This is a genomic window from Kribbella sp. NPDC043289 (assembly GCF_056436705.1).
Genome location: NZ_JBWKCB010000007.1, coordinates 222,434 through 279,136, shown reverse-complemented (window position 1 = coordinate 279,136; position 56,703 = coordinate 222,434). Strand labels below are relative to the sequence as shown.

Below are 56,703 nucleotides of genomic sequence, written 5' to 3'. Positions count from 1 at the left end.
GGAAGGCGCGGTCTACGACCTCGGCGACGGGACGGTCCGCAAGGTCTGGTTCGACCGCCGCCCGGAGGACGTGCGGCCGTTGCAGGCGTTCCTCGACGAGCTGCCGCCGCTGCCGTTCCGGACGCCGCGGATCCGCGAGATCAGCACGGGCGAGAACGGCCTGGCGATCAGCGTCGAGGACAAACTGACCGGCGTACCTCTGCACGAGGCCGGACTGCCCGAGGAGCACGCACTGGACGCGTTCGTCGCAGTCGCCGAAGCGCTCCGAGCGGTTGGCCCCGGTCCGGCGAGCAAAGCGCTCCCCGTGATCAGCCAGCCGTTCTGGCAGGACACCTGGGGCCAGAGCCTTGCCGCACTGGTACGCCGTCGCGCAGCGGCCTCACGCCCGCACTTCGAGCGTGACGTGCCCGCTTTCGACGACAGGCTCGACCACATCACCACACAGCTCGAGAAACTGCAGGTCGACGAGCTGAGCGTCGTACACGGGGACATCTGTCGGCCCAACGTGCTGATGGACGGTTCCCGGGTCGCAGCGGTGCTGGACTGGGGTTTCCTCTCCACGGCAGGCGACAGCACGTTCGAGGCCTCGCTGGCGGCCGGATTCTTCGACATGTACGGCCCGGATGCCCGGCGCCTCGACGACCTGCTCGTCGACCGGTTCGAGAAGCTCGGGCACGACCGCGACCGGATGCGGCTCTACCGGCAGGCGTACGCGATCGTCACCGCGACGATCTACGACGAGAACGCGGGCGACGGGCACTACGCGTGGTGCGTCAGCCAGCTCACGAGGTGATCGGCGCGCCGTTGCTCAAGTTGTAGAGCTGGTCCGGCGCGGCCAGGATCATCGGCAGTCGCCGGGCGTTCAGCGGCGACACCAGGCCGGCCAGCTCTTCCGGGGCGTGCCACTGGACGTCGCGGATCTCGAACCCGTCCGGGTGCAGGCTGTCGATCAGCGACGGGTCGTGCACGCCGCCGTCGTACAGGATCTCGACGGCGTCGCCCCAGCCCTCCCAGCGCGGCAGCCAGTCGATGGCGAGGATGCCGAGCAGGGGCAGCGCCGTACCGAGTTCTTCCTGCATCTCGCGGGACGCACCGGTCGCCGGGTCCTCGTCCGGCTCGACCACGCCGCCCGGGAGCTCCAGATCCTTCTTGTAGCTGACCTGGCACAGCAGCACCCGCCCGCCGGTGTCGCGGACGACGACATGCGCGATCACCCGCTTCTTCGGCAGCGCCGAGTCCATCAACGCCGTCCAGCCGGTCACCGTGTCCGGACGCGGGTCGTCGACACGGCGCCCGTAGATCGCGACGTCCCGCCGCTCGCCCTCGACCAGCGCGGCGCCCCGCAGGATGCCCTCGCGGCGGAAACCGGACCGGATCGCGACCCGGGCCGACGAGTGCAGCTCCGCGTCCACCTCGACCTGCAGCCGCTCCAGACCGAGCTGCGCGAACGCGTACTCGGACAGCAACCGGACAGCACGCTGCGCGAGGTCCGAGCCGCCGTCGAGTGCCCACACCACCAGGCCGACGCCCGGCGTGGTCCGCCGTACCTCGATCGTGCCGATCGGTTCGCCGTTCTCGACGTCGAACGCGACCAGCTGTGGATCCTCGCGGAGCAGTCGCAGGGTCAGGTCACCATCAGTCAACGGCGGTACGGCGGTCACGCCGTGAACGCTACCCGGTGAAGCGCAGGTACACGGTTGCCAGGGGTGGTACGGACAGCTCCGCGCTGGTGGACATGCCGTGCCACTCCGGGCCGTTCGCCTCCACGGCGCCGTAGTTGCCCACACCGGAGCCGCCGTAGGAGTTGGCGTCGGTGTTGACGGCCTCCTCCCAGCGCCCGGCGTACGGGAGGCCGAGGCGGTAGCCGTGGTGCGGCACCGCGGAGAAGTTCGCGATACACGCCACGGCCGGTTCGCCGTCGTCGCCGTACCGGACGAAGGAGAAGACGTTGTTGCCGGCGTCGTTGGCGTCGATCCAGCTGAACTTCTCGGCGTCGTGATCGGTCCGCCAGAACGCCGGGTTGTCCTTGTAGACCCGGTTCAGGTCGCGGATCAGGTCCTGCAGGCCCTTGTGGTCACTGTGGTCCAGCAGCCACCAGTCCAGCTCGCCCTTCTCCGACCACTCCGACTCCTGGCCGAACTCACAGCCCATGAACAACAGCTGCTTGCCCGGGTGCGCCCACATCATCGCCAGGTACGCGCGCAGGTTCGCCAGCTGCTGCCAGCGGTCACCGGGCATCTTGCGCAGCAGCGAGCCCTTGCCGTGCACGACCTCGTCGTGCGACAGCGGGAGGACGAAGTTCTCGGAGTACGCGTACATCATCGAGAACGTCAGGTCGCTGTGGTGGTACTGCCGGTGCACCGGCTCGTGCTCCAGGTAGTGGAGCGAGTCGTTCATCCAGCCCATGTTCCACTTGAAGCCGAACCCGAGCCCGCCGAGGTGCGTCGCGCGGGTGACCCCCGGCCAGGACGTCGACTCCTCCGCGACCGTGATGACGCCCGGGACCCGCTTGTAGAGCGTCGCGTTCATCTCCTGGAGGAACGACACCGCCTCCAGGTTCTCGCGGCCGCCGTACTGGTTCGGGACCCACTGGCCCTCGCCGCGCGAGTAGTCGAGGTACAGCATCGAGGCGACCGCGTCGACCCGCAGGCCGTCGATGTGGAACTCCTCGGCCCAGTAGATCGCGTTCGCCACCAGGAAGTTCCGCACCTGGGGACGGCCGAAGTCGAAGACCAGCGTGCCCCAGTCGGGCTGCTCGCCGCGCCGCGGGTCCGGGTGCTCGTAGAGCGGCGTACCGTCGAAGCGGGCCAGCGCCCAGGCGTCCTTCGGGAAGTGCGCCGGGACCCAGTCCACGATCACGCCGATGCCGGACTGGTGCAGCTTGTCGACCAGGAACCGGAAGTCGTCCGGGTCACCGAAACGCGACGTCGGAGCGAAGTACGACGTCACCTGGTAGCCCCAGGAACCGCCGAACGGGTGCTCCATCACCGGCATGAACTCGACATGGGTGAAACCCATCTCGTTGACATAGGCAACGAGCTCGTCGGCCAGCTCGCGGTACGACTTGCCCTTGCGCCAGGAGCCGAGATGCACCTCGTAGACGCTCATCGGCTCGGCGTACGCCGCGGTCGCGGCCCGCCGCTCCAGCCAGGCGGCGTCCTCCCACTCGTACGCCGACTCGTGGACGACCGACGCGTTCGCCGGGGGAGTCTCGGCCAGGTTGGCCATCGGGTCGGCCTTCTGCCGCCAGACGCCGTCGCGGCCACAGATGTCGAACTTGTACCGCGTACCTGGGCCGACACCCGGGACGAACAGTTCCCAGACGCCGGAGCCGCCGAGCGAACGCAGCGGATGCGCGCGGCCGTCCCAGAAGTTGAAGTCGGCGGTCAGCCGGATGCCCTGCGCGTTCGGGGCCCAGACCGCGAACGACGTACCGGTGATGGCACCCGACGGGCCGTCGTAGCGGCGGACGTGCGCGCCGAGGACGGTCCACAGTTCCTCGTGCCGGCCCTCGCCGATCAGGTGCAGGTCGACCTCGCCGAGCGACGGGAGATAGCGATACGGGTCGTCGATCTCGGTGGCCGGCCCGTCGGTGTAAGTCACCTCGAGGCGGTAGTCCGGGACCTTGTCGATGTCCAGGACGCCGACCCAGACCCCCTCGTACTCGTGCCGGAGCTCGAGACGCTGGTCGTCGTACAGCACGGTGACGCTGTTCGCGTACGGGCGCAGCGCGCGCACCGTGACGCCGTGGTCGCCGAGGTGTGGGCCGAGCACCTGATGCGGATCGTGGTACGTCCCGGCGACGAGCTGCTCCAGCACGGTCCGATCGATCGGAACCGCCGTCACCACAGGCCGGTCGGCCGACGCCGGCGGTTCCTCGAAAGCTTCACGCTCTCCCATCAGGAAAACCTCCTACTACTGCTCGGCCTACTACTGCTCGGCGAGGTGGGCTGCGGCGGAGAGGGGGATCTGGAGCCAGGTGGGGCGATTGCGGGCCTCGTAGAGGACCTCGTAGATCACCTTGTCGGCCAGGAAAGCGTTCAGCAGAACCTGCTGCTGACGCGGGTCGGTGCCCGCGACCTCGGCGTACCCGTCGCAGAAGGCCTGCTGGTTGCGGGTCGCCCACTCGGCCGCGCGGTACGCGATCTGCTGGTCGCCGCGGTGATCCTCGAGCAGCGACCGGGCCGCGTAGTCGAACGAGCGCAGCATCCCGGCGATGTCCTTCACCGGGGTGTCCAGCGCGCGCCGCTCGATCAGCGACTTGGCCGGCTCGCCCTCGAAGTCGATCAGCTTCCAGCCGTCGATCGTGCGCAGCACCTGGCCGAGGTGGAAGTCACCGTGGATCCGTTGCACCGTCACCGGCTGCCCGTACGCCGCCAGCGCGTCGAACGCTCGTGCCAGACCACCGGCGTACGGCGCGAGCTCGGGGATCGCAGCGGCCGCAGTGTCGAGCCGGCGGCGCATCGCGTTCGCGTGCTCGACCAGCTTGGCCGGCTCCCAGAGGTCGGTGCCGAGCGCCTTGGCCAGCTCCGAGTGCACCTGCGCGGTGCTCGCACCGAGACGGTGCGACTCGGGCGCGAAATCGCCGCCGACCTCTTCGGCGTGCAGATCGGCCTCGGCGTACAGGTCCCGCACCGACGACGTCGCGAACGACCAGCCGTCGGTGGCGTTGCTCTGGAAGGCCGTCATCATCGCCAGCTCACCGGAGTCGGTGCCGCCGCCCGCCCGCGGCCACCGACCGCGTGCGGACCCCAGCACCTCCGGGACCAGCTCGGACCCGGCCTCGGTGAGCGCCGACTCGATCTCGACCCCGGGGTTGCTCCCGGGCTCGAGCCGGCGGAACACCTTCAGCAGCGCGACGTCGCCGAACACCAGCGACGTGTTGCTCTGCTCGACGGTCAGGACGAGCGACTGCGCGTTCTCCGGTACGACGATGTTGTGATCCGGAGCCTGGACGGGATGGAACTCCAGCCCGTCCAGCTGCCGTCCGTGCGTGAGCCCGTCCAGCCAGTACGGCGTCGCCTCCTTGTCGTGGAGGGCGTCGTACACCCAGACCTCGGTGTCGCCGAGATCCGGCTCCACCCACTCACCGACCAGCGCGTGGCCGAGGTTCTCGACCGGTGCACGGTGGTAGCTGAGCGGTAGCTGGTACACCCGGATCGGGTTCTCCGCCCCGGGTGGACCCGCACAGTAGACGAACCCGATCCGGACCGCGGGCCAGGCGCCCTCGTCCGACAGCCAGACAGATCCGGCCATCGCTTCGACGTGGACGTCGTGTCCCTTCTCGCCGAACCACCTCTGGCCCGCGCAGAAGGACTGGACCTGGTCCAGATGCGAACTCACTACATGCTCTCCTCGTGGTCAGCCGGCTTCGCCAGCCGGAACCAGTAGAAACCGTGGGCGCCGAGGGTCAGAAGGTAGGGCAACTCCCCGATGGTCGGGAAGTGCACACCGCCGAGCAACTCGATCGGCTCCACTCCTTGCCACTGCCGAAGATCCAGCTCGATCGGCTGCGGGAACCTCGACAAATTGTTCACGCACAGCACCACGTCGTCGCCGAACTCGCGCACGTAGGACAGCACGCTCGGGTTGGAACCCCCCAGATCCGTAAAAGTACCCATGCCGAAACACGGGTGCTGCTTGCGGGTCTGGATCATCCGGCGGGTCCAGTGCAGCAGCGAGGAGGCGTTCTCCATCTCGGCCTCGACGTTCACCGCCTGGTAGCCGTAGACCGGGTCCATGATCACCGGCAGGCTGAGCTTGCCCGGCGTCGCGGTGGAGAACGAGGCGTTCCGGTCCGGCGACCACTGCATCGGCGTCCGGACGCCGTCGCGATCACCCAGCCAGATGTTGTCGCCCATGCCGATCTCGTCGCCGTAGTACAGGATCGGGGAACCCGGCAGGCTGAGCAGCATCGCCGTGAACAACTCCATCTTGTTGACGTCGTTGTCCAGCAGCGGTGCGAGCCGGCGGCGGATGCCGATGTTCGCCTTCATCCGCGGGTCCTGCGCGTACTCGCCCCACATGTAGTCGCGGTCCTCGTCGCTGACCATCTCGAGCGTGAGCTCGTCGTGGTTGCGCAGGAAGATGCCCCACTGGCAGGTGTCCGGGATCTCCGGCGTCTGCGCGAGGATCTCCGAGATCGGGAAGCGCGACTCGCGGCGTACCCCCATGAAGATGCGCGGCATCACCGGGAAGTGGAACGCCATCTGGCACTCGTCACCGCCCGAGTCGCGGTCACCGAAGTACTCGACCACGTCGGCCGGCCACTGGTTCGCCTCGCAGAGCAGGACGCGGTCCTCGTAGTTCGCGTCCACCTCCTTGCGGACCCGCTTCAGGAACTCGTGGGTCCGGGGGAGGTTCTCGCAGTTCGTGCCGTCGGTCTCGAACAGGTACGGCACCGCGTCCAGGCGGAAACCGTCGACGCCGAGGTCGAGCCAGAACTTCAGCGCCTCGATCATCGCGTCCCCGACGGCCGGGTTCTCGAAGTTCAGGTCCGGCTGGTTCGCGTAGAACCGGTGCCAGAAGTACTGTCCGCGCACTGGATCCCAGGTCCAGTTCGAGGACTCGGTGTCGACGAAGATGATCCGCGCGTCGGCGTACATGTCGTCGGTGTCGGACCACACGTAGAAGTCGCCGTACGGACCCTCGGGGTCCTCCCGCGACGCCTGGAACCAGGGGTGCTGGTCCGAGGTGTGGTTCATCACGAAGTCGACGATCACCCGGATGCCCCTGGCGTGCGACTGCTCCAGGAACTGGGCGAAGTCCGCGACCGTGCCGATCTCCGGCATCACCTCGGTGTAGTGCGAGATGTCGTAGCCGCCGTCGCGCAGCGGCGACGGATAGAACGGCGGTAACCAGAGACAGTCGACCCCGAGCCACTCGAGATAGTCGAGTTTCTCGGTCAGGCCCTGCAGGTCGCCGATGCCGTCGGCGTTCGAGTCCTTGAAGGACCGCACGAGGACCTCGTAGAAGACGGCCCGCTTGAACCACAGCGGGTCACTCTTCGTCAGTCCGTGGTGCTGCTCCGGCAGCATGTCGGTCACGCTCACCTCCATCGGGTGTCTCCAAACCTAGCGGTACTACGGCTTGCCGCCACGACGTGACGACGCTGTGTGTGGAGCCGCCCAGGCGTGCAGTGTTTCCCGTACCCCGTTACGGCGTACCTAAAAGGGGACATAGTGCACGAATCCGGACGATTCCGGTGCTGTGGTGACGCCGTCGGTGGACGGTTCCGCAAGGCGTTCCGCACAGTCTGACGGCCCTTTGCCAGTACAAGCAAATGGGGCTCGCGGATGGATCAGCACCCGCGTTCTCGAGCAGCTTCGGACCGGGTCAGGTCGCTCAGCCGCGAGGTCCGCGACCGTCGTTGTGACGCTCGGCCGACGGTGGTTTGCGCGCCTTGCCCCGGCCACGCCAGGAGTTCGGACGCTTCCGTACGGCGCCGCGCGCGTCCGCGACGCCGACCCGCGGATCGACGCCGGTGCGTCGCTCGCCGGGCAGGATGATCGCATCCGGTTCCAGCGGCTCCGACGGACCGGCGGGTTCGGAATCCTCGCCCGCCATCACGGCACCTCGACGGTCACGACGACCGGTTCGGGAACGCCCACCTGTTCGGCCCTCCTTGCGGACTGCACGCCTACCACGCTGTTGTCGTGATCGTAGGTCCGCGGCGGGGTCAGAACGGCTACGGAATCTCCACGTCGACGACCAGTTGATCGGGCAGGCCCGAGTCGGCGACGGCTTCGACGACCGCGTCCCGGAGATCCTCGAGCGCCGCTTCGCGGGTCGGGCCGTCGGTGTGCAGGAACGCGTCCGGCGTCAGGGCCGCCTCGGCGATCCAGATGCCGTTCTCGTCTTCCTCGACGACGTACGGGATGTGAAGCTGATGGCGCACAGCGGCTCCTGGAGATCAGTCGCGGGGGTCGGCGGCCTTGCGCGGCCGGCGGACGTATTTCGTGAAGCCGGCGCGTTCGGCGTCGGCCTCGCTACGGAACCAGACCTCGGGTTTGGTCCGGCCGTAGTACGGCGAGTCGGGAGTGTGGAACAACATCGACTGGGCGTTGCCCTTGATGGTGAACCCGTCCGGCGGACCCTGGTGCGGTACCGCGTCGGCCGACCCCTCACCGTAGCGTCCGGGGGGCGCGGCGGCGGGGATCTCGGGCTGGATCCGCGGCGGTGTCGCAGCAGGCTCTACGTCGAACAGCGTCGGCTCCGTCGACTGCGGCTGTTCCTGCTGCTGTTCCGTCGGCTGCATCGAGTGCATCGACTCTGGTGGGTGGGTCGGCTCCATCGGCTGGGAGAAGACCGGTTCGGGTGGCGCCGCGCGCCGTTCCTCGACGGTCGCCGCGCCGACGAGGACGGGCTCCTTCTTCTCTTCCTCCACCACAGCGGCGGGGACGAGAGACGTGGCGGGCCGACGTCGGTCCAGCAGGACCCAGGTGATCGCCGCGCCGAGGAGGAACGCGAGCAGCGCGCCCAGCCAGTTGTCCCGCAGCAGCCAGCCCATCAGCGGACGCCGCCCGACGGCCGGAGCCGGTGCACCAGCCACGCGACCGCGCTGCCGAGGACGAACGCGACCAGCAACACGATCCAGACCTGTGCGATCAGCCAACTCATGCAATCCCCTACGAAAGCTGTGGACCACCGATCTCGACAGTCCGTGACCCTACTCCGTCTTGCACCGTCCCCGCACTCCAACCCGACGGAATGCGAGTCGCGTTCGTCGTCGGCGTGCTGGTCGCCGGACCGCGCGATGCCTTACGCAGCAGGCGGTTCGTCGTCTACGCACTGGCCGCGGTTGGTTCACCGGGTTGGGCCGGTGGGTTGTCAGCGGGGGCGGATCTCGACGCGGCGGTTGGCGATTCGGCCGGTGCCGGTGGTGTTGGAGGCGATCGGGAAGGACTCGCCGTACCCGTTCGCCAGGATCCGGTTCGGGTTGACGCCGAGCTTGACCAGTTGGGTCTTCACCGCGGCCGCGCGGCGCTCGGACAGCGGCAGGCTGGTGGCCGGCGAACCGAGGTCGTCGGTGTGACCGGCGAGCTCGACGCGCGCCGTCGTACAGGACTTCAGCAGGGCGGCGGCGCGGATCACCGACGGCTTCGAGGCGTCGTTGACGATCGCCGTACCGGACAGGAAGTTGATCTTGTACTGCCGGCTGAACTCGGCCAGACGCGTCGGGAACGTGCGGCACGGCTCGCTCACCGCAGGCTTCGCCGGCGCCGGCAGCTTGAGCTGGTCCGCCACCACCGCGCCCGGTACGGCCTTCGCCGCGGCCCGTCCGACCGTCGCCTTCGTCGCCTGGTCGGGCACCTGGCCGGACAGCGTGATCGTGTCGCCGTCGTACCGCACCGAGGCGTCACCGGTGCCGATCGCGAGCGCCCGGAGCAGCGCGGACACCGCCGACGCGTCGGCGATGCCGTTGGCCGGATCGATCGTCGTGCGGTCGTCGTACTCACGGTCCTCGCCGCGCACCTGGTCGACCTCGGCGGCGATGGCTTCCTTGACCGCCTGGCTCCGCACCGGCGCCTGCACCCGGATCGCCTGGTTCGTCCGCCCGACCTCGAACGGCGGTACGTCGGACTCCTCGACCGGCACCGTCGACGGCGCGATCGGCGGTGACGTCGGAGTGGTGGCCGGTGTTGTAGGCGTGCCGCCGGTCGCCGCGCTGGACGCGCCGTTCATGATCTCGACCGATCGGACGCCGTCGACACCCGCGACAATCTCCCGGACCTTGCCGGGATCGACGTCCGGCGGCAGCGCGACCTTGGCGTCGCGGCCGTCGAAATCGACCGAGCGGGTCTCGATGCCGCGGGCCTGCAGGGCGGCGAGCGTGCGGTCGCGCAGATCGTCCTCGGTGGTGCCGGCGCGGGCCGGAACCAGCACAGCGGTCAGCAGCACAGGGACTGCGAGAGCAGCGAGCAACCAGATGACGAGCGGCCGCCGAACCAGACCGGGCACTGTTCCTCCGTGAATGCGGTCAGAGTGGCCGTGCGCGAGGAGACTACTCCGCTGCGCAGGTTCGGCGCACACCCGGCGCGGGAGCGTCGCGATCTTCGTCGGGGATTTCCTGTCGTGTCTCGGACAGGACGCATATGTGCCAGCCGGGTGCGCGTGGAATCCCTTGACTTAGTTCGTGCCGTGAACCGTACTTGTGGCGGGGCGGGTTTCGACTGGGAGGGGCTTGCTGTGATGTCGCTGGAGAGGTCGTCCGACTCGTCATTGATCATCGGCGTGGCTGCGTCCACGGCCGAACGGGTACACCTGGCTCGCCTGCTCGGCGAAGCCGACGCCCTGTTGCTGGTGTCGAGCGCCGACCAGGCACGCGCGTTCCTGGAACTGACCGGTGTAAGCGTGGCGCCGAGTCCATCCGTCACCATGCCGCAAACCATCGACCGCCACACCAAGATCAAGGCGGTCGCAGCAGCTTCGCCGACCACCGTCTCGACAGCCGCGCTGTCAGCAGCTGCTGCACCGGCAGACTCGGCAGCCGTGGTCGCGGCAGCTGCGCCGGCGCCGGTGGGGGAGTTGCAGTTGGACGTGGATCGCAGGGTTGTCCGCTGGAGGGACCGCGAGATGCCACTGACTCCGCTGGAACACGACTTCCTGCACTGCTTGGTCGCGGAACCCGGCCGCGTCTGGACCTACCAACGCCTCCACCACGCCGTCTGGGGCAACGAGCACCTCGGCCGCGGCTCGCACATCCACTCGGTCGTCAAACGCCTCCGCCAAAAACTCACCCACCTCGGCGCCACCGTCACCATCCACGCCGTCCGAGGCGTAGGTTTCCACCTCCTCCCGGCTGCCTAACTCTCCCTCCGCCCGATCGGACTGGGGAGTCCTGCTGATCGATTCAGGTGCACAGCACTCCCCAAACCAACCGGGCACGTGCGGGAGCACGGGGTAGGGGAGGCGGGCCAGCGTCCTCGTGTCCGGCCCGCCCGTCCAGTTCGACGATCAGGTCGTAGTTGTACTCGGCATCGCGATACACAACACCACGTACGCCGTTCACGCGAACCTGACGCCGCGCGGTCGGAAGCCCGTGCGCCCGCTCGACCCTCCGCAAGTACACGAGCTCCAGGAACGACTCGACTCCCTCAGCAGCATCACGCAGTACCTGCACCAAAAGCCCACGCCGCGGAAGGCGACACATCCGATCCAGTTCACTCAGCAGCCGCGCCGGAGTCGTACGCCGCTGCCGGCACACGTCAAGCACCAGCGCAGCGGCACCATCCGCAGTCGCCCGCCGACCCGCAACCGTCAACACCGCCACCTCGAGCCGCACGATCGGCGGCTCCCGCGACTCGACCACCCGCTGCGCGAAACCACGCGCCCGGCTGATCACAACACCATCCTCACCACGCACCCTCCGCCCATGCGGCACCTCCAGCCGAACCACCTCATCCCGAACCCCAACACCCCGAACCCCAACAGCCCGAACCCCGTCGTCTCGGTCCGAAGAGATCCCGTAGCGCCGGAGCGCGGTCTCGCCGGCCAGCGCGGCCTCCGGCCCGTACGCGAGCCACGCGGCCCACACCCGCGTCTCCCACGGCACCGGCCCCGAGAAGTCGACGTACGCACCCCGATACACCCGCTGGATCCGCCCAGCCCGGCATCGCACGGCAAGCGACCGATCCGAGATCCCCCAGGCCCGCGCCTGCCCCCGACTGAACGCTCCTTCCTGTCCCTCAAGCACTTCACGCATGCTCCCTTCCACACCCCAGAACACGCACCCCTCGCCACCCTTCCCTCGCGCCAACTTCGCGCCTGTGGACAACGTCGGGGCGACTGGGGAGTTCTACATGTCGTTCCAGGTGCACAAACCTCCCCACAAGGCCTCGGCCCCGGACCGAGGTGGTCCGGGGCCGAGGGATGGGGCTGGGGTTACTTGATCGACTTCAGGGCGAAGTCTTCGGTGACGGGGGTGCCGGCGACCAGCTTGGTGGTGCGGGTCTGGGGCTTGTAGCCGTCCTTCGCGGCGATCAGGGTGAGCGGGTTGTTGCGACGGTCGAGCCAGTACGCGTACTTACCGTCCTTGTCGGTGATGAACGTGTAGGACTGCGCCCACGAGTCCACCTCGACGATCGCGCCCGGGAGCGGGGCGGAGGCGCCGGACGTGCTGACGCCCGTGACGGTGCCGAGCAGCTTGCTCCAGGTGTTCGGCGGAGTGACGTTCATCGTCACGCCGACCGCCGGGACGGAGTACGGCGTGTTCTCGCCGATCGTCACGGCGCCGCTGTAGGCACCCGGCTGGTCGACGCTGGCGTTCAGCGTCACCTTGACGGTCGTCGACTGTCCCGGGGCCAGGGTGACCTCGGTCTGGTCGAGCGACAGCCAGCTCACGTCGGCCGACGACTCGGTGCAGTCCTCGAGACCCGGCAGGGCCTCACTGTCCGCGGTCGCGTTGAAGCTGCCGGACGAGCCACCGATCTTGTAGAAGCCACACGCCGCACCACCGCGGTATCGCGGCAGGTTGGCGTTCGGCAGCGCGGACCAGGCCTCCGCCGACGGGTCGTACGCGAACCCGGCGTTGGTGACCGCACCGGCCTGGACACCGCCGACGACCAGCAGCTTCCCACCCGCGACGGCGTACGACGCCGCCCAGTGGTCGGCCGGAGCGTCCGCGATCGCGGTCCAGGAGTCGGCTCCCGGGTCGTAGACGTACGCGTTCTTCAGCGAGTTGGTGCCGTCGTTACCGCCGGCGCAGTACAGCTTGCCGTCGATGGCACCGCAGGACGCGAACGCGACCGACTTCGGGTAGTTCGCCAGCGTGTCCCACGCGTTGGCCGTCGGGTCGTAGCGGACGACCGTGTTGCTCATCGGGGTGCAGTTGGCGCTGGTGCAGCCGCCGACGGCGTACAGCTTGCCGTCGAGCACGGCCTGACCGGCCGCGGCCCGCGGGGCCGGGTTGGCGGCCAGTGCGGACCAGGCGTTGGCGGCCGGGTCGTAGGCCCAGGTCTCCGCCGCCGGGCCGGAGGCTCCCCAGCCGGAGCTGGCGACGATCTTGCCGCCGACGACACCCACGGTGATCGCGTTGCGGGCGCCGGGCAGCGGGGCGATCGCGGTCCAGGCGAGCGTGGCCGGGTCGTACACGTAGCTGTTCCCGGTCGACGCACTACCGTTGCCACCGGCAATCGAGTAGGTCTTGCCCTCGAGGCTGACCACCCGGTTGTCCATCACGCTGGCCGGGTAGTCGGCGATGTCGGTCCACGGAGCCGCCTGCGGCTGCGCGACGGCCGGCGCGGCGCCGGTCTTGCCCGACAGCATCCGGGCGAACGAGGTGTTGACGGCGAGCCGCTGCAGCGGAGCACCGACCCCGTTCTCCACCTCGGCCTTGGTGGTCTTGGAGCCGTTCGCGTTCTCCAGGACGAAACCGCTGTCCTTCTCACCGAACTTCACGTCGACGTCGGCACCGCCGGTGTTCTTGACGGTGAACGACTTGGTGACCTTGCCCGCCGGCAGCTTCAGGCTGCCGGTGATGCTGCCCGGCGTGACGGTCAGCTGACCGGCCTTCAGCGTGTAGTCGGCGGCCGTGGTCCAGTCCGCCTCGACCCCGACGGTCGCGGTCGAGCTGACGTAGTTGCCGGCCTTGGCGGTGAAGCCCTGGTTGCCGTCCGCGGACGAGTACAGCCAGTAGAAGCCGTCGTCCAGGCCGGTGTCCTCGGGCGTCGCCACGGTGGTCGCACTGTCGCCGCTGCCGTCCCGGGTGACGGTCGCGCCGTTCACGAAACCGCCGGTGTTGGCGTCCTTGACGTTGCCGACGACGATGCCGCCGCCGGTCGGCACACAGGTGATCTGGCTGCCGATCAGGACGTTGTCGACCTGCCACCACCATTCGTACGACGCGTCGTAGTAGTGGAACCGTACCTGGACCGCGGACTTGCCGGCCGCCTGCGGGATGGCGATCTCCTTGACGCCGCGGAGGTCGGCGGCCTGAGCGGCTACGTTGCTCCAGGTGGCGCCACCGTCGATCGACAGGTCGACGTCGGCCTTCTCACCGCTGAGGTAGTTCAGGTCCTGGTTGAACCGGATCACCGGAGCGGTGACCGAGCTCAGGTCCACGACCGGGCTGACCAGCGACGTGTCCTGCGACCCGCCACCGCCGTACTTGTCGCTGTCCACGACCGCGAACTTGCCGCTGCCGCCGGACAGGTTGCCCCGGTTGCCCGGGTCGTCGAACTTCCAGACCTGACCGTTGCCCTTGCCGTCGACCACGGTCCAGCCGCTCGGCGCGGCACCGGAGTCGAAGGTCTCGTAGACGCCGTCCGAGCCGAACTTGTAGCCGGGCGCCGTGGCGCACGAGTTCGAGTCGGCCGGAACGGTGATGTTCTTGGTCAGGTTGCCGCTGCCGACCGTGATCGGCTGGCTGACGGTGGTGTAGCCCGGGTACTTCGCCTCGACCTTGAGCGAGTACGCCGCACCGGACGGCACCTTCAGGCTGTACCGGCCGTTGCTCGGGGTGGTGTAGTCGAACACGCCACCCGGACCCTCGACCGTCACCTTCGCGTACAGCGGCCAGCCGTGGCCGGAGCCGTCCGTGACGGTGCCACCGACACTCACCTGCGGAGTGCTCTCCAGGGCGAAGTTCTTGGTGGTGGTCTGACCGGTCGTGATGGTCGCGGTGCTCGTAGCGGTCTTGTACCCGAAGGACGCGACCGTCAGGTCGTAGTCACCGGCCGGAAGGACCGACGAGAACGTGCCGTTGCTGCTGGTGGTCAGCGTCTTGTCGGGCTGACCGGCGGTCTTGATCGTCACGCTCGCGCCGGCCAGCGCCGCGCCACCGGTGGCGGCGGTGACGGTGCCGGACAGCGTGCCGGTGTCGCCGATCGGCGCGGCGCCGACCAGCGCCAACGCGTCCAGGCGGCCCTGACCGAAGACGTTGTTGTTCGCGTCGGTGCCGCCGCACTGGCTGTCCGGCGTGTCGATCGCGGTCTGGTTCAGCAGCGCGCGGGTGGCGGCGACGTCACCCTTGAGGGTCGGCGAGGCGGACCACAGCAGGGCCACGGTGGCCGTCAGGTGTGGCGTCGCCATCGACGTACCGTTGAACGCGCCGTAGGTGTTGCCCGGCAGGCTGGAGCGGACGTTGACACCGGGGGCCGAGATGTTCGGCTTGATGGTGCCGTTCTGGCCCGCACCGCGGCCGGAGAACGACGCGATGTTGTTGTTGATGTCGTAGGCGCCGGCCGAGTAGTTGCTGGTCAGGCTGCCCGGCGAACCGGAGCTCTGACAGGCCGAGCCGCTGTTGCCGTTGGCGAACGCACCGAAGATCCCGGACGCGGTCCAGGCCAGGGTGATGTCCTCCATGAACGGGTCGTTCGACGGCAGCGTCGAACCCCACGAGTTGTTGATGACGTTCGGCCGCTTGCTCGCGTCCGGGTTCTGCCCGGCGAGGTCGGTCGGCTCGAGCATCCACTGGCCGGACGTGATCAGCGCGGCGTCGCTCGGGCAGCAGCCGTTCGCGGCGATCCACTTCACGCCCGGGGCGACACCGATCTGGTTGCCTGCGCCGTCGTCGCCGACCATGGTGCCCATCGTGTGGGTGCCGTGGCCGTTGCCGTCGGACGGTGCGTTCGGCGAGGTGCCGGCCGCGTCGAACCAGTTGTAGTTGTGGTCGAAGGTGCCGTCACCGTTGTTCCCGCGGTACTGGTGCACCAGCGCCGGGTGGTCGTACTGCACACCGGTGTCGATACTCGCGACGACGATGCCTTCGCCCTTGTCGCCGTACTGCGACCAGACCTGGTTCGCCTTGATGTTCGCGACGCCCCACTCGACCGACTGGATCGCCTTCTCCTGCTGGCCGGGCGTGACCTTCGGTACCTCGATCTGGACCGGCGCGTAGAGGCCCTCGACCTCGCTGTGGGTGGCCAGGTTCTGCGCCAGCGCCAGCGATCCGCTCTCGATCCGGATCGCGTTCGTGCCCCAGAACGACTGGTACTTCACGTGTTGCGCGTCCAGCTCGGCACGGATCTTCGCCTGGCTGTCCGCGGCGGCCTTCTTCAGCGCGGCGGCGACCGCCGTACCGCGCTCGTTCCAGTTCGTGATCCTGCTCGCGGCGGTCAGGTCGGCCTTGGTGCCGAACCGGACCCAGTAGTCCGTCGCGGCCTTGGCGTCCTTGCCGTCGAGCTTGGACATCAGCTCCGGCTTGATCTTGGCGGCCGGTGACGGTGTGGCTTCGGGTTTGGTGGGCGGTGTCGCCTGGGCCTGGCCGGCGGCGGCCATCCCGGTCGCGACGACGGCTGCCGCCGCCAGGACACTCACCAGCGATCTGGCGAGTCCCCTTCGTGGTTGATGTGACATCTCTGCAGCCCCTCACTTGAAACGACCCCGAGTCGACTCCCCCGAGTCATCTGCTGCAGGAGGGCGCGGACACGCTGCGTGCCCCCCGGGCTGCGGCATGTGACACCGCAAGCCTGACGTGGAATCTATGTGTCAGAACAACGTGGTAACAAGCACAGTTGGTGAGCAAGATGTGACTAGCTGTCGCGCCGATCGAGGCAACGTGGGCAAACGTTGGCAGTCCGTTGACGATCCGAGGCAGATGTTGACATCGTGACCAGATGGTCACCGCCCGTGTCCCCGCCCCTGCGGACGTCGATCTGACCAGCACCGGACGTGAGTCGTTCCCGCTCCTGATCGCGGTCGCGGCCTCGGCTGAGCAACGCGTCCAGCTGGCCGAGCTCGTCGACGACGTCGCCCCGTTGCTGCTGGTCTCCAGCCTCGACGAACTGCGCAAGCTGCTCGTGCCCGCGCACCCGCCACCACCGGCCGCGCCCGAGCAACCCGATCCGTCGGAGCCCGACACGGTCGAGGCCACCACGGTCGCGGCGGCCGGCGCCCGCGACCACCCCGAGGCCGACGTACTCGCGATCGATCGGGGCCGGTCGGTCGCCCGCTGGCGTGACCGGGAGATCCCGTTGACCGAGCTCGAGCACGATCTGCTCACCCGGCTGATGTCGGTCCCGCTGCGCGTCTGGTCGTACGACGCCCTGCACCACACCGTGTGGCGGGACCGGAACATCCGCGGTACCGCCGACGTGCACTCGGTGGTGAAACGCCTGCGCCGCAAACTCGACGAGCTCGGTACGACGGTCACCATCGACGCCGTTCGCGGGATCGGGTTCCGGCTCACCGATCACCAGCGCCCGACGATCACCGATCTGCGCGCGGGGTAGTTTCTCGGGAGTGACCTTCTCTGCGCTGAGCCATCTCGAGTGCCCTCGTTGTGGAGCCACCCACGACGCCGACCAGATCATCGGCCTGTGTCCGTGCGGATCACCGCTGCTCGCGAGGTACGGCGTACCGACTCTGCAGAAGGAGGACCTGGCCGCGCGGCCGCCGGACCTGTGGCGGTATCACGAGCTGCTGCCGGTGCGGTCGCCCGACAACGTGGTGACGCTGGGGGAGGGGATGACCCCGCTACTGCCGATGCCGCGGTACGGCGCTGAGCTCGGTGTCGACCGTCTGCTCATGAAGGACGAGGGGCTGATCCCGACCGGGACGTTCAAGGCCCGTGGTGCGGCGGTCGGGGTGTCTCGCGCGTACGAGGTCGGCGTCCGCAAGATCGCGATGCCGACGAACGGGAACGCCGGCTCCGCGTGGGCGGCGTACGCGGCGCGGGCCGGGATGGAGGCGCTGATCGCGATGCCGATCGCGGCCCCCGAGATCTGCCGGCGCGAAGTGACCGCGGTCGGCGCGCGGCTGCAGTTGATCGACGGGCTGATCGGCGATGCGGCGGCTTATGTGCGGACCCAGGAGGGGTACTTCGACGCGTCGACGCTGAAGGAGCCTTATCGGATCGAGGGCAAGAAGACGATGGGCCTGGAGATCGCCGAGCAGCTGAACTGGCAGCTGCCCGATGTGATCGTGTACCCGACCGGTGGCGGGGTCGGGATCATCGGCATCTGGAAGGCGCTGAACGAGCTGCTCGAACTCGGCTGGATCGAGGGTCCGTTGCCGCGTTTGGTCGCGGTGCAGTCGACCGGCTGCGCGCCGATCGTCCGCGCGTGGGAGAAGGGCCTGCCGGAGAGCGAGCCCTGGGTGGACGCACAGACCGTTGCCTTCGGCATCACCGTCCCCAAGGCCCTCGGCGATTTCCTGGTGCTCCAGGCGCTCGCGGAAACCGGCGGCTGCGCGATCGCGGTCGACGACGCCGACATCCTCGCCGAACTCCACACCGCGGCCCGCCTCGAAGGCACCTACATCTGCCCCGAAGGCGCCGCCAACTTCGCCGCCATCCGATCCCTCCGCGCCACCGGCTGGATCCACCCCGACGACCAGGTAGTAGCCCTCAACACCGGCGCCGGCCTCAAATACCCAGAAACCGTCCCTCTGTAGGCGGTTGGGCCCCGAGGTTGGGAAAGAAGAGGTCACTCAGTGACGTTTTCTTTCCCAACCGTCAGGTCGGATCAGGCTTGGCCGCGGCGGACGGCGAGGATGTGGGCTGGTTCGGCGTTGGGGTCGAGGCGGATGTAGTTGCTTTGGCCCCAGCGCCACGTCGCGCCGCTGATCTCGTCGTACACGGTGAAGGTGTCCTCGGGGCGCATGCCGAGGGCGGCCATGTCGAGGTGGACCATCGACTCGCGGACCGAGTGCGGGTCGGTGTTCACGACCACGATCACGGTGTCGCTGTGGCCGTCCGGTGCGGTCGAGCGCTTCGAGAAGCACATGATCGCCTCGTCGTCGACCGAGTGCAGGGTGAGGTTGCGCAGCTGCTGCAGCGACGGGTGGCGGCGGCGGACGTTGTTCAGCAGCGTCAGGTACGGCGCCAGCGAGCGCCCCTCGGCCTCGGCGGCCGCCCAGTCGCGCGGGCGGAGCTGGAACTTCTCGGTGTCCAGGTACTCCTCCGAGCCGGGCCGCAGCGCAACGTGCTCGAACAGTTCGTACCCGGCGTAGACACCCCAGGCCGGCGAGGACGTGGAGGCGATCGCCGCGCGGATCTTGAACGCGCCCGGACCGCCGTACTGCAGGTACGCCGTGAGGATGTCCGGGGTGTTCACGAAGAAGTTCGGCCGCAGGTAGTGCGCGCTCTCCTCGGTGAGCTCCTGCAGGTACTCCTCGAGCTCCCACTTCTCGTTGCGCCAGGTGAAGTAGGTGTACGACTGGTGGAACCCGACCTTCGCCAGTTCGCGCATCATCGGCCGCCGGGTGAACGCCTCGGACAGGAACACCACGTCCGGGTCGGTCTTGCGGATCTCGCCGAGCAGGTACTCCCAGAAGTTCACCGGCTTGGTGTGCGGGTTGTCGACCCGGAACACCGTGACGCCCTTGGAGATCCACAGCTTCACGATCCGCAGTACCTCGGCGTAGATGCCTTCGGGATCGTTGTCGAAGTTGATCGGGTAGATGTCCTGGTACTTCTTCGGCGGGTTCTCCGCGTACGCGATCGAGCCGTCGGCGCGGACCGAGAACCACTTCGGGTGTTCCTTCACCCACGGGTGGTCCGGCGAGGCCTGCAGCGCCAGGTCGATGGCGACCTCGAGACCGACCTCACGGGCGCGGCCGACGAAGTACTCGAAGTCCTCGAAGGTGCCGAGCTCGGGGTGGATCGCGTCGTGCCCGCCGTCCTCGGAGCCGATCGCCCACGGCGAACCCGGGTCGCCCGGCTTCGGGTCGAGGGTGTTGTTCGGGCCCTTGCGGAACGAGTGGCCGACCGGGTGGATCGGCGGCACGTAGAGGATGTCGAAGCCCATCTTCGCGACGGCCTCGAGCCGGTTCGCCGCGGTCCGGAAGGTTCCGGACTTCCACTCGCCGGCTTCCTCGTCGTACTCCGCGCCCTCGGAGCGCGGGAAGAACTCGTACCAGCTGCCGTACAGCGCACGGGTCCGGTCGACCCACACCGGGTAGGTCTCCGACGACGTGATCAGCTCGCGCACCGGGTAGCGCCCGAGGGCCGACCGTACCTGCGGCGAGATGCCCGCGGCCAGCCGTGCCTCCGGCGGCAGCGCGCCGTTCGCCAGCGCGTGCGCGGCATCGCTCAGCGTGCCACGGTCCGCGCGGACGGCGGGCGGTACGCCGGCTGCGGCGCGATCGAAGAACGCGGCGCCCTCGGCGAACATCAGGTCGACGTCGAGCCCGGCCGGCACCTTGATCTCGGCGTTGTGCCGCCAGGTCCCGTACGGGTCGCTCCAGCCCTCGACCGCGAACGTCCACGCGCCCTGCTCCTGCAGGGTCACGTCGACGGTCCAGCGGTCGGAGCCCTGACCGGCCGGCGTCATCAGCATCCGTCTGGTCTGTCCCGACGGCGAGGTCAGTACGACGTTCGCGTTCACCGCGTCATGGCCTTCTCGGAAGACCGTGGCCGCGATGGTGAACGTCTCGCCGACCGCGGCCTTCGCCGGATACGCTCCGGCGTCGACTGTGGGGGTGACGTCGGTGATCGGGATGCGCCCAGTCATGGCGTGGATGAACTCCCTGGCTGATGTGATCTGCGAAACGTGCAGATCCGGCGGACGGGTGAGTAGGTCGAGGTCTACAGCCCTGACGTTATCGGTTCCCAGTACCTCGCTGTGACATGCCGGACTGCAAAATCTTGCTCGCGTTGCAAGATCGATGCATGCCGAGGGTGTTCTCCGGCCCCCGGGCCGGTACGGTGTCCCGGTGCGAGCGATACGACGATTCTCCGTCCGCCCTGTCCTGCCCGAGCCGCTGACCGGTCTGGGCACCCTGGTGAACAACCTCCGTTGGGCCTGGCACCCCGAGACGCAGGACGTCTTCGAGGCCGTGGACCCGCAGCTGTGGCGGAGCACCGGCGGTGACCCGGTCAAGCTGCTCGGCGAGGTACCGGCGGCCCGGCTCGACGAGCTGGCCAACGACCACGCTTTCCTGCGCCGGCTGGAACTGGCAGTAGCCGACCTGGACAGCTATGTGACCGAAGACCGGTGGTTCCAGACCGCGGGCGGTTCGCCGCTCGACGCGGTCGCCTACTTCTCCCCGGAATTCGGCATCACCCATGTGCTCCCGCAGTACTCCGGCGGTCTCGGCATCCTCGCCGGTGACCACCTGAAGGCCGCGAGCGACCTCGGCGTCCCGCTGATCGGTGTCGGTCTGCTGTACCGGCACGGCTACTTCGCGCAGTCCCTGAACCGCGAGGGCTGGCAGCAGGAGCGTTACCCCCTGGTGGACCCGGACGGGCTGCCGATCAGCCTGCTGCGGGATGGTGACGCACCGGCGACCGTGACCCTGACGCTGCCCGGCAACCGGCAGCTGCACGCGCAGATCTGGGTCGCCCAGGTCGGCCGGGTGCCGCTGCTGATGCTCGACTCCGACATCGAGGAGAACGAGCCCTCCGAGCGCGAGGTCACCGACCGGCTGTACGGCGGTTCCACCGAGCACCGTCTGCTCCAGGAGCTGCTGCTCGGCGTCGGCGGTGTGCGCGCGGTCCGTACGTACTGCCGGATCACCGGTCACGCGGCGCCCGAGGTGTTCCACACCAACGAGGGCCACGCGGGCTTCCTCGGCATCGAGCGGATCCGCGAGCTGGCGACCGACAAGGACCTGGACTTCGACACCGCGCTCGAGGTCAACCGTGGTGGCACCGTGTTCACCACGCACACCCCGGTGCCGGCCGGTATCGACCGGTTCCCGGTCGAGCTGATCCAGCAGCACTTCTCGCCGGACGTGTTCGGCCCGGAGGTCCCGATCGAGCGGATCCTCGAGCTCGGCGCCGAGGACTTCGAGGGCGGCGACCCGGCGCTGTTCAACATGGCGATCATGGGTCTGCGGCTGGCGCAGCGCGCGAACGGCGTGTCCAGGCTGCACGGTGTGGTCAGCCGCGGGATGTTCGCCGGGCTGTGGCCGAGCTTCGACTCGATCGACGTCCCGATCACCTCGATCACCAACGGCGTGCACGCGCCGACCTGGGTGGCGCGGGAGATCCACGACCTCACCTACGCGAACTACACCGCCGACGGCGACTCCGTGTTCGAGGGTCTGGACAAGACCACGGACGCGCAGATCTGGGAGACGAAGCGGCTGCTCCGCCAGCGGTTCATCGACGACACCCGGTCGCGGGTCCGGCAGTCCTGGCTGAACCGCGGGGCCAGCGACGCCGAGCTCGGCTGGGTCGACTCGATCCTGGACCCGGACGTGCTGACGATGGGCTTCGCCCGGCGCGTTCCGTCGTACAAGCGGCTGACGCTGATGCTGCGCGACCCGGAGCGGCTGAAGGCGCTGCTGCTGCACCCGGAGCGTCCGGTGCAGATCGTCATCGCCGGCAAGGCGCACCCGCACGACGAGGGTGGCAAGAAGCTCATCCAGGAGATGGTCCGGTTCGCCGACGACCCGGAGGTCCGGCACCGGATCGTGTTCGTGCCCGACTACGACATCGCGCTCGCGCAGCCGATGTACCCGGGCTGCGACGTCTGGCTGAACAACCCGCTGCGTCCGTACGAGGCGTGCGGCACGTCCGGCATGAAGGCCGCGCTGAACGGTGCGCTCAACCTGTCCATCCGCGACGGCTGGTGGGACGAGTGGTACGACGACGAGTTCGGCTGGCCGATCCCGTCGGCCGAAGGCATCGAGGACACTGACCGGCGTGACGACCTCGAGGCGCACGCGATGTACGACCTGATCGAGAAGCAGGTCGCGCCGCGGTTCTACGACGGTGAGGTCCCGGGCCGCTGGATCGAGATGCTCCGGCACACCATCAAGGAGCTCGGGCCGAAGGTGCTCGCGACCCGGATGGTGAAGGACTACGTCGAGCAGCTGTACGCGCCGGCGGCGCAGTCGTCGCGGTCGCTGAACTCGACGTACGAAGGTGCTCGCGAGCTGGCCGGGTGGAAGCAGAAGGTCCGCGCCGCCTGGCCGCAGATCCGGGTCGACCACGTGGAGCTCCAGGGTCTCGGCGACGTCCCGCAGTTGGGGACGACGGTCGGGATCCGGGCGTTCGCCGCGCTCGGTGACCTGGCGCCGTCCGACATCTGCGTCGAGGTCCTGCACGGCCGCGTCGACACCAACGACGAGATCACGGACCCGGTCCGCGCGTCGCTGGCGCTGGCGGAGACCTACGAGGGCAACCGGCACCGCTACGACGGCGAGCTGAAGCTGGACCGCACCGGTCCGTTCGGTTACACCGTCCGCGTCGTCCCCAACCACACCGGCCTCGCCAGCGTCGCCGAGCTCGGCCTCGCGGCCGGCCCGTCCGACCCCGACGACCCGGATTCCCCCGACCTCCCCGCCGGCTCGGAGTTCTGAGCCACCCCCCCAGAAAAGACACGCCCCCGCCTGCCTCACCAGGCGGGGGTGTTTTTGTGCGACCGGCAGCTCGACAGGAGGTGTCCGCCGAACGGCGACCCCGCCACGCTCAGCGGCCACGCCGATCCCGCCCAATCCACCAACACCTCCTGTCGAGCTGCCGATCAACCCGACCGACGAGCGAGCCGCGCTCGAGATCGCCTCGAGTTCCAACGCACGACCTTGCTGATGAAATGTGGCGGGCTGATAGCTCGCCGACGACGTACCTGCGTCCCTCGTTCTGAAATTGCAGGTTGTTGCAGGCATGCTTGGTCTTCCGCAGCGCTGTCGTCGTCGTAGGTTGATGTGTATGCGCTTGGTCTGGGGGATCGCGGCGGCTGTTGTGCTGCTGGTGGGGTGTGGTTCGGAGGTGTCGTCGGGGTCGCGGCCGTCGCCGTACCTGAGTGCTGAGTGGGACACCCCGGTGCCGTCCGCGAGGAACGGGACGCCTGGGCCGCCGACGGTGCCGGCTACTACCCCGATCGCGGTGCCGCATCGGACGCCGGCGCCGCAGGAGGCGTTCCAGCAGTTGACGGTCGATCGGTTGAAGGTGGCGGACAAGGCGCTGCCGGTGACGGCCGGGCAGGCGCAGGTGATCTTCTCCTGTGACTACGAGGCCAACAGCGCGCAGGACAGCGCCAGCGGCGCCAACCGGCAGAACCCGCCGGGGGAGAATCGTGGGCCGAACGGAGGCGACCGCCTCGCGCCGGGGACGCTCCTCAACGGCGGGAAGTACTTCACGGATCAGAACGATCCTGACGTCTATCTCGAGTACTACAAGGAGACCTACACCCAGGACGCGTGGCCGACACGTCACGTGATGACGATCTTCCGCGTCCCGAAGGAACGCCTCACGCGAGCGAATCTGGTGAACTCGCGCAACGAGTACGCCAAGGGGTGCTCCAACATGCTGGTGTGGTTCGACCCGCGAGTCGTGAAGGTCAACCTCTACGCGCCGTGGCCGGTGACTTTCTGAGCGCTGAGCATGCCGTAGGCAACCAAAGCGGCGGCCAGGGCGGTGCGGTCAGAGCGCTGCCCGGGACGCCACGGGTTCGAAGGCTGAAGCAACTACACGTCCAGCCAGGCGAACGGGCCGCCGGCGGGGGAGGTGACGAAGGAGCGGCCGGCGAAGGTCAGCCTCGCGTCGGTCCGGTACAGGTCGTTGACCTCCTTGGTCGCCGTCTCGTCTCCGTTGTCCGAGGCAACCATCAGCTCGGCGATCCGGTCGATGAGCCCGAGGTCGCCGTCCAGTGTGTCGGACATCGCGCCCCAGTTGTCCCACAGCAGCAACTCGTCGCCGTTCAGATGCGCCAGCTGGTAGCAGACGTAGTTCCGGACGAACCAGCCGCCGTGCAGCCGGAGCGGCGCGTTCGGGTTGGGGTCGGCGCCGAACTTGTCCGCGTCGAGTTCGCCGGCCCGGTAGCCCAGCCACACCTCGGCCGCCGATCGGAACGGCCCGGCCGGCATATCCGCGACGTCGAAGGTCAGGTCCGCGTGCGCCGGGTCCATCTGCGCGTCGATCATCACCCAGCGCTCGCCGTTCCAGTACTCCGCAACCACGTGGTCGTGGTCGAACCCTTCGGCGAAGTAGTTCCCGAAGCCGACGCGGCTGCGCGCCGGGATCCCCTTGTGGCGCAGGACCGACACGAACAGCAGGGTGTAGTCCCGGCAGCAGCCGACCACCCGGTCGACGGGCTCCCGCGGTACGGCGAGCGCCGTACCGTTGCGCTTCTGGTCCGTGTCCAGGATTGCCGTGACGTAGCGGCTGTCGATCTCCGACAATCGTTCGCCGGTGAACTCGATGCCGCCGGCGCGGTAGTGGATCAGCAGGTTCCGCACCACAGCGGCGATCCCCGGGATGTCGTCCGGCAGCGCGTCGAAGAGCGCCGCGTGGGCGCCGGGGTCGCTGAACCGGGTCTGGCGTGTGTAGTCCATCAGAGCTTCCTCTCGAGAATGGGCAGGGCGACGTCCATGGCCGGTTCGTCGCGGGGGATGAGCTGGCAGTCCGGGAGGTACACCTCGCGTGGCGGACCCGCTTCGGGGAGGCCGGCGGACCGGGCCCAGTCGTAGACAAGGTCGTAGGCGAGCATGATCCGCGGGTAGGCGCACTCGTTCATCGAGAGCGTGCAGTACGCCTCCCGGTGCGCCGGTTCGACCCGGATCCCGATCCGCCCGGACGGATCCACCAGCCCCTCGAACGGAACGCACACCTCGACGGTCGCCTCACCCTCGGGCGTGACCGCGCCGTGGTAGATCACCCAGGACCCCACGTCCGCGGTCGCCCCGGCGGCCCGCAGGTACGCCGTGATCTCGTCGGTGCACGTCACGATGATCCCGATCAGCAACTGCTGGTTCGTCTCCGCCCGGATCGTCGCGATCTTCGTCGCCGGGACGTCCCGGGTCAGCACCGGGCGCGGCGCGAGGCCCGACGTACCGGATCGGGACAGGCGGTCGCGGAGGTAGTCGAGGGTGGCTCGCCGGGCCGCGGTGGTCGCTTCGGAGGCGGCCCACCAGCGGTCCAGCCGGATCATTGCCTCCTCGTCGGTTCCCGCGAGCACCTCGGCGATCGTGGTCAGCGGCATGTCGAGTTGCCGCAGCACGCTGATCCGCCGGGCCCGCTCCAGTTGCGCCTCGTCGTACCAGCGGTAGCCGTTGACCGGGTCGACGCGGGCCGGCGCGAGCAGTCCCGACACGTCGTACAGGCGGAGCGCCTTGTGTGAGAGGCCGGTCCGGCCCCCGAACTCGCTGATCGTCAGCTCGCCCTGGGTGTCTCGTGTGCCGGTCATGGACGTCAGTGAACACCCTGCCCCAGGGGCAGAGGGAAGTTTCGCGGCCGGGGTTGTGTTAGTGACGGTAACGATATATCGTTAGTGTCATGAAGAATATCGAGGAGGACAGTATGAACACCCCCAACGAACTCAGAGGCCGCCGAGGCGGCCATCACCACCCCCGGCGCGGCGGACCGCGTCCGGGCGAAGGCATGCCGATGCACCGCGGACGCGGTGGGCGGGGACCAGGGCGCGGCGCGGGCCGCGGCCGAGCCCCGCGCGGCGATGTCCGAGCGGCCGTCCTGATGCTGCTTGCTGAGGAGCCGATGCACGGCTACCAGTTGATGCAGGCCATCGCCGACCGCAGCGGCGGGCGCTGGACCCCCAGCCCCGGCGCGATCTATCCGACCATCAACCAGCTGGAGGACGAGGGCCTGGTCACCGTGACCGCGGAGGCCGGCCGCAAGCTCGTCACGCTGACCGACGCCGGTCGCGAGTTTGTCGAAGGGCGTCGGGAGACGTCGCTCGACCCGTTCGCCGGGTTCGCGGGCGCTCAGCCCGGGGCCGACCTGCGCGGACTGCTCGAGGAGCTGCATGCAGCCACTCGGCAGGTCGCTCGCAGTGGCTCCGAGGAGCAGCGTGCCGCGGCCGCGAAGATCCTGGCCGAGGCTCGGCGCTCGCTCTACCTGCTGCTCGCCGACGCCCCCGTAGTGCCCGAGACTCCGAAGGACCCCGAAGACTGAGACCTGCATCACGCAGGGGAACGTCTCCACCGCACGACTCCTCTTCGCAGATGTCACGCACATCTGAGGAGGGGCCGGGATGGAGTCTCGAAGAATCGCCGCGGGCGCGCACGTCCTGCTTGCGGCAGTGCACATCTACTGGGCGACAGGCGCGGTCTGGCCGGCGTCCACCGAGCGATCGCTCTCGCGAGCGGTCCTCGGCTGGGAGGTGTCATTCGCTCCCCAGGTGGTCCTACCGCTGGCAGCGCTGCACCTGCTGCTCGCGTTCGCAGTACTCCGGTCCGATCGATCGGCAATCGCCAGATTCGTAGTAGCCGGCCTCGCAGCAGGCTTGGCCGCCAGAGCCGCCCTCGGCCTGGCCTGGGTCTTCAGCGACACGGGTACTGCGTTCTACTGGCTCAACCTGTTGCTCTACACACCGGCCTGCATCACTCTCTGCGTAGTAGACCTCAAGCTGCTGCGAGCACGCTGGCTGAAGGTCAGCGTCGTGACGGTGCCAGTAGTAGGTGTCGTTGCCCTCTCGCTGATCGCCTACGTCTACCAGCCGACCGAGCAGCCCAGCGCGGCGACCACGGCCGACGACAGGTACGTCGACACTCCACTGGCGCGGGTGCACTACCTGCAACGCGGCACCGGATCACCAGTGGTGCTCTTGTCACCCGGCGCCGCCCCAGCCTCGGCCTGGAACACCGAGCTCTCGGCCCTGGCGCACGACCACACTGTCTATGTCGTCGACCTGCCAGGACAGGGCGAGACCCGTCTGCACGACGAGCGCTTCGCCTTCGATCTGAACGGCATGACCGACGCCCTCGGCCAGTTCCTCGACGCCGTGCATCTCCGGACCGTCGCACTCGGCGGCAACTCGTGGAGCGGCGGCTGGGGACTCGCCTACGCGCAGCGGCACCCGGAGCGGGTCAGCAAGCTCGTGCTGCTCTCTCCGTCCGGTCTGGACGAGCGGGACGTGTGGAGCTGGGAGATTCTCAAACAACCACTCATCGGCGAGGCCCTCGCCAAACTGGCCACGAGACGCGGCATGGTCGACGCCGCGGTTCGTGGCCTGTTCGTGCACCAGAACCTGGTCACTCCGCAGCTCGTCGACCAGATGTGGATCCCCGGAACGTATCGTGACAACGTGCGGTCCATGTACGCGCTGGAACGCGGCCTCGACTGGAGCGCGACCGAGCACGCCCTCCCGTCGACCCGGCAACCGACGCTCGTGCTCTGGGGCGACCACGACACCGTGCTGCCGGTCGACCAGGCCGCGCGCTTCGGAAAGCTGTTGCCCAACGCAACCGTGCACGTGTTGCCCGGCTGCGGTCACGCACTCACCGTCGACTGCGCGGATCAGGTGACCCCACTCGTCTCGGCCTTCCTCGGATGATCGAGGAACACCAGGTCCGGGCGGCCCAGCGCGGTGACACCGTCGCGATGAACGAGCTGCTCGACGAGCTCACGCCGTACGTCGGGAAGATCTGTGGGCCGATCGCGCTCGCCGACGGACCCGATGCGGCGCAGGAAGCGCTGATCGCGATCTTTCGTGGGCTGCGTGGGCTCGAGAACCCGGCGGCGGTCTTCGGCTGGGCGCGCGCGATCGCGGTGCGCGAGGCGGTCCGGGTCGCGCGCCGCGGGCAGCGGCAGCAGCCGGCCGAGCTCGCGGAACTCCCGGCCGCGGACGATCCGCAGCTCGCGGTCGACGTACAGGACGTGCTGCGGCGGCTCTCGCCGGAGCATCGCGCGGTCCTGGTCCTGCGGGATCTCGAAGGAATGGACGAACAAGCGGCAGCCGCGGTGCTCGACGTCCCGGCGGGTACGGCGAAGTCGCGGCTGCACCGGGCCCGGGCGAGTTTTCGGAAGGCGTGGAGATCATGACGGCGAACTGGCCACAAACCGAACTGACGGACGTCGAGCGGTTCCGTGCCCTCGCGGCGGGTGTGCCGGGTGCCACGGTGACCGAACGCGTGCTGCCGGCCGAACCCGATGAGGTGAAGGCGATGCTGGCCGACTTCGAGGTCTTCGCCCGCGTTCAGGCGGATTTCGTCTCGGCGACGGTGCTGGAACGCGACGGCGACCGCGTCGTCGTGCTGGCGAAGGGAAAGCGCGGCCAGCGTGCGCGACTGAGCGGTCAGTTCCGGCCGGGATGGTGCTGGCTGCAGAGCCGCTTCCTGATCATCGGGATGGCAGTCGCCGCCGAGCCGGGTGGTGGGACACGTGTCGCACTCACCGGAGGCATTCGGGTGCCAGGGCGTGCGGCGATTGTGCCGATCGGAGTCCAGCGGGAGAGCACGAAGACGCTGGACCGTTTGGAGCGTCTACTCGGGCCGTGAGTACGCCGCTGGGCAGCGCGGCGAGCAGAGCGTCCGCGTGGCGCCGGTAGCCCAGGTTGTTGGGGTGGAACGCATCCGGCGCGAGCATGCCGCGCCAGGGCGGCCGCGCGTACCGCGAGACCTCGGCAACCGGCAGTCCACGGGACGCGGCCGTGTTGCTGATCATCTGGTTGATGCTGGACACGTACGGGCTGACTGCGCCACCGATCCGCCAGAGCCGGTCCGGGACAGTCAGGTCCATGACGACCGACGAGGAGGGCAGCCGATCGATCACCTGACTGAGGTGGTCGCGGAAGCGCTTGGGTGGCGTGGCGAGGATGTCGTTGTTGCCGATGCCGCAGGTGACGAGTGCAGGCGTCAGTCCGTCGAGCAACGGGAGCTGGTCGTTCAGGACGTGTTGGGTCTGCGCACCGGAGCGGGACAGGTTCAGCACTCGCCATGGCGTGCCCTTCCGGCGCAGTGCGTTCAGTACCTGGCCGACGTACCCGTGGAGTGGGGACGACGCGCCCAGTCCCTGCGCAGTCGAGTCGCCCAGGACGACCCAGAGCGGTCCGTCGGCGGAGTGGGCCTCCGAGTTCTGGCGGGTCCAGTAGTCGGCGTACGTGCGCGCTTGGACGTCGACGTACGCGACGCCGTCGACCCAGCGCTGGATCGCCAGCCGGGAACTGGTCCGCTCGGCCTCGCCCCAGCGCATGATCGCGTGGTGCAGCGCACCGATCGGTGTGGTCCGTTCACGCCCACGCCGCAGCAGAAACATCGGTCCCCCCAGACATGAACAGAAGGTGACCGCCGAATGTACAGGGGAAAGGTTAACGACCTCAGAGCGCGCGCAGCAGCACCAGACAGCGCGGTGCGAGCGGCACCGTCGCGCCGGCCTCTACCTCGGTCACCATGCTGTTGCTGGTGTCCAGCACCACCTCGTACGCCGGCGCCCACGACGCATCCGGTACGACGACGTTCCGCGTCTCGGGCGTGGCGTTGAGCGCGAGCAGGAACGAACTGTCGGTCAGCGCGTTGCCTTCCTCGTCGGTGGCCCGCAACTCACCACCGTGCAGGAACATCCCGATCGTGCGCAGGTTGCCGTCGAACCAGTCCGCGTCGGTCATCTCGCCACCGTGCGGTGCGATCCAGGACAGGTCCTTGCGGCCGCCAGGAACGACAGGCTGCCCGGAGAAGTAGTGCCACTGCCGCAATGTCGGATGAGCGGCCCGGAGCGCCAGCAGCTTCTTGGTCAGCTCCAAATGGTCGGACCAGGCGGCCGGCAGTGACCAGTCGAACCAGGAGATCTCACTGTCCTGGCAGTACGCGTTGTTGTTGCCGTGCTGTGTCCGCCCGCACTCGTCCCCGGCGGTGATCATCGGCACGCCGGTGGACAGGATCAGCGTCGACATCAGGTTCGCCATCTGGCGCTTGCGCAAGGCAACGACACCCTGGTCGTCGGTCTCACCCTCGTGGCCGCAGTTCCAGGACCGGTTGTCGTCGGTGCCGTCCCGGTTGTCCTCGTGGTTCGCCTCGTTGTGCTTGTGGTCGTAGCTGACCAGGTCGCGCAGGGTGAACCCGTCGTGCGCGGTGACGAAGTTGATCGACGCATACGGGTAGCGCCCGTCGTCGCCGTACAGGTCGCTCGATCCGGACAGCCGGTAGGCGAGGTCCTTCACGCCGTCGGACATGTTCCGCCAGATGTCCCGCACGCTGTCGCGGAACTTGCCGTTCCACTCCGACCACGGCGGTCCGAAGTTGCCCACCTGGTAGCCGAACGGGCCGATGTCCCACGGCTCGGAGATCAGTTTCACCCGGCCGAGCACCGGGTCCGCCGCGACCTCGGCGAGGAACGGATGGTCCGGGATGTCCACCTCGTGCCGCTCGTTGCGCACCAGCGTGACGGCCAGGTCGAACCGGAACCCGTCGACGCCCATCTCCTCGACCCAGTAACGCAGCGAGTCCATGACAAGACGCCGTACCTGCGGGTGGGAGGTGTCGACCGAGTTGCCGGTCCCGGTCACGTCGTACATGGCGGCGCCGTGCGCGAGTCGGTAGTACGCGCGGTTGTCGATGCCGCGGAAGCTCAGCGTCGGCCCGTCGAACCCACCCTCGGCGGTGTGGTTGTAGACCACGTCGAGGATCACCTCGATGCCGGCTGCATGGAACGCCGCGACCATCGCCTTGAACTCGGCCACCTGCTCACCGCGCGAGCCCGACGAGGAGTACGCCGAGTGCGGTGCGAAGAACCCGAGTGTGTTGTAACCCCAGTAGTTCGGCAGGCCGCGCGCCGCGATCGCCGGCTCGGTGAGGAACTCGTGGATCGGCAGCAACTCGACCGACGTGACGCCGAGGTCGGTCAGATACTTGATCACCGACGGATGCGCGAGCCCGGCGTACGTCCCACGCTGATGCTCGGGTACGTCGGGGTGCAGTTCGGTGAACCCCTTCGTGTGCAGCTCGTAGATGACCGTCTCACCCCAGTGCACCGGCTTGCTGATCGGGGGCGGCGGTTCGGACTCCGCGACCACCACACCGACCGGAACGTGCCCGGCCGAGTCGCCGTCGGAGGAGTCGTAGATCAGCGGGCTGCCGAAGTCGAGGTCGCCGTCGACGGCGCGCGCGTACGGGTCGAGGACCAGCTTCGACGGGTTGAAGCGCAATCCGTGCGATGGGTCGAACGGGCCGTGCACGCGGTAGCCGTAGCGCTGGCCGGCGCCGACGCCCGGCACGAAACCGGTCCAGAACTCGCCGGTGTGGGTGAGGTCCAGGTTCCGCTGACTGCCGTCGTCGGCGATCAGCGCGAGCTCGACCCGCTCGGCGGCCGGGGCCCACAGCGTGAAGGTGGTCCCAGCGGTCTGGACCACAGCGCCCGGACGCGTGCCGGTGCCTACGGACGGGCCGGTGGCGCTCGGGGCGGCGGTCGCTTCTGTCACCGGCACATTCTGCACAGTACGGGCGCAGTTCACGATAGTGAGGTGGTTGTGTTCGTGAGACGGTAGTTGCGAACGCCTGTGCGCAATGATACGCAAGGACCGTTCATAATTTACCCATCCCTGGTCATGGGGGACACATGTCGGAAGAGCTGGCCGGTCTGACCGTAGGTCTGATCGGCGCGGGCAACATCGCCCGCATCCACGCGCAGTCGTGGAAGGCCCTCGGTGCCCGCATCCTGGTGCACTCGCTCGAGGGCGCGCAGGAGCTGTCGGAACAGTACGGACTGGAGGTCGCACCGTCGCTGGACGCGCTGCTGGCCGAGGTCGAGTTCGTCGACATCGTCACGCCGTCGGCGACCCACAAGGAGCTCACGCTGGCCGCGATCAAGGCCGGCAAGAACGTGATCTGCGAGAAGCCGCTGACCCTCACCGCGGCTGACTCGCACGAGGTGATCGATGCCGCCGCGGCGGCCGGCGTGCGGCTGTACCCGGCGCACGTGGTGCGGTTCTTCCCGGCGTACAAGGCGGCGTACGACGCCATTCAGGCCGGGCGGGTCGGGGACGTGGCGGTCGCGCGGTTCTACCGTCAGGCCTCGTCGCCGGCGGGCGCCGGCTGGTACCGGGATGTGGCCCGGTCCGGTGGCGTGATCATGGACCTGATGGTGCACGACCTCGACCAGGCCCGTTGGCTCTGCGGCGAGGTCACGACGGTGTACGCCGCGCAGAACCCGCCGACCGTGGACGGCGTCAGCCCGGTCAACGTGGCCGCGCACGTCACGCTCACCCACGAGAGCGGTGCGATCAGCCACTGCCGCGCGACCTGGGGAGCAACCGGTACGACGTTCCAGACCGGCTTCACGGTGGCCGGGTCGAGCGGCGTACTGAAGTTCACCTCCGACAGCGGCAGCGGCTACAAGGAAGAGCTGCAGAACGGCGCCGCGGCGGGTGACCTGCTAATCCCGGAGTCGTCGCTGGGAGAGAGCCCGTACCTGGTGCAGCTGCGTGAGCTCGCGATCGGTCTGCGGGGCGGACCGGAGCCGCGGGTGCTGGCGTCGGACGGTGCGACCGCGGTGTACCTGGCCGAAGCGGCGCGTGCGTCGATGGAGTCCGGGCAGCCGATCGACATGAAGACCTTCGTCTCGACGGGAGCAGTGGCATGACGCTCAAGGTTGCGATCGCCTCGTTCGCGCATGTGCACGCCGGTTCGTACGCGCACCTGCTTGCGTCGATGCCGGAGATCGACGTACTGGCGGCCGATCCGGACGGTGCCGCGGCGCCGGACGCGCATCCGCGCGGCGCCGAGCTCGCGGAACGCTTCGGTGTCCCGTACGTCGACACGTACGACGAACTGTTCGCCTGGGGACCCGACGCGGTCATCGTGACCTCGGAGAACGCGGGTCACCGGGAGCTCGTCGAGCGGGCCGCCGCGGTCGGTGCGCACGTGCTCTGCGAGAAGCCGCTGGCCACCGAGGTCGCCGACGGCGAGGCGATGCTCGCCGCGTGCGAGGCGGCCGGGACGATCCTGATGATCGCGTACCCGGTGCGATTCGCGCCGTCGTACGCGCAGTTGCGGGCCAACGTCGAGGCGGGTCGCCTCGGTGACGTCTTCGCGATCCTCGGCACGAACAACGGGAAGATCCCGTACGACGCGCGCCAGTGGTTCACCGACGCGAAGCTGGCCGGTGGGGGAGCGCTGGTCGACCACACCGTGCACTGCGCGGACCTGATCGACGGCCTGACCGGCGGCGCGTCCGCCACCCGCGTGTACGCCGCGTCGAACCGCATCCTGCACCAGGACAAGAACGTCGAGGTGGAGACCGGCGGTCTGGTCACCATCAACTACGACAACGGGCTGATGGCAACGATCGACTGCTCCTGGAGCGTTCCGGACAACGGTCCGACGTGGGGCGGCGTGTCGCTGCAGGTGACCGGCACCAACGGGTCGGTGGAGATCGAGCCGTTCCTGCCGCACGTCGGCGGCACGGACGCGTCCGGCGAGGTCTTCCTGGGAATCGGCGGCAACCTGGACGCGTCGTTGCTCGACACGTTCCTGGACGCGGTGCGTACCTCCGGCCCGGCGCAGGCCGGTCAGGCGCCGGCCGTCGTACCGCAGCCGGACGGCGCTGTCGGCCTCCGCACGCTGAAGATCGTCGACGGAGCCCGCCGCTCCGCGGCCTCCGGCCAAGCGGTCGATCTTTAGGAGCCTGTAGTACCTCTGCTTGCTCTTGTCCGGTACGGTTCCCGGGGATGTGACCGATGGGTAGGCCCCGGGAACTGTAGAGGAGCGAGTGATGGGCGAGTTCGTCAATCTCACCGTGAGCGACGGGGTCGGCACGATCCGGCTGGATCGGCCGAAGATGAACGCGCTCAACGTGCAGGTCCAGGAAGAGATCCGGGCCGCCGCGCTCGAGGCGACCGCGAACGACGACGTCCGCGCGGTGGTCATCTACGGCGGCGAGCGGGTGTTCGCGGCCGGCGCGGACATCAAGGAGATGGCCGACATGTCGTATGCCGACATGGCCAAGCGCTCCGGTCCGCTGCAGTCCTCGCTGTCCGCGGTCGCCGCGATCCCGAAGCCGACGGTCGCCGCGATCACCGGATACGCGCTCGGTGGCGGCTGCGAGCTCGCGCTCTGCGCCGACTACCGGATCGCCGCCGACGACGCCAAGCTCGGCCAGCCGGAGATCCTCCTCGGCATCATCCCGGGCGCCGGTGGCACCCAGCGACTGTCCCGGCTGGTCGGCCCGTCCAAGGCCAAGGACCTGATCTACAGCGGCCGTTTCGTCGACGCCGAGGAGTCGCTGCGGATCGGCCTCGTCGACAAGGTGGTGCCGGCCGCCGAGGTGTACGACGCGGCCGTGGCATGGGCCTCGCAGTTCTCCAAGGGTGCCGCGATGGCACTGCGCGCGGCCAAGGAGGCGATCGACTCCGGACTCGGCGTCGACCTGGCCACCGGGCTGGAGATCGAGCGCACCCAGTTCGCCGCACTGTTCGCCACCGAGGACCGCACGATCGGGATGAAGTCCTTCGTCGAGAACGGCCCCGGAAAAGCCGAGTTCAAGGGAATCTGATGTCTGCAACCGAGAAGCCGGCCGCGACCGCCGAAGAGGTCGAGGCGGCCTGGAACGACAACAAGCTCGCCCAGGTGCTGTACCACGACTGGGAAGCGTCGACGTACGACGAGAAGTGGTCGATCTCGTACGACGAACGCTGCGTCGACTACGCCCGCGACCGCTTCACCGCGGTCGCCGGATCGCGCGGCTGGCCGTACGGCAAGACGCTCGAGATCGGCGCCGGCACCGGCTTCTTCACGCTGAACCTCAAGCTCGCCGGTGTCCTCGATGAGGCACACGTCACCGACCTCTCCCCGGGCATGGTCGAGGCTGCGAAGAAGAACGCGAAGACGCTCGGCTTCAAGGTCGAGGGCAAGGTCGCCGACGCCGAGAAGCTGCCGTACGACGACGACACCTTCGACCTCGTCATCGGGCACGCGGTGATTCACCACATCCCGGATGTCGAGCTGGCGTTCCGCGAGATGCTGCGCGTCCTCAAGCCCGGCGGCCGCTTCGTGATCTGCGGCGAACCCACGCGGTACGGCGACTTCGTGGCCCGGCGGCTGTCGCGCTTCACCTGGTGGGCGACCACGAACGTGACCAAGCTGCCCGCGCTGGCGCACTGGCGGCGGCCGCAGGAGGAACTGGACGAGTCGTCGCGGGCAGCCGCGCTCGAAGCGGTCGTGGACCTGCACACGTTCGACCCGGACACGCTGGCGCGGATGGCGTCGCGGGCCGGTGCGACGGACGTCTCCACCGTCACGGAGGAGCTGCTCGCGGCGTGGGTCGGCTGGCCGATCCGGACGTTCGAGGCCGCCGTACCGGAGCAGAAGCTCGGGTTCGGGTGGCGGATGTTCGCGTACAAGTCGTGGCTGCAGCTGTCGAAGGTGGACAAGGCGCTGTCGACCGTCGTCCCCGATGAGCTGTACTACAACGTCTCGATCACGGGTGTCGCGCAGTAAGGTGTGCTGATGCGGTTGCTGTCCGTGGCGAATCTGCGCTGGGTGGTGCGCCATCGGGCGTGGACGCCGTACTACCTGAAGCGCTACTGGCGGTTCGCCTGGTTCAAGCTGCGCCACCCGAACGTGATCACCGAGGGTTTCGTGTTCCTCGGCAAGCACCTGGAGATCGTGGCGCGGCCCGGTCACGGGCGGATCGTGCTCGGCAAATGGGTGCACCTCGGTGACGAGACCCGGCTGCGCGCGCACGAGGGCACGCTGCGGATCGGCGACAAGGTGGTGTTCGCCCGCGATGTCACGGTGAACTGCTACCTGGACGTGGAGATCGGCGCGTCGACGCTGATCGCGGACTGGACCTACATCTGCGACTTCGACCACAAGACCGAGGACCTCGACCTGCCGATCAAGGACCAGGGGCTGGTGAAGTCGCCGGTGCGGATCGGGCCGGACTGCTGGCTGGCCACCAAGGTCACCGTCACCCGCGGTACCGATATCGGCCGTGGTGCGGTGATCGGCGCCAACAGCGTTGCCCGGGGCAACATCCCGGCGTACGCCGTGGCTGCCGGCGTGCCCGCGGTCGTGGTCGCGGATCGCGCCGCCCGCTACGCCGCGACGGCTGAGCGCCGCAAATACCTGGCCGGCCTGGCCGAGGCCAACGACCGAGCGACCGACCTGCTGCACTCCGGCACCACTCCCACACCGGAGGCCGCCGCGACCGAGGAAACCGGGGGTGAGGGAGCTGATTCTTCGGCACCTGGACCGTCCCGGAGCGTCGCGGCCGAGGATGCGGCCGGTGATGAGGTAGAAGCAGATGGTGAAAAAGAGAGCCCCGAGGGGTTCTCAAGTTACTCACCAGTCGGGCACTATGGCCCCCACGTCAGGTCGGACGCCCACGACCCGATGCGAGTCGGAGAGGAGAAGTAGCGTGGCTGACCGGTCCGGACGTCTGCGGCACCTGGCGGCGCTACGTTGGAACCAGTGCTTGAAACGAACGAATCACACATGGGCGTGAAGCGAAGTATGGACCCGGAAACACAGGCAGCGGACGGCAGCGCGGCACCGGTAGCGGGCGCCCGCCGCCGCTTGTCGCCACGCCCGGTCCCGGTGAGTCGGCGTAGGAGACCGCCGGCCGACCCGGAGCGGGCGACCGTGGTGGCCACGGACGACGAACGGACCCCGGCTGAGGAGATGGACGACGTGGGTACGCAGGACGACAAGGCGACGGCCGCCGAAGCCGCGAAGGCCGGCACGGCGCCGGACGTGGACGCCGGCGCGAGCCCGACGGCTTCGAGTACGGCGACCGCGACGAAGGCTGCCCGCCCGAAGACGGCGGCGGAGATCGTCGCGGAGCAGCGGGCCCGCGAACAGGCGGCGGCCACATCGGCCGAGGCTGCGTCCGGTGCGGGCACGGCGGGTGCGGCCGGCTCGGAGGATGCCGCACCGTCGAAGCCGGCAGACGCCACGGACACGTCGGGTAAGGATGCCGCCGGCAACAGTCCGGCAGCGGCCCGGGCGGGCAAGCCGGCTGCGAAGGCCGGCGGCCAAACTGGTGCTGCGGGCAACAAACCGTCGACGGCCAAGGGCAGTTCGTCGGGCTCGTCCGGCAAGGGCAAGCAGGCGCTCAGCTCGGTCGGTTCCGGGGTCCGGAAGCTGCGGAACCTGATCGCCTCGGTGATCTGGCTGATCGCGGTGCTCGCGGCCGCCGTCCTGGCGCTCGGCGCGTTGTTCACGGCGCTCGACCAGACCAACCAGAGCAACGAGATCGTGCGCTGGATCCTCGAGCGCGGCCACGACCTGGTGGGTCCGTTCAAGGACCTGTTCCGGTTGCAGACCGCGAAGAACACGCTCCTGGTCAACTGGGGGATCGCCGCGCTGGTCTACCTGATCGCCGGCAAGATCGTCGAGAAGATCATCCGCCCGTAGGGGTACCGACCAGGATCAGGTCGAGAGATCCGTCCAGGTCTCCTGGGCGGATCTCGAAGTCCCCGTACGTCGTCGTCCGCACGAGCGCGGCCAGGTTGTCGTCCCACTGGTCGTGCTCGACCGCGAGCTGCGCGTCCACGCACGACCCGAACTCGTTCTCCCAGGCCGTCAGCCGTACGCCGTGATGGAGTCCGAGCGCGTGCGTGATCTCGAAGTGCGGCGCGAGCAGCTCGGTGAACTCGGCGGCTGTCAGTTCGCGGGTGTGGTACCAGTTCCCGCTCGGGAACGTCAGGCGGTTCGGCGTACTCAGGACCAGCGTTCCGCCCGGTGCGAGGATGCGCGCGCACTCGGCGACGAAGCGCGGCTGCTCCCAGAGGTGCTCGATCGTCTGCAGCGACGTGACGACCGTGAAGGCGTTGTCGGTGAAGGGCGTCTGCACCAGATTGCCGCGCACGACATTGAGCTGTGGATAAACCCGGCGGACGTGCCGCAACGTCGTATCTTCATAGTCGAGACCGGTCACGGAGTCCGTCCCCGCCAGGCGGAGCTGCTCCGCGCCGTACCCCTCGCCGCAGCCGGCGTCGAGGATCGGGCCGGTCTGTTGGATCGGCAGATTGGCCGTGATCCAGCGGTAGGCGGCGTCGTGGCGCGCGAACCAGTAGTTCTCGTGCCAGATCCCGGGCGCTGTTCTCTCGCCGGTGAGCGGTAACGTCTCGGTCACCTGGGTCAGACTAGTGCTGTCCTGGCGCCGGGTTGACTGTGATGGGACTCGCACCGGAGTTATGTTTCTCGCGAGTAACATCCGTGGCAGGCTTGGAGAGACCGTTAACCAGAAGGGGTCCCACACGCTATGAAGATCGTCGTCTGCGCGAAATTCGTGCCGGATGCCACCGCGGACCGCCGCTTCCGCTCGGAGGACAACACGGTGGACCGCGCCGGTGTCGACGGGCTGCTGTCCGAGCTGGACGAGTACGCCGTCGAGACCGCCCTGACCGTCAAGGAGGCCGGTGACGCCGAGGTGACCATCCTCACTGTCGGCCCGGAGCAGGCGGCCGACGCGGTGAAGAAGGGTCTGCAGATGGGGGCCGACGCCGGCGTCCACGTGGTCGACGACGCGATCCACGGTTCGGACGCGGTGGCCACGTCGCTGATCCTGGCGAAGGCGCTGGCCAAGCTCGAGGCGGACCTGGTCGTGTTCGGCATGGGCTCGACCGACGGCGGGATGGGGGTCGTCCCGGCGATGGTGTCGGAGCGGCTCGGACTGCCGGCCGTGACGCTGGGCTCGGAGGTGACCGTCGACGGGCAGACCGTCCGGATCCGCCGCGACGGCGACACCGCGAGCGAGACGATCGAAGGCACGCTGCCGCTGGTGCTGTCGGTGTCCGACCAGGCCAACGAGCCGCGGTACCCGTCGTTCAAGGGGATCATGGCCGCGAAGAAGAAGCCGGTCGAGTCCTGGTCGCTGGCCGACCTGGAGCTGACCGCCGACCAGGTGGGCGGGTCGAGCGCGTGGACCGAGGTGGTCGAGGTGACCGCCCGTCCGGCGCGCACCGCCGGCACGATCGTCACCGACCAAGAAGACGACGCTGCCGGCAGCGGTGCTATGCAGCTCGTCGAGTTCCTGTCCACGAACAAGTTCCTCTGAGGAGCGGCTGAGCTATGTCGAACGTTCTCGTTCTCGTTGACCACACCGCAGGTGCGGTCCGTAAGACGACCGCCGAGCTCCTCACCATCGCGCGCCGGCTCGGCGAGCCGGTCGCGGTCTTCATCGGCGACGGCGTGCAGGACGCGCTGCCGGCCCTCGGGCAGTACGGCGCGACCAAGGTCGTCGCGCTGACCGACGCCGACCTCTCGCAGTACCTGGTCGCGCCGAAGGCCGAGGCGCTGCAGCAGGTCGCGGCGAAGGTCGAGCCCGCGGCGATTCTGATCTCGTCGAACGCGGAGGGCAAGGAGATCGCTGCCCGGCTCGCGGTCAAGCTGGACTCCGGTCTGATCACCGACGCCGTCGACGTGCAGGCCGGCGACGCTGCTGGTGGCGGGAGCCCGGTCACCACGCAGTCGGTGTTCGCGGGCAACTTCACCGTGCAGTCGAAGGTCACCCACGGCACGCCGATCATCACCGTCAAGCCGAACGCCGCCACCCCCGAGGCCGCGGAGACGTCTCCGGAGGTGGAGGAGTTCGACGTCTCGATCTCCGACGCAGCCAAGACGGCCCGGATCACCGAGTCCAAGCCGCGGGCGGCGACCGGACGTCCGGAGCTGACCGAGGCCGCGATCATCGTGTCCGGCGGTCGGGGCACCGGCGGTGACTTCGGCCCGATCGAGGCGTTCGCCGACTCGCTCGGCGCCGCGGTCGGTGCGTCGCGTGCCGCGGTCGACTCGGGCTGGTACCCGCACGCCTACCAGGTCGGCCAGACCGGCAAGACCGTCTCCCCGCAGCTGTATGTCGCCGCCGGGATCTCGGGCGCCATCCAGCACCGGGCCGGTATGCAGACCTCGAAGACGATCGTCGCCGTCAACAAGGACCCGGAGGCCCCGATCTTCGAGCTCGTCGACTTCGGCGTCGTCGGCGACCTGCACAAGGTGCTTCCGACGGCCACCGAAGAGGTCACCAAGCGCAAGTCCTGATCCGCGGCGCCGCGTCGGTCACTCCTCAGCGGCCGGCGCGGTGACCCCACTCCAGCCCGGCTCGGATCCCCTCCCGAGCCGGGCTTTCACCTTCCCTGGAACTGATGGCTAGGGTTGCCCGATGCGGATCTGGGTGAGTGGGGCGCGCGGGAAGTTGGGGGCCGAGGTCTGCCGGCAGTCGGTGGCCGCCGGCCACGACGTGATCGAGGCGGATCTCGCGGGACCGGAGCCCGTCGATCTGATGGACCGTGACGCGGTCGCCCGGTCGATGCAGGGTGCGGAGGCGATCGTGCACTGCGCAGGCATCGCGAGCCCGGAGAACATCGAGCCGGTCCGGCTGCTCGAGCTCAACGCGATCACCACGTTCAACGCGCTCGAGGAAGCGTGGAAGCTCGGGATTCGTACCGCGGTCATCGCGTCCAGCGGGTCGATCTACGGCACCGCGTGGTCCCCGGAGGAGATCGGTACGCCGATCGTCCCCGTCGACGAGAACACCGAGCTGCGGTACGTCGACCCGTACGGGCTGACCAAGGACATTCTCGAAACCACAGGCCGGATGTATGCGCGTCGCGGCGTACAGGTGACTGCTCTGCGTTTCCACTGGATCCTCGAGCCGGACGAGGTACGCCGGTACATCGCGGACGCACCGCTCGAGGAGAACCGCCGCAACCTCTGGGGGTACGTCGACCTCGCCGAAGCGGCCCGTGCTTGTGTGCTGTCCCTGAAGCCGCGGACGGACGATCGGTACGCCGCGCTGGTGCTCGCCGCGGAGGACACCGGCCGCCACGAGCCGACCGCCGACCTGCTCGCCGACTACTCACCCGAGACGACGATCCGCACCGAGCTCAAGGGCACCGCATCGCTCTTCGACTGCCGACGAGCCGCCGACGTGATCGGCTGGACCCACACCAGCACGTGGCGCGGCTAGTCAGCTGGTGAGGTGGTCCCGGATCGTGGCGAGGTCGGCTGCGACGCCGGCCTGCCGGGACTCGGTGGCGTTCACGTAGGCGGCCAGCCCCTCCACAGCCGTGGTGCAGCGTTCGTTGAGGCGGGTCGCTCGATCGTCCGCCGCGGCCTTCTCGTTCTTGCTGTTGACCCGCAGCTTCCAGTACCGGGACGCAGCGACGCCGACCAGCACCAGACCGGCCACGATCCAGGCCCCGTGCACGAAGGCGAGACCGACCGCGACCAGTACGCCGGCCACCGCGAGTACCACCGGGACGGCGAGATTTCCCTTGGTGATGTCGCCGGCGCCGGCCTTGATCGACGCCATCGCCGAACCGAGTTCGCGCTGGTCCGGGCCGTCCGGGCGGATCGTGATCGTGTGCACGTCGACGTCGACCGAGACCTGCGCGGGGCTCGGGCGGCCCGCGACCTCGGCGAGTTCCTCGATGGCCGGCAGCACCGACGGTGCGATCACCCGCAGCGCGGCAGCCGGCAGGTGCGGCTCGTCGGTCTGGGCCAGGTCGGCGTCGAGCAGTTTCTCGATCGTGCCGACCGGGTCCTCGAGTCCTTCGGCCGTGCCCTCGCCCGATCCGCTGATCTGCGCCCGCAGTACCGCGACCCGCGCCAGCGGCTCCCGCTCCGGTTCGCTGCCTTCGGAGATCAGCAGCCGCAGCAGGGCAGGCGCACTGTCCCGCTCGGCGTTCGCCTCCGCGTCACCACGCTTCGACCGCCGCTTGGCACCGGCCGAGTCGCGGCCTGAGTCGCGGCCGGAGTTGCGGGCCGCGGCGTCGCCGGTGGAGTCCTGCTTGGCCGCGGTCTCCTGGTAGCCGAGGGCCGGGTCGGGCTCGCGGGCCGCGGTGTTGCCCGCGATGGTCTCGACCGCGTTGCGGACGCGGCCCAGCTGGACCCGGGCGGACTCCTGCTCGTTCACGGCGTCGAAGCGCGCGCGGGTGGTGCGTGGAGTCTCGCCGCGCTTCTCCAACCGGGGCAGCCAGCCGTCGGCAGGCGGAGCGACCGACTGGAGCCGTTTCACCACCAGCTCGAGGCCTTCCACGCCGAACCCGCCCCGCGCGGCCGTCGTCCACAGCACCCGTTGCGTCCGCGTCACCGTCCCGTCCGAAGCCGGTACGCCGAACGCCACGTCCAGCCATTCGCTCCGCACATCGTGCCGCAGCCCGAGCGTCGCCAATGCCAGCGCCAGGAAGGCCGACGTACGACGCTGGTCGAGCTCGAGGGCGGTGTGCAGGGCCTGGTCGTTCGGCTCGGACGAGTACAGCCCGATCAGCGCCTCGGTGGCGGGGCCGAGCCAGTACTGCGGGACCGGTGCGGCGACCGGCGGAAGCGCCGTACCGGATGCCATCGCGGAGAGGACGCGGCTCGCGTACCGGCGGAGTTCGGCGGCGTCGAGGAAGCCTGCCATCTCGTACCGGAGGTCGGACAGCTCGACGAAGGCGTCGAAGGCGGTCGACAACCGGTTGACGCGGTCCTGGAGTCCGCCCTGCAGTTTGGACAGCTGGGACTGCAGTCGCGAGGTCGCCTGGCGCGCGGACGACATCTCGCTCTGCAACTGCTCCAGCCGCTCGTTCTGCTCGCGTTCGACCCACCAGTCGTTGCTCATGTCCCCGCCCTGTCTGTGTTCCGGCCTGTCTGTTCCGGCTGCGAAAGGTGTCGCTCCCCGGAAGGATGGCGGGTCAGCGGGTCATCACGTCCACACCGGCCGCCGGCCGTCGATCCCCGTGCCGTAGTCCGGGTCGCTGCCGCGGACCAGCAACCAGTGCGCCGTGGCGCGGGCGCGGTACAGGCGCAGGTCGCTGAGCAACTCATCGGCGGAGTACGCGCGCAGCTCGGGATAGCGCGAGGCGTACAGGGTCGCGCACTCGTCCAGTTCGTCGTCGGGGACGAGGCCGGCCTCGGCGCGGAAGTACACCGCGGACGCGCCGCCGATCGGCACGCTCGAGTCGAAGATCGCGATGCTGACGGTCGACTGGTGCGCGAGGTTGCGGGAGTGCATTGCGTCCGGCGAGGACGCCCAGTAGAACGTGGTGTTGCCGTCTGGGGTGAAGTAGACCGGCGTGACCCAGGGCAGCCCGTCGGCGCCGACCGTGCCGAGGGTCAGGTGCTTGTTCGCGTCGACGACTGCCGCGGCGCGCCGGTCGAGAATCTCCTGTGACATCACGGCTCCTGACGGGTCACGGCGTACGTGAGGTGGGTCGCGTTCGGCGTACTCACGGCGTTTCGGAGGGCCAGGCGGATCGGTGTCAGTGTGGTGCGCTCGAACAGTGGGGTGCCATCGCCGAGCACGATCGGTGCGACGTGGACGCGCAGTTCGTCGACCAGTCCGGCGTACAGGTACTGCCTGCACAGGTGTCCGCCGCCCATGATCATCACGTCCTTCGGGCCGGCGGCGTCCCTAGCGAGCTTCAGGGCCGGCCGGATGCCGTCGGTGACGAACTCGAACCAGCCCTCCATCCGGACTCGGCTCGGCGGGTTCGATGTGACGACGAAGATCGCCGGCCGCTCAGCACTCGCGGCGTCCGCGTCCCAGCCCTGCGGACCGTCGATGACGTCGAACGTCCGTCGTCCCATCAGTACGGCGCCGATGTCGGTCATCGTCAGCGCGGACGCCGCCTGGTCCGCGGCGTCCTCGCCGGTCAGCCAGTCGTGCAGCGGTTCGCCGCCGATCCCGAGCCCGTGTGCGAGGTCCGCTCCTGGTCCGGTGACGAAACCGTCGAGCGACATCGTGATGTCGAGCAATACCTGTCCCATGGCCTTCTCCCTGTTCTGAGGTTGTGCCTCCACCTTCAGAGCCGGGACCACGCATCGGCATCCGTGGCGACCACGGAAGCACCACTGATCGCGCATGATGGGGCGCATGAACGGTCCGAAGGACGTGTCGGCGCGCGAGGCCGAAGTACTCGCGGCCCTCGCCGGGGACCGCTCGAACGCGCAGATCGCCCGTCGGCTGCACATCAGCGTCCGCACCGTCGAGAGCCACATCTCGTCGCTGCTCCGCAAGTACGGCGTCGCCGACCGGCATCAACTCGCCGCCCTCGCCGGTGCGCAACCAGAGGGCTTCAGTACGCCGACCGGTCCCGGTACGAGCTTCATCGGTCGCGAGCAGGACCGGGCCGACCTGGGCCGAGCACTCGGCAGCAATCGCCTCGTCAGCCTCCTCGGACCAGGCGGTGTCGGAAAGACCCGTCTCGCCCTGCGCGTGGCAGCCGATGTCGCGGACAGCTACCCGTACGGCGGTGCAGTGGTCGATCTGGTCCCAGTGCGTCCCGGCTTCGTCATCACGGCAGTCGCTGAAGCACTCCAGGTCAGTGAGCAACCACCGCAGTCCCCGGCGGACGCAGTGCTCGAACGACTCAGGCGCGGACGCACTCTGCTCGTGCTGGACAACTGCGAGCACCTCTTGGACGACGTGGCCGCGTTGGTGTCCCGCATCCTCTCTGAGGCGCCCGAGACCGCAGTACTGGCGACCAGTCGGGAGCGGCTCGGTGTGGCGGGGGAGCGGCCGGTGCAGCTCGGCCCGCTGGGCGAGGCGGTGCAGCTGTTTCGGGAACGTGCCGCGCTGGTCGCGCCGGAGGTGGCTGACGACGCTCACCTGGCAGCGAAGGTGTGCGCCGAGCTGGACGGCGTACCGCTGGCTATCGAGTTGGCTGCGGCGCGTGCCGGTTCACTGGGAGCTGATGGGTTGCTGGCCGCGCTGGACGATCGACTGCGGTTGTTGTCGGGTGGGCGGGGTGCTGACGACCGGCACAGCTCCCTGGCACGGGTGATGGGGTGGAGCTACGACCTGCTGGCTGAGGACGAGCGACACCTGTTCCGGCGGCTCGGTGTGTTCGTTGGTGGCTTCGACCTGACCGCTGCGGCCGGTGTGACGCCGGACAGCACCAAGAGCGAGCTGAGTGACCTCCTCGGTCGGCTGACCGACAAGAGCCTGCTCCACCGCAGCCAGCACGCCGGGACGAGCCGCTGGCGCATGCTCGAGACAGTGCGCGTCTTCGCCCTCGAACAGCTCGACGACGAGTACGACGAAGTCGCCGCACTGCATGTCGCGTGGGCCGACCGATCCGCCACTCGCCTGGAGCAACAACTGGAGAAGGGGCAGGACTGGCAGCAGGAGTTCGAGCTGCTCGCCCCGGACCTCCGAGCGGCCGGCGGCGCCACCCGCGCGCTTGCCCGCAAGCTCGCCCACCTGACCTTCGCCCGCAGGCGATTCCTCGAAGCACACGACCACTACCTCACCGCCGCCGCGCGCGCGACCAACGCCACCGAGCTGTACGACGACCTGCGCGACGCGGCCGACGCGACCGAGGTGATCGCAGACGGCACCGAGTCGTACCACCTGATGCTCCGAGCCGCCGAGCGCGCGGCAGCCGAAGGCAACGAGGCAGTACGGCGGGAAGCGCTGGCGACCGCTGTGATGATCGTGAACCGCTACGAGGTCGCCGTACCGCCTCCGGCTGATGGTGGTGAGAGCCTGCTCGCCGGGGACACCGCAGCGGTACAAGTCGCTCGGGCGTGGGTCCATCGATTCGACCTCGGACTGGCCGAGGCGGCGGTGGCGGCGGCTCGGGAGTCGGGCGATCCGTTAATGGTCATGAACGCGCTCGATGTCTACGGGACGGCAGTCGGTGGGGCCGGACGGTTCCGCGACGCGCGGATCGCGGCCGAGGAGCGGCTGGTGCTGGCCGAGACGTTGCCCGAGCACGATCCGCGGGCCGTCGCGGAGATCGTGGACGCGTTCCACGTCGCCTCGACCACCGCGGTCGCGGTCGGCGACGTGGCCGAGGCGGTGCGGCTGGCGCGATTGACAGTGGATCCCGCGCAGTCGCAACCGTTCATCACGGCACCACGGAAGGTCCGGGCGTTCGCGCTCGCGGGGCTGTTCGACGAGGCGATCGCGACGGCGGATGCGATGTGGTCCGGGTGGCGCGCCGCCGGTTGCCCGCCGCACGCCTGGATGGCGTCGGGCGCGTCCTGCGCGGCGCTCGCCCACGGATTGCTCGGGACCGGGCTCGATGAGGTCTGGCAGGCGCGGGCGCTGGAGATGGCGCGGGTGTCCGACGCCGCGGACGCGCCCAGCCTGGCGGCCAACGCAGCGTTCGTCGCGGCTCGGCTCGCCCTCCATCAGGACCCGGGCAAAGCCGACCGAGCCGTCGAGCGGGCCTTCGCGCCGTTCCCGGAGCCGTGGTGGGAAGGGTACGCACGGGCCGCGGGGGCAGAACTGGCCGTCGTTGCCGGTCACCCGGACGCCGCCGACTACCTCGAGCAGGCAGCGCGAGGTGCCGCCGAGAACGCCTGGGTGGACGCGGCGGTACGGCGCGGCCGGGGTCGGCTGACGAGGGACCAGAAGCTGCTGCAGGACGCGGCCGAGCGGTTCGAGACGCTCGGAGCGCGGTTCGAGCACCAGGTCACGCTCAGGGTCACCGTCGATCTCTGCAGGTGAGTCCCGAGGAGCGGGAACAACGGCGGCGGACATACCCTTGAAGTCGTTATGGCTACTTCCGACCGTCGCACGGTGTACCTGGACCACGCGGCGACGACCCCGATGCTCCCGGCCGCGATCGAGGCGATGACCCATCACCTCGCGCGCACCGGCAACGCGTCGTCCCTGCACGGCTCCGGCCGCTGCGCCCGGCGGACGGTCGAGGAGGCGCGTGAGTCGATCGCGGCAGGCCTGGGGGCGCAGCCGAGCGAGGTCGTGTTCACCTCCGGCGGCACCGAGGCCGACAACCTCGCGCTGAAGGGGCTGTGGTGGGCCCGGCTGGCCGCGGACCCGCGGCGCCGCCGGATCCTGCTGAGCGGTATCGAGCACCACGCGGTCCTCGACCCGGCGATCTGGCTCGCCCAGCACGAGAAGGCCGAGATCGAGTGGCTGCCGGTCGACGAGCTCGGCCGGGTCGCTCCGGACGACGTCCGCCGGGCCATCGAGAGCGACCCGGAGTCCGTGTCGTTCGTCACACTGATGATGGCGAACAACGAGGTCGGCACGCTCCAGCCGGTCCGCGAGATCGCCGCGATCGCGCAGGAGTACGGCGTACCCGTGCACACCGATGCTGTGCAGGCGATCGGGCAGGTGCCGGTGGACTTCGGTGAGCTGGGTGTGGACGCGATGACGTTGTCGGCGCACAAGCTCGGCGGTCCGTACGGGATCGGGGCGCTGGTCGTGCACAAGGAGACCAAGCTGACGCCGATCCTGCACGGTGGGGGACAGGAGCGCGACGTCCGCTCCGGCACGCTGGACGTGCCCGCGACGGCCGGTTTCGCGGTCGCGGCCGAGCACGCGATCAAGCACCAGGCGGACGAGGCGCCGCGGCTCGCCGAGCTGCGCGACGCGCTGATCCACGGCATCACCGGCACGATCGAAGGCGCGCAGCTGTCGGGCGACCCGACCGGCCGCTTGCCCGGTAACGCACACTTGTCCTTCAGCGGCTGCGAGGGCGACTCGCTGTTGCTGCTGCTCGACGCGCGCGGGATCGAGGTCTCGACCGGGTCCGCGTGCAACGCCGGGGTCGCCGAGCCGAGCCACGTCCTGCTGGCGATGGGGTACGACGACCAGCGGGCCCGCGGCTCGCTCCGGTTCACCCTCGGGCACACGAGTACGCGCGCCGACGTCGACGCCGTACTGGAGAACATCGGGCCGGTCGTGGAGCGGGCGAAGTCCGCCGGCCTGCAGAACGTGGGAAGGAACAGCTGATGCGGGTACTCGCCGCTATGTCCGGCGGGGTCGACTCGGCGGTCGCGGCCGCTCGGATGGCCGAGGCCGGGCACGACGTGACCGGGGTGCACCTGGCACTCAGCCGGAACCCGCAGTCGTACCGCAGCGGCGCGCGCGGCTGCTGCACGATCGAGGACTCCCGCGACGCCCGCCGCGCCGCGGACGTGATCGGCATCCCGTTCTACGTCTGGGACCTGGCCGAGCGCTTCCACGCCGACGTGGTCGAGGACTTCGTCAGCGAGTACGCCGCCGGCCGCACGCCGAACCCGTGCCTGCGCTGCAACGAGAAGGTCAAGTTCAGCGCCGTCCTGGAGCGTGCTCTCGCGCTCGGCTTCGACGCGGTCGCGACCGGGCACTACGCGCGGATCGTCGACTTGGACGACGGGTCGCGGGAGCTGCACCGGGCGGTCGACCCGGCGAAGGACCAGTCGTACGTGCTCGGCGTACTGACCCAGCAGCAGCTCGCGCACGCGTTCTTCCCGCTCGGGGACACGGTCAAGACCGAGATCCGCGAGGAGGCCGCCCGGCGCGGGCTGTCGGTGGCGGCCAAGCCGGACAGCCACGACATCTGCTTCATTGCCGACGGCAACACCGCCGGGTTCCTCGGCGCGCAGCTCGGGGAGGCGCCGGGTGACATCGTCGATGCGCAGGGCAACAAGCTCGGCGAGCACCAGGGCACGCACGGCTTCACCATCGGTCAGCGCAAGGGTCTGCGGATCGGTACGCCGGCCGCGGACGGCAAGCCGCGGTTCGTCCTGGACATCTCGCCGGTCGACCGGACCGTGACGGTCGGGTCCCGCGAGGAGCTCGCCGTCGAGCGCCTGACCGCCTCGAAGCCGCGGTGGTGCGGCCCGGCGCCGACCGAGGAACTGCAGGTGAAGGCGCAGCTGCGCGCCCACGGCGAGGAGGTGGCCGTCACCGCCCGCGTCGAGGACGACCAGGTCGAGGTGACCTTTACCGAGCCGACCTCCGCCGTCGCCCCCGGCCAGGCAGTCGTCCTGTACGACGGCACCCGCGTGATCGGCTCCGCCACCATCGACACCGTCCAGCGCGTCACCGCTGCCGTATGACGACAACCGGTCTGGGATCCGTCCCCGGCGACGACATTCGTGAGTGGATGCGCGCCGTCCTCGAGTTGGTCGACATCCCGTTCCTGCCGGAGCTTCCGGCGCGCCCGTACGGCGACATGCTGAGCCGGACCGTCGCCGTACTGACCGAACTGGCCGCGGATCTGCAGCCGGTCGGGTGGCGGTTGACCGGTGGCGGGGACGCGCGCGCCAGTCTGGACCAGCGGCGCGCCCGGGCCTTGCTGAAGGAAGACCTGGACGTGCTCGAGGAGTACGGCGACGGGTACGAGGGACCGCTGAAGGTACAGGTCACCGGGCCGTGGACGCTCGCGGCGGCGATCGAGCGGCCGCGCGGCGACAAGGTGCTCGCGGACTACGGTGCGCGGCGTGATCTGGCGCAGGCGCTGGCGGACGGCGTACAGCAGCATGTCGCCGAGATCCGAAAGCGGGTTCCCGGCGCGGAAGTCGTGCTGCAGGTGGATGAGCCGGGGCTGCCCGCTGTCCTTGCCGGGGCTGTGCCGACGGCGTCGGGTTGGGGCAAACATCGGTCTGTGGACGGCCCGGGCGCTGTCGAGTTGCTGAGTTTGTTCACCGGGGACGCGCCGACAGTTGTGCACTGCTGTGCCGCGCGGCCGCCGATCGAGGTCTTCACGAAGGCCGGCGCGGCCGGCGTCGCCGTCGATGTGTCGTTGCTGAACACGGCGGCGTGGGACCAGATCGCTGCCGCGGTGGAGTCCGGCACATCGCTCTACGCGGGGCTGGTGGCGACCACAGGCGCCGTACCCGATCCCCGGAAGGCGGCCGAGCCGTTGGTTCGGCGGTGGCGGGAGCTCGGTCTCGACCCGGAGCTGATGAAGCGGATCGTCATCACGCCCGCGTGCGGACTCGCTGCCGCTCCGTCACCGGCCGATGCCAGAGCGCGATTGAAGGTCCTCCGGGACATCGTCGACGTGGTCGGCGAAGCGGCCGACGCCTGAGCGGAATTGTCGGCGCGCGGCGGTAAATTCTCCTCATGAGCACGGAGGAGACAGCTGCGCCGGCGGAGGTTCTGGAGCGTCACGCGGCGCTGAGCAAGGAGATCGAGGACCACCGCGCGCGGTATTACCTGGCCACCCCGATCATCTCGGACGGCGACTTCGACGCGCTGATGCACCAGCTGCAGGCGCTCGAGGAGCAGTACCCCGAGCTCCGGACGCCGGATTCGCCCACCCAGAAGGTCGGCGCGCCGATCTCCACCCTCTTCACCCCGGTCGACCACCCGCAGCGGATGGAGAGCCTCGGCAACGCGTTCTCCGCGGAGCAGATGGAGGCCTGGGCCAAGCGGCTGGAGCGGGAGGTGACGGTCCAGCAGATCCACGACAGCGGGTTCCTGTGCGAGCTCAAGGTCGACGGCCTCGCCCTCGACCTGGTGTACGAGAACGGCAAGCTGGTCAGCGGCGCGACCCGCGGCGACGGCCGCACCGGCGAGGATGTCACGCCCAACGTCCGCACGATCAAGAGCATCCCGAACGAGCTGGACGGCACGGACCTCCCGTCCTTCCTGGAGGTCCGCGGCGAGGTCTACTTCCGCGTCGAGGACTTCGAGGAGCTCAACGCCCAGCTCGTCGAGGCCGGCAAGGACGTCTTCTCCAACCCACGCAACAGCGCCGCCGGATCGCTGCGCCAGAAGGACCCGCGGGTGTCGGCCAGCCGCCCGCTGCGGTTCGTCGTGCACGGCCTCGGCAAGGTGGAGGGCCACCACATCGGCCGGCTCTCCGAGGCGTACGAGCAGCTGAAGGCGTGGGGCCTGCCTACCAGCGACCGCGCCCGCCGGGTCGGCACCCTCGACGAGGTCAACGACTTCATCGCGTACTACGGCGAGAACCGGCACTCGGTCGACCACGAGATCGACGGCGTCGTGGTGAAGGTCGACGAGGTGGACCTGCAACGCGCCCTCGGCTCGACGTCTAGCGCGCCGCGCTGGGCGATCGCGTTCAAGTACCCGCCGGAAGAGGTCAACACCAAGCTCATCGAGATCGAGGTGAACGTCGGCCGCACCGGCCGGGTCACCCCGTTCGCGCACATGGAGCCGGTCCGCGTCGCGGGGTCGACGGTCGAGTACGCGACGCTCCACAACGCCAAGGAAGTCGCCCGCAAGGACGTCCGCCCCGGCGACACCGTCGTACTGCGGAAGGCGGGGGACGTCATCCCGGAGGTGCTCGGGCCGGTCGTCGACCTGCGTCCCAAGGACCTGCCGGCCTGGGAGATGCCGACGCATTGCCCCTGGTGCAACACCAAGCTGGCGCCGGCGAAGGAATCCGACGTCGACATCCGCTGCCCGAACTCGCAGTACTGCCAGGGCCAGCTGCGGGAGCGGTTGTTCTATCTGGCGGGGCGGTCCGCGTTCGACATCGAGGGGCTCGGGTTCAAGGCTGCCGATGCGCTGATCAGCGGTGGACTGCTCGCGGACGAGGGTGACCTGTTCGCGCTCACCGAGGAGAAGCTGGCCGAGAGCGCCTTCTTCACCACCAAGGCAGGCGCGTTGTCGGCGAACGCGCGCAAACTGCTCGCGAACCTCGAGGAGGCCAAGGCCAAACCGCTGTCCCGGGTGATGGTGGCGCTGTCGATCCGGCACGTCGGCCCGACCGCGGCGGCCGCGCTGACCGAGGTGTTCGACAACATTGACGACGTCCGGGCCGCGAGCGAGCAGCAGTTGGCCGAGATCGAGGGTGTCGGGCCGACCATCGCGCAGGCGATGATCGAGTGGTTCCAGGTGCCGTGGCACCAGGCGATCGTGGACAAGTGGCAGGCGTCCGGCGTGGTGATGCGCGAAGAGCGCACCGGCCCGACGCTCCCGCAGACGCTGACCGGGCAGTCGGTCGTGGTCACCGGGACGGTCGAGGGGTTCAGCCGGGACGAGGCGACCGAGGCGATCGTCGGGCGCGGCGGGAAGGTCGCGAGCTCGGTGTCGAAGAAGACGTCCTTCGTGGTCGTGGGGGATTCGCCGGGGTCGAAGTACGACAAGGCGGTCCAGCTCGGCGTACCGATCCTGGACGCGGCCGGGTTCCGGGTGCTGCTCGACGACGGCGCGGAGGCGGCGGCCGCGGTGGCGACCACGCCGGCGCCTGAGGCGACCTGACGCGACCGGACAAATCGAAGCATTTCCAACCCGACGGATCCGACGGCCGACCTGAGCCGTCGGACTGTTAACTTTGCACGTCGGAACGTGGGTTAAAAGGAGCAAATATGACGACGCCGCCGCAGGGACCGTGGGGTCCTGGGCAGCCGGGGGGCCAGCCAGGCGGGCAGCACGGGGGACAGGGCGGCCAGCAGCCGCCACAACAAGGTGGTGGCTGGGGACAGCAGCCACCGGGCCAGGGCGGGTGGGGCCAACGCCCCCAGCAGCCCCAGCAGCCCTCACAGCAGCCCCCGCAGCAGGGACAGCCCGCGCAGCAGCCTCAGCAAGGTCAGCCGCCGCGCCAGGGCCAGCCCCCGCAGCAGGGTGGCGGCTGGGGACAGCAGCCTGGGCGCCAGCAGGACCAGCCCGGCCATCAGCAGCCCAGTCAGCAGCAGCCTGGTCAGCAGGGTCAGCCCGGAGGTGGTTGGGGTCAGTCGCAGCAGCAGGGCGGCGGCGCCTACCAGCAGCAGTCGTGGGGCCAGCGCTCGCAGCAGCAACAGCAGAGCGGTTGGCACCAGCAGCAGGGCGGACAGCCCGGGCAGCCGCAGTGGCAGCCGGGTGATTCGGGCGGCGGCTCCAAGGGGCCGGGCGGGATCAGCAAGGAGAAGCTGCCGCTGATCGTCGGCGGCGGTGTCGTCGGCCTCGTGGTGATCGGCCTGCTGATCTTCCTCGGCGTGCGCTTCCTCGGCGGCGACGACACCCCGGAATCGAACCCGACCACCACCGCGCAGCCGACCGGCGGCGGCAGCCCGACCACCGGCACCAACCAGAACGGTGAGCTCGGCAACGCGACCGGTCAGGCCAAGTCCGCGACCGACAGGCTGCAGAGCAACGGTTTCGGCTGTAGTGACCTGTTCAACACCGGCCAGGGCGCGCACCGCGGCTGCTTCAAGTACGACGGCACCACGGAGGCGGAGGCGGTCTTCCAGTTCAAGCCGGACGGCACCATCATCGCGGTGCGGTTCAAGTCGGCGAACGAGGACAACCTGAACAACGCCAAGGTCGTCTTCGACCAGGTCCTGCAGGCGGTCGGCAACGACACGTTCGGCGGCGACCAGGTGAAGAAGGTCCAGGACGCGGTCACGACCGGACAGAAGTCGCAGAAGGTCGGCAGCACCTGGGGCGAGTTCGAGTTGCGCAACGACGGCGACGCGCTCGAGCTGTCCGGCGGCAAGTCCGGTGAGGACTCGCTGGACCTCCCGCAAAAGACCTTCGACACCACCGAGGCGCAGCTGGTCGCGGCGCTGAAGACGAAGCAGTACGTCTGCACGAGCTCCTGCACCAAGGAGATCGGCAAGTACGGCTCCCAGCGGGTGTACATGTACGCCAGCGAGGGCGAGGGCATCAAGCACATCCAGGTGAGCGCCTCCGGCGACGCCGGGGACGCCAAGAAGGCCCTCACCGCCGGGCTGAACGACACGTTCGGTGTCCTCAAGGGCGGCGATGTCGCGGCGCTGAAGGCGTACGTCCAGGCGCACAGTGACGGGAAGCCGTACGCTTCTTATGTCGCCGGTTGGCGGGTCACGATCAGCGGGACCAGCTCGGACAGCTACTCCTCCCAGCAGGTCGAGATCAAGTACGAGTCGTTCTACGTCTGAGTGGGCACGGAGGCTGGATGAAGTTCCCCCGGGAGAAGCGGGACTCACGGACGGTGGCCAGCCCACCGCCGGAGGCCCTGAAGCGTGTCGACGGTGGTGGGGCCTGGGGCCCCACCCAGTTCGACCTCCCGGACAAGAACGGCAGTAACAGCCAGGCGATCCTGATCGTCGTCCTGGTCGGCGTCGTGATCCTGCTGATCATCGCCGCCCTCTGGCTCCTGGCCTACTTCCAGTTCACGTAAGAGTTCACGTAAAAACGCCCCCGCTCGACGAGCGGGGGCGTTTTTCGGTTCAGCTCACGAAGTAGCGCGGATCGTCACGGCCAGTGACGCCAGGTACGACAGCCGGGCGACCTCGGAGCCGAGGAACTCGGGACCGCCCCGGCGACCGATGACCAGGACCCGGCGCTCGGACTCCAGTGGTGCGGCGACCAGCACCGACTCCGCGAGTCCCTTGTGGTCCGGGGCCTCGAGGGTGCTCGCCTTCTCCATCGGCAGCCAGCGGTCCGCCACCTCGCCGAACTCCGGCGTCGCGCTCGTCTCCAGCGCGACCTTCACCTCGCTGCCGGTGCCGTCGAGCAGCGCGGCCCAGTCCGCGTGCAGCACGGCCGGCGCCTGCTCGACCAGGAGATCGATCGCTTCGGACGGAGCCGACGTCATCTGCTCGACGGCTTCCAGGTCCATGTGCAGTCCGCCACCGGCGCCGTACCGCGAGAACCAGATGACCTCGACGTCCGGTACGCCGTTGCACGCGGAGACCAGGCGGTCGGGCAGCACGCCCGGCGGCAGGTCGACCACGATGTCGTCGACGGCGGTGCCGTTCTCACGCCGGTGCTCGACGATCTCGATGGCGTGGATGTCGGCGTTCACCTCGCCGAGCGCGGTCGCGACGACGCCCAGCGAACCCGGTTTGTCGGGGATGATCAAGCGCAGCAGGAACACCGAACGATCATCTCCCAGCCAAGCACCATGCGCGTAACGCCCTGTCGCCGCCCATGTTACAGAGCGGTAGGTGGGACACGCCCGGGCCTCCGATAGGTGAACTGCGCAGGGGGTGGGAAATCCCGCTTCCGCAGCCCACTAAGCTGACGTCAGTCATGTGTCGACATGACTTACGTCAGCCTCTGCACTTGGGACAGTACATGCCATCGATTACCCGCGAAGAGGTCGCGCACCTGGCGCGACTGGCGCGGATCGAGCTCTCCGACGACGAGCTCGACCACCTTGCGCCGCAGCTCGACCAGATCATCGGACTGGTCGGCCAGGTCAGCCAGGTGGCGGCGGACGACATTCCGCCGACCTCGCACGCCCTGCCGCTGACCAACGTGATGCGCGCGGACGAGAACGTCCCGTGCCTGACGCCCGAGCAGGCGCTCTCCGGCGCGCCTGCGCAGGAGGGGCAGCGCTTCCGGGTGCCGCGGATCCTGGAGGAGGACTGACATGTCTGATCTGACCAGGAAGACCGCGGCCGAGCTCTCGGAGCTGATGACGTCCGGGCAGGCCAGTTCGGTGGAGATCACCCAGGCCCACCTGGACCGGATCGCCGCCGTCGACGGCGACGTCCGCGCGTTCCTGCACGTCGACACCGACGGTGCGCTCGCGCAGGCCAAGGCGGTCGACGAGAAGCGGGCCGCGGGCGAGCAGCTGTCCCCGCTGGCCGGCGTACCGCTGGCGCTGAAGGACGTGCTCACCCAGGAGGGTGTGCCGACCACGGCCGGCTCGAAGATCCTCGAGGGCTGGAAGCCGCCGTACGACGCGACCGTCGTGCAGCGTCTGAAGGCGGCCGGGATCGTGATTCTCGGCAAGACCAACATGGACGAGTTCGCGATGGGTTCCTCCACCGAGAACTCGGCGTACGGCACCACCCACAACCCGTGGGACCTGAGCCGGATCCCGGGTGGTTCCGGCGGCGGTTCGTCCGCGGCCATCGCGGCGTACGAGGCGCCGCTCGCGATCGGCACCGACACCGGTGGCTCGATCCGGCAGCCGGGTGCGTTCACCGGCACGGTCGGGGTCAAGCCGACGTACGGCGGCACCTCGCGGTACGGGCTGATCGCGCTGGCGTCCTCGCTGGACACGCCCGGTCCGTGTGCGCGGACGACACTCGACGCGGCGCTGCTGCACGAGGTGATCGCCGGCCACGACCCGATGGACTCGACCTCGATCAACCAGCCGGTGCCGGCCGTCGTCGAGGCCGCCCGGAACGGTGACGTCGCCGGTCTGCGGATCGGTGTCGTGAAGGAGCTCGGTGGCGAGGGCTACCAGCCGGGTGTCGAGGCCCGCTTCCACGAGGCGGTCGAGCTGCTCACCAAGCTCGGCGCCGAGGTGGTCGAGGTCTCCTGCCCGCACTTCGAGTACGCGCTGCCGGCGTACTACCTGATCCTGCCGAGCGAGGCCTCGTCCAACCTGGCCAAGTTCGACGCGATGCGGTACGGCCTGCGGGTCGGCGACGACGGCACGAACAGCGCCGAGACGGTGACCAGCCTGACCCGCGAGGCGGGCTTCGGCGCCGAGGTGAAGCGCCGCATCATCCTCGGGACGCACGCGCTCTCCAGCGGGTACTACGACGCGTACTACGGCCAGGCGCAGAAGGTGCGGACGCTGATCGCCCGCGACTTCGCCAGCGCCTACGAGCAGGTCGACGTGCTGGTTTCGCCGGCCACGCCGA

General features: G+C 69.1%; 48 protein-coding genes (2 of these 48 only partly in view). 28 read left to right on the top strand and 20 right to left on the bottom strand.

The window, feature by feature from the left end; all coding sequences use genetic code 11:
- On the top strand, window positions 1-793 hold the 3' portion of the coding sequence (locus AC0662_RS34430; RefSeq protein ID WP_452203833.1) for a phosphotransferase. Its footprint begins 23 nt before the window's first position; the window shows 793 of its 816 coding nt (coding positions 24-816); the start codon falls outside the window, past its left edge; its stop codon occupies window positions 791-793.
- Here AC0662_RS34430 and AC0662_RS34425 read toward each other — a convergent pair.
- The 8 genes from AC0662_RS34425 to arfA all read right to left on the bottom strand — a co-directional run bounded on the left by AC0662_RS34425 (window position 783) and on the right by arfA (window position 9,960).
- Entirely contained in the window at window positions 783-1,661 is an 879-nt protein-coding gene (locus AC0662_RS34425) for an NUDIX hydrolase (RefSeq protein WP_478305891.1), read from the bottom strand. The two genes, AC0662_RS34430 and AC0662_RS34425, sit on opposite strands and share 11 nt — an antisense overlap.
- 10 nt (window positions 1,662-1,671) lie before the next feature.
- Complete coding sequence (glgB, locus tag AC0662_RS34420) at window positions 1,672-3,900, bottom strand: 1,4-alpha-glucan branching protein GlgB (protein WP_478305889.1); 2,229 nt, start codon at window positions 3,898-3,900, stop codon at window positions 1,672-1,674.
- A 30-nt stretch (window positions 3,901-3,930) separates the two neighbouring features.
- Window positions 3,931-5,343: a maltokinase N-terminal cap-like domain-containing protein gene (locus AC0662_RS34415; RefSeq protein ID WP_478305887.1), complete on the bottom strand. Its 1,413-nt coding sequence runs from the start codon at window positions 5,341-5,343 to the stop codon at window positions 3,931-3,933.
- On the bottom strand, window positions 5,343-7,058 hold the full coding sequence (treS, locus tag AC0662_RS34410; RefSeq protein ID WP_452203828.1) for a maltose alpha-D-glucosyltransferase: 1,716 nt from the start codon (window positions 7,056-7,058) through the stop codon (window positions 5,343-5,345). Before treS ends, AC0662_RS34415 begins: the two co-directional genes overlap by 1 nt.
- Window positions 7,059-7,344: 286 nt before the next feature.
- Window positions 7,345-7,566: a hypothetical protein gene (locus AC0662_RS34405; protein WP_452203827.1), complete on the bottom strand. Its 222-nt coding sequence runs from the start codon at window positions 7,564-7,566 to the stop codon at window positions 7,345-7,347.
- A 121-nt stretch (window positions 7,567-7,687) separates the two neighbouring features.
- On the bottom strand, window positions 7,688-7,897 hold the full coding sequence (locus tag AC0662_RS34400) for a hypothetical protein (protein WP_452203826.1): 210 nt from the start codon (window positions 7,895-7,897) through the stop codon (window positions 7,688-7,690).
- A gap of 15 nt (window positions 7,898-7,912) precedes the next feature.
- Window positions 7,913-8,509 (bottom strand): sunset domain-containing protein, encoded by a 597-nt coding sequence (locus tag AC0662_RS34395; RefSeq protein ID WP_478305884.1) that lies wholly within the window; start codon window positions 8,507-8,509, stop codon window positions 7,913-7,915.
- Window positions 8,510-8,829: 320 nt separating this feature from the next.
- The gene (gene arfA, locus AC0662_RS34390) at window positions 8,830-9,960 is read right to left on the bottom strand and encodes a channel-forming protein ArfA/OmpATb (RefSeq protein WP_452203824.1); all 1,131 of its coding nucleotides are present in this window, start codon (window positions 9,958-9,960) and stop codon (window positions 8,830-8,832) included.
- Window positions 9,961-10,191: 231 nt separating this feature from the next.
- Here arfA and AC0662_RS34385 point away from each other — a divergent pair, with 231 nt between their 5' ends.
- Window positions 10,192-10,809, top strand: a complete 618-nt coding sequence (locus tag AC0662_RS34385; protein ID WP_452203823.1) for a helix-turn-helix domain-containing protein — start codon at window positions 10,192-10,194, stop codon at window positions 10,807-10,809.
- 43 nt (window positions 10,810-10,852) lie between these two features.
- Here AC0662_RS34385 and AC0662_RS34380 read toward each other — a convergent pair whose 3' ends face one another.
- Both AC0662_RS34380 and AC0662_RS34375 read right to left on the bottom strand, forming a co-directional pair.
- The gene (locus tag AC0662_RS34380) at window positions 10,853-11,704 is read right to left on the bottom strand and encodes a type IV toxin-antitoxin system AbiEi family antitoxin domain-containing protein (protein WP_452203822.1); all 852 of its coding nucleotides are present in this window, start codon (window positions 11,702-11,704) and stop codon (window positions 10,853-10,855) included.
- Window positions 11,705-11,883: 179 nt separating this feature from the next.
- Complete coding sequence (locus tag AC0662_RS34375; protein WP_452203821.1) at window positions 11,884-16,257, bottom strand: S8 family serine peptidase; 4,374 nt, start codon at window positions 16,255-16,257, stop codon at window positions 11,884-11,886.
- Between the two features lie 299 nt (window positions 16,258-16,556).
- Here AC0662_RS34375 and AC0662_RS34370 point away from each other — a divergent pair, with 299 nt between their 5' ends.
- Window positions 16,557-17,171 (top strand): winged helix-turn-helix domain-containing protein, encoded by a 615-nt coding sequence (locus AC0662_RS34370; RefSeq protein WP_452203820.1) that lies wholly within the window; start codon window positions 16,557-16,559, stop codon window positions 17,169-17,171.
- Between the two features lie 10 nt (window positions 17,172-17,181).
- Entirely contained in the window at window positions 17,182-18,333 is a 1,152-nt protein-coding gene (locus tag AC0662_RS34365) for a threonine synthase (protein WP_452203819.1), read from the top strand.
- 71 nt (window positions 18,334-18,404) lie between these two features.
- Here AC0662_RS34365 and AC0662_RS34360 read toward each other — a convergent pair whose 3' ends face one another.
- Entirely contained in the window at window positions 18,405-20,393 is a 1,989-nt protein-coding gene (locus tag AC0662_RS34360) for an alpha-1,4-glucan--maltose-1-phosphate maltosyltransferase (RefSeq protein ID WP_452203818.1), read from the bottom strand.
- Between the two features lie 202 nt (window positions 20,394-20,595).
- On the opposite strand from AC0662_RS34360, the gene glgP reads away from it, so the two are divergent.
- Window positions 20,596-23,190, top strand: coding sequence for an alpha-glucan family phosphorylase (glgP, locus tag AC0662_RS34355; protein WP_452203817.1), 2,595 nt, complete (start codon window positions 20,596-20,598; stop codon window positions 23,188-23,190).
- 349 nt (window positions 23,191-23,539) lie between these two features.
- Window positions 23,540-24,205, top strand: a complete 666-nt coding sequence (locus AC0662_RS34350; RefSeq protein WP_452201658.1) for a hypothetical protein — start codon at window positions 23,540-23,542, stop codon at window positions 24,203-24,205.
- 92 nt (window positions 24,206-24,297) lie between these two features.
- Here the strand turns inward: AC0662_RS34350 and AC0662_RS34345 are convergent, their stop codons facing one another.
- Entirely contained in the window at window positions 24,298-25,164 is an 867-nt protein-coding gene (locus tag AC0662_RS34345) for a transglutaminase domain-containing protein (protein ID WP_478305880.1), read from the bottom strand.
- Window positions 25,164-26,015 (bottom strand): MerR family transcriptional regulator, encoded by an 852-nt coding sequence (locus AC0662_RS34340; protein WP_452201654.1) that lies wholly within the window; start codon window positions 26,013-26,015, stop codon window positions 25,164-25,166. Before AC0662_RS34340 ends, AC0662_RS34345 begins: the two co-directional genes overlap by 1 nt.
- Before the next feature lie 89 nt (window positions 26,016-26,104).
- On the opposite strand from AC0662_RS34340, the gene AC0662_RS34335 reads away from it, so the two are divergent.
- The 4 genes from AC0662_RS34335 to AC0662_RS34320 all read left to right on the top strand — a co-directional run bounded on the left by AC0662_RS34335 (window position 26,105) and on the right by AC0662_RS34320 (window position 29,064).
- The gene (locus tag AC0662_RS34335; RefSeq protein ID WP_452201652.1) at window positions 26,105-26,740 is read left to right on the top strand and encodes a PadR family transcriptional regulator; all 636 of its coding nucleotides are present in this window, start codon (window positions 26,105-26,107) and stop codon (window positions 26,738-26,740) included.
- A gap of 79 nt (window positions 26,741-26,819) precedes the next feature.
- Complete coding sequence (locus AC0662_RS34330; RefSeq protein ID WP_478305878.1) at window positions 26,820-28,121, top strand: alpha/beta fold hydrolase; 1,302 nt, start codon at window positions 26,820-26,822, stop codon at window positions 28,119-28,121.
- Window positions 28,118-28,609: an RNA polymerase sigma factor gene (locus tag AC0662_RS34325; RefSeq protein ID WP_452201648.1), complete on the top strand. Its 492-nt coding sequence runs from the start codon at window positions 28,118-28,120 to the stop codon at window positions 28,607-28,609. Before AC0662_RS34330 ends, AC0662_RS34325 begins: the two co-directional genes overlap by 4 nt.
- A complete protein-coding gene (locus tag AC0662_RS34320; protein WP_478305876.1) occupies window positions 28,606-29,064 on the top strand; it encodes a hypothetical protein in 459 nt (152 codons plus the stop codon). Before AC0662_RS34325 ends, AC0662_RS34320 begins: the two co-directional genes overlap by 4 nt.
- Here the strand turns inward: AC0662_RS34320 and AC0662_RS34315 are convergent.
- Together AC0662_RS34315 and glgX are read right to left on the bottom strand one after the other, a co-directional pair.
- The gene (locus tag AC0662_RS34315) at window positions 28,958-29,821 is read right to left on the bottom strand and encodes an SGNH/GDSL hydrolase family protein (RefSeq protein ID WP_478305874.1); all 864 of its coding nucleotides are present in this window, start codon (window positions 29,819-29,821) and stop codon (window positions 28,958-28,960) included. The two genes, AC0662_RS34320 and AC0662_RS34315, sit on opposite strands and share 107 nt — an antisense overlap.
- Window positions 29,822-29,882: 61 nt before the next feature.
- Window positions 29,883-31,979, bottom strand: coding sequence for a glycogen debranching protein GlgX (gene glgX, locus AC0662_RS34310; RefSeq protein ID WP_478305872.1), 2,097 nt, complete (start codon window positions 31,977-31,979; stop codon window positions 29,883-29,885).
- A 137-nt stretch (window positions 31,980-32,116) separates the two neighbouring features.
- On the opposite strand from glgX, the gene AC0662_RS34305 reads away from it, so the two are divergent.
- From AC0662_RS34305 to AC0662_RS34280, 6 genes are all read left to right on the top strand, one after another.
- Window positions 32,117-33,139, top strand: a complete 1,023-nt coding sequence (locus AC0662_RS34305) for a Gfo/Idh/MocA family protein (RefSeq protein WP_478305871.1) — start codon at window positions 32,117-32,119, stop codon at window positions 33,137-33,139.
- On the top strand, window positions 33,136-34,179 hold the full coding sequence (locus tag AC0662_RS34300; protein ID WP_478305869.1) for a Gfo/Idh/MocA family protein: 1,044 nt from the start codon (window positions 33,136-33,138) through the stop codon (window positions 34,177-34,179). Before AC0662_RS34305 ends, AC0662_RS34300 begins: the two co-directional genes overlap by 4 nt.
- A 91-nt stretch (window positions 34,180-34,270) precedes the next feature.
- Entirely contained in the window at window positions 34,271-35,050 is a 780-nt protein-coding gene (locus AC0662_RS34295; protein ID WP_478305867.1) for an enoyl-CoA hydratase/isomerase family protein, read from the top strand.
- Complete coding sequence (locus AC0662_RS34290) at window positions 35,050-35,994, top strand: class I SAM-dependent methyltransferase (RefSeq protein WP_478305865.1); 945 nt, start codon at window positions 35,050-35,052, stop codon at window positions 35,992-35,994. The genes AC0662_RS34295 and AC0662_RS34290 overlap by 1 nt, the downstream gene beginning before the upstream one ends.
- A 9-nt stretch (window positions 35,995-36,003) precedes the next feature.
- A complete protein-coding gene (locus tag AC0662_RS34285; RefSeq protein ID WP_478305863.1) occupies window positions 36,004-36,915 on the top strand; it encodes an acyltransferase in 912 nt (303 codons plus the stop codon).
- A gap of 96 nt (window positions 36,916-37,011) precedes the next feature.
- On the top strand, window positions 37,012-37,914 hold the full coding sequence (locus AC0662_RS34280; protein ID WP_478305861.1) for a hypothetical protein: 903 nt from the start codon (window positions 37,012-37,014) through the stop codon (window positions 37,912-37,914).
- Here AC0662_RS34280 and AC0662_RS34275 read toward each other — a convergent pair.
- Window positions 37,901-38,635, bottom strand: a complete 735-nt coding sequence (locus AC0662_RS34275; protein ID WP_478305859.1) for a class I SAM-dependent methyltransferase — start codon at window positions 38,633-38,635, stop codon at window positions 37,901-37,903. The genes AC0662_RS34280 and AC0662_RS34275 overlap by 14 nt on opposite strands.
- Before the next feature lie 129 nt (window positions 38,636-38,764).
- On the opposite strand from AC0662_RS34275, the gene AC0662_RS34270 reads away from it, so the two are divergent.
- The 3 genes from AC0662_RS34270 (at window position 38,765) to AC0662_RS34260 (ending at window position 41,470) form a co-directional block, all read left to right on the top strand.
- Window positions 38,765-39,559, top strand: coding sequence for an electron transfer flavoprotein subunit beta/FixA family protein (locus AC0662_RS34270; protein WP_452201628.1), 795 nt, complete (start codon window positions 38,765-38,767; stop codon window positions 39,557-39,559).
- A 14-nt stretch (window positions 39,560-39,573) separates the two neighbouring features.
- Entirely contained in the window at window positions 39,574-40,542 is a 969-nt protein-coding gene (locus tag AC0662_RS34265; protein WP_452201626.1) for an electron transfer flavoprotein subunit alpha/FixB family protein, read from the top strand.
- A 121-nt stretch (window positions 40,543-40,663) separates the two neighbouring features.
- Entirely contained in the window at window positions 40,664-41,470 is an 807-nt protein-coding gene (locus AC0662_RS34260; protein WP_452201624.1) for an NAD-dependent epimerase/dehydratase family protein, read from the top strand.
- Here AC0662_RS34260 and AC0662_RS34255 read toward each other — a convergent pair whose 3' ends face one another.
- The 3 genes from AC0662_RS34255 to AC0662_RS34245 all read right to left on the bottom strand — a co-directional run bounded on the left by AC0662_RS34255 (window position 41,471) and on the right by AC0662_RS34245 (window position 44,253).
- The gene (locus tag AC0662_RS34255; protein WP_478305856.1) at window positions 41,471-43,105 is read right to left on the bottom strand and encodes a hypothetical protein; all 1,635 of its coding nucleotides are present in this window, start codon (window positions 43,103-43,105) and stop codon (window positions 41,471-41,473) included.
- Between the two features lie 84 nt (window positions 43,106-43,189).
- The gene (locus AC0662_RS34250) at window positions 43,190-43,660 is read right to left on the bottom strand and encodes a pyridoxamine 5'-phosphate oxidase family protein (protein WP_478305854.1); all 471 of its coding nucleotides are present in this window, start codon (window positions 43,658-43,660) and stop codon (window positions 43,190-43,192) included.
- Entirely contained in the window at window positions 43,660-44,253 is a 594-nt protein-coding gene (locus AC0662_RS34245) for a dihydrofolate reductase family protein (RefSeq protein ID WP_478305852.1), read from the bottom strand. Before AC0662_RS34245 ends, AC0662_RS34250 begins: the two co-directional genes overlap by 1 nt.
- A gap of 106 nt (window positions 44,254-44,359) precedes the next feature.
- Between AC0662_RS34245 and AC0662_RS34240 the strand changes: the two genes are divergently transcribed.
- The 7 genes from AC0662_RS34240 to AC0662_RS34210 all read left to right on the top strand — a co-directional run bounded on the left by AC0662_RS34240 (window position 44,360) and on the right by AC0662_RS34210 (window position 54,278).
- Window positions 44,360-46,942 (top strand): ATP-binding protein, encoded by a 2,583-nt coding sequence (locus AC0662_RS34240; RefSeq protein ID WP_478305850.1) that lies wholly within the window; start codon window positions 44,360-44,362, stop codon window positions 46,940-46,942.
- Window positions 46,943-46,990: 48 nt separating this feature from the next.
- A complete protein-coding gene (locus tag AC0662_RS34235) occupies window positions 46,991-48,193 on the top strand; it encodes a cysteine desulfurase family protein (protein WP_452201614.1) in 1,203 nt (400 codons plus the stop codon).
- The gene (gene mnmA / locus AC0662_RS34230; protein ID WP_452201612.1) at window positions 48,193-49,284 is read left to right on the top strand and encodes a tRNA 2-thiouridine(34) synthase MnmA; all 1,092 of its coding nucleotides are present in this window, start codon (window positions 48,193-48,195) and stop codon (window positions 49,282-49,284) included. The genes AC0662_RS34235 and mnmA overlap by 1 nt, the downstream gene beginning before the upstream one ends.
- A complete protein-coding gene (locus AC0662_RS34225) occupies window positions 49,281-50,258 on the top strand; it encodes a uroporphyrinogen decarboxylase/cobalamine-independent methonine synthase family protein (RefSeq protein WP_478305847.1) in 978 nt (325 codons plus the stop codon). Before mnmA ends, AC0662_RS34225 begins: the two co-directional genes overlap by 4 nt.
- 35 nt (window positions 50,259-50,293) lie before the next feature.
- Window positions 50,294-52,399, top strand: coding sequence for an NAD-dependent DNA ligase LigA (gene ligA / locus AC0662_RS34220; protein WP_478305845.1), 2,106 nt, complete (start codon window positions 50,294-50,296; stop codon window positions 52,397-52,399).
- Window positions 52,400-52,506: 107 nt separating this feature from the next.
- Window positions 52,507-54,036 (top strand): hypothetical protein, encoded by a 1,530-nt coding sequence (locus tag AC0662_RS34215; protein WP_478305843.1) that lies wholly within the window; start codon window positions 52,507-52,509, stop codon window positions 54,034-54,036.
- A 17-nt stretch (window positions 54,037-54,053) separates the two neighbouring features.
- Window positions 54,054-54,278, top strand: coding sequence for a hypothetical protein (locus tag AC0662_RS34210; protein WP_452201604.1), 225 nt, complete (start codon window positions 54,054-54,056; stop codon window positions 54,276-54,278).
- A 54-nt stretch (window positions 54,279-54,332) separates the two neighbouring features.
- Here the strand turns inward: AC0662_RS34210 and AC0662_RS34205 are convergent, their stop codons facing one another.
- Window positions 54,333-54,977, bottom strand: coding sequence for an ACT domain-containing protein (locus tag AC0662_RS34205; RefSeq protein ID WP_452201602.1), 645 nt, complete (start codon window positions 54,975-54,977; stop codon window positions 54,333-54,335).
- A gap of 200 nt (window positions 54,978-55,177) precedes the next feature.
- Between AC0662_RS34205 and gatC the strand changes: the two genes are divergently transcribed.
- Window positions 55,178-55,474 (top strand): Asp-tRNA(Asn)/Glu-tRNA(Gln) amidotransferase subunit GatC, encoded by a 297-nt coding sequence (gatC, locus tag AC0662_RS34200; protein ID WP_329001584.1) that lies wholly within the window; start codon window positions 55,178-55,180, stop codon window positions 55,472-55,474.
- Between the two features lies 1 nt (window position 55,475).
- Window positions 55,476-56,703, top strand: the 5' portion of a protein-coding gene (gene gatA, locus AC0662_RS34195; protein ID WP_478305841.1) for an Asp-tRNA(Asn)/Glu-tRNA(Gln) amidotransferase subunit GatA. Its footprint extends 278 nt past the window's final position; the window shows 1,228 of its 1,506 coding nt (coding positions 1-1,228); it begins with the start codon at window positions 55,476-55,478; its stop codon lies off the right edge, out of view.

What these genes read in the sequence shown, in the direction of transcription:
- AC0662_RS34255 (WP_478305856.1), bottom strand. Translation starts at nt 43,105, where the DNA reads ATGAGCAACGACTGGTGGGTCGAACGCGAGCAGAACGAGCGGCTGGAG.
- AC0662_RS34385 (WP_452203823.1), top strand. Translation starts at nt 10,192, where the DNA reads ATGTCGCTGGAGAGGTCGTCCGACTCGTCATTGATCATCGGCGTGGCT.
- mnmA (WP_452201612.1), top strand. Translation starts at nt 48,193, where the DNA reads ATGCGGGTACTCGCCGCTATGTCCGGCGGGGTCGACTCGGCGGTCGCG.
- AC0662_RS34290 (WP_478305865.1), top strand. Translation starts at nt 35,050, where the DNA reads ATGTCTGCAACCGAGAAGCCGGCCGCGACCGCCGAAGAGGTCGAGGCG.
- AC0662_RS34335 (WP_452201652.1), top strand. Translation starts at nt 26,105, where the DNA reads ATGAAGAATATCGAGGAGGACAGTATGAACACCCCCAACGAACTCAGA.
- AC0662_RS34320 (WP_478305876.1), top strand. Translation starts at nt 28,606, where the DNA reads ATGACGGCGAACTGGCCACAAACCGAACTGACGGACGTCGAGCGGTTC.
- AC0662_RS34280 (WP_478305861.1), top strand. Translation starts at nt 37,012, where the DNA reads ATGGACCCGGAAACACAGGCAGCGGACGGCAGCGCGGCACCGGTAGCG.
- AC0662_RS34325 (WP_452201648.1), top strand. Translation starts at nt 28,118, where the DNA reads ATGATCGAGGAACACCAGGTCCGGGCGGCCCAGCGCGGTGACACCGTC.
- AC0662_RS34360 (WP_452203818.1), bottom strand. Translation starts at nt 20,393, where the DNA reads ATGACTGGGCGCATCCCGATCACCGACGTCACCCCCACAGTCGACGCC.
- AC0662_RS34405 (WP_452203827.1), bottom strand. Translation starts at nt 7,566, where the DNA reads ATGGCGGGCGAGGATTCCGAACCCGCCGGTCCGTCGGAGCCGCTGGAA.
- AC0662_RS34380 (WP_452203822.1), bottom strand. Translation starts at nt 11,704, where the DNA reads ATGCGTGAAGTGCTTGAGGGACAGGAAGGAGCGTTCAGTCGGGGGCAG.
- treS (WP_452203828.1), bottom strand. Translation starts at nt 7,058, where the DNA reads ATGGAGGTGAGCGTGACCGACATGCTGCCGGAGCAGCACCACGGACTG.
- AC0662_RS34330 (WP_478305878.1), top strand. Translation starts at nt 26,820, where the DNA reads ATGGAGTCTCGAAGAATCGCCGCGGGCGCGCACGTCCTGCTTGCGGCA.
- AC0662_RS34340 (WP_452201654.1), bottom strand. Translation starts at nt 26,015, where the DNA reads ATGACCGGCACACGAGACACCCAGGGCGAGCTGACGATCAGCGAGTTC.
- AC0662_RS34370 (WP_452203820.1), top strand. Translation starts at nt 16,557, where the DNA reads ATGGTCACCGCCCGTGTCCCCGCCCCTGCGGACGTCGATCTGACCAGC.
- AC0662_RS34270 (WP_452201628.1), top strand. Translation starts at nt 38,765, where the DNA reads ATGAAGATCGTCGTCTGCGCGAAATTCGTGCCGGATGCCACCGCGGAC.
- AC0662_RS34235 (WP_452201614.1), top strand. Translation starts at nt 46,991, where the DNA reads ATGGCTACTTCCGACCGTCGCACGGTGTACCTGGACCACGCGGCGACG.
- AC0662_RS34260 (WP_452201624.1), top strand. Translation starts at nt 40,664, where the DNA reads ATGCGGATCTGGGTGAGTGGGGCGCGCGGGAAGTTGGGGGCCGAGGTC.
- AC0662_RS34300 (WP_478305869.1), top strand. Translation starts at nt 33,136, where the DNA reads ATGACGCTCAAGGTTGCGATCGCCTCGTTCGCGCATGTGCACGCCGGT.
- AC0662_RS34225 (WP_478305847.1), top strand. Translation starts at nt 49,281, where the DNA reads ATGACGACAACCGGTCTGGGATCCGTCCCCGGCGACGACATTCGTGAG.
- AC0662_RS34345 (WP_478305880.1), bottom strand. Translation starts at nt 25,164, where the DNA reads ATGGACTACACACGCCAGACCCGGTTCAGCGACCCCGGCGCCCACGCG.
- AC0662_RS34250 (WP_478305854.1), bottom strand. Translation starts at nt 43,660, where the DNA reads ATGTCACAGGAGATTCTCGACCGGCGCGCCGCGGCAGTCGTCGACGCG.
- AC0662_RS34305 (WP_478305871.1), top strand. Translation starts at nt 32,117, where the DNA reads ATGTCGGAAGAGCTGGCCGGTCTGACCGTAGGTCTGATCGGCGCGGGC.
- AC0662_RS34240 (WP_478305850.1), top strand. Translation starts at nt 44,360, where the DNA reads ATGAACGGTCCGAAGGACGTGTCGGCGCGCGAGGCCGAAGTACTCGCG.
- AC0662_RS34210 (WP_452201604.1), top strand. Translation starts at nt 54,054, where the DNA reads ATGAAGTTCCCCCGGGAGAAGCGGGACTCACGGACGGTGGCCAGCCCA.
- AC0662_RS34285 (WP_478305863.1), top strand. Translation starts at nt 36,004, where the DNA reads ATGCGGTTGCTGTCCGTGGCGAATCTGCGCTGGGTGGTGCGCCATCGG.
- AC0662_RS34265 (WP_452201626.1), top strand. Translation starts at nt 39,574, where the DNA reads ATGTCGAACGTTCTCGTTCTCGTTGACCACACCGCAGGTGCGGTCCGT.
- AC0662_RS34350 (WP_452201658.1), top strand. Translation starts at nt 23,540, where the DNA reads ATGCGCTTGGTCTGGGGGATCGCGGCGGCTGTTGTGCTGCTGGTGGGG.
- AC0662_RS34315 (WP_478305874.1), bottom strand. Translation starts at nt 29,821, where the DNA reads ATGTTTCTGCTGCGGCGTGGGCGTGAACGGACCACACCGATCGGTGCG.
- ligA (WP_478305845.1), top strand. Translation starts at nt 50,294, where the DNA reads ATGAGCACGGAGGAGACAGCTGCGCCGGCGGAGGTTCTGGAGCGTCAC.
- AC0662_RS34295 (WP_478305867.1), top strand. Translation starts at nt 34,271, where the DNA reads ATGGGCGAGTTCGTCAATCTCACCGTGAGCGACGGGGTCGGCACGATC.
- gatC (WP_329001584.1), top strand. Translation starts at nt 55,178, where the DNA reads ATGCCATCGATTACCCGCGAAGAGGTCGCGCACCTGGCGCGACTGGCG.
- glgB (WP_478305889.1), bottom strand. Translation starts at nt 3,900, where the DNA reads ATGGGAGAGCGTGAAGCTTTCGAGGAACCGCCGGCGTCGGCCGACCGG.
- AC0662_RS34245 (WP_478305852.1), bottom strand. Translation starts at nt 44,253, where the DNA reads ATGGGACAGGTATTGCTCGACATCACGATGTCGCTCGACGGTTTCGTC.
- AC0662_RS34395 (WP_478305884.1), bottom strand. Translation starts at nt 8,509, where the DNA reads ATGGGCTGGCTGCTGCGGGACAACTGGCTGGGCGCGCTGCTCGCGTTC.
- AC0662_RS34215 (WP_478305843.1), top strand. Translation starts at nt 52,507, where the DNA reads ATGACGACGCCGCCGCAGGGACCGTGGGGTCCTGGGCAGCCGGGGGGC.